The sequence below is a fragment of the Vibrio sp. JZG120 genome, from assembly GCF_053890955.1.
On sequence record NZ_JBSRRK010000019.1, the window covers coordinates 1 to 51733 of the forward strand.

48 protein-coding genes are annotated in these 51733 nt (G+C 45.3%); 36 read left to right on the forward strand and 12 right to left on the reverse strand.

Annotation, left to right across the window (positions count from 1 at the left end; genetic code table 11):
- The 4 genes from ACWPOD_RS21985 to ACWPOD_RS22000 form a co-directional block, all read left to right on the forward strand.
- On the forward strand, positions 1–180 hold a 180-nt coding region (locus ACWPOD_RS21985), incomplete at its 5' end, for an EF-Tu C-terminal domain-related protein (RefSeq protein WP_456232240.1).
- 331 nt (positions 181–511) lie between these two features.
- A complete protein-coding gene (locus ACWPOD_RS21990; protein ID WP_031780493.1) occupies positions 512–700 on the forward strand; it encodes a (2Fe-2S)-binding protein in 189 nt (62 codons plus the stop codon).
- 101 nt (positions 701–801) lie between these two features.
- Complete coding sequence (bfr, locus tag ACWPOD_RS21995; protein ID WP_005395745.1) at positions 802–1278, forward strand: bacterioferritin; 477 nt, start codon at positions 802–804, stop codon at positions 1276–1278.
- Positions 1279–1480: 202 nt separating this feature from the next.
- Positions 1481–2758, forward strand: coding sequence for a malic enzyme-like NAD(P)-binding protein (locus ACWPOD_RS22000; protein WP_006742766.1), 1278 nt, complete (start codon positions 1481–1483; stop codon positions 2756–2758).
- Between the two features lie 112 nt (positions 2759–2870).
- Here the strand turns inward: ACWPOD_RS22000 and metJ are convergent, their stop codons facing one another.
- On the reverse strand, positions 2871–3191 hold the full coding sequence (metJ, locus tag ACWPOD_RS22005; RefSeq protein WP_005381353.1) for a met regulon transcriptional regulator MetJ: 321 nt from the start codon (positions 3189–3191) through the stop codon (positions 2871–2873).
- Positions 3192–3416: 225 nt separating this feature from the next.
- On the opposite strand from metJ, the gene ACWPOD_RS22010 reads away from it, so the two are divergent.
- The 3 genes from ACWPOD_RS22010 (at position 3417) to metF (ending at position 8165) form a co-directional block, all read left to right on the forward strand.
- A complete protein-coding gene (locus tag ACWPOD_RS22010; RefSeq protein ID WP_053807714.1) occupies positions 3417–4580 on the forward strand; it encodes an O-succinylhomoserine (thiol)-lyase in 1164 nt (387 codons plus the stop codon).
- 12 nt (positions 4581–4592) lie between these two features.
- The gene (locus ACWPOD_RS22015) at positions 4593–7001 is read left to right on the forward strand and encodes a bifunctional aspartate kinase/homoserine dehydrogenase II (protein WP_167426186.1); all 2409 of its coding nucleotides are present in this window, start codon (positions 4593–4595) and stop codon (positions 6999–7001) included.
- 261 nt (positions 7002–7262) lie between these two features.
- A complete protein-coding gene (gene metF, locus ACWPOD_RS22020) occupies positions 7263–8165 on the forward strand; it encodes a methylenetetrahydrofolate reductase (RefSeq protein WP_046874624.1) in 903 nt (300 codons plus the stop codon).
- A gap of 74 nt (positions 8166–8239) precedes the next feature.
- On the opposite strand, the gene ACWPOD_RS22025 is transcribed toward metF, so the two are convergent.
- The 3 genes from ACWPOD_RS22025 to argE all read right to left on the reverse strand — a co-directional run bounded on the left by ACWPOD_RS22025 (position 8240) and on the right by argE (position 13247).
- The gene (locus ACWPOD_RS22025; RefSeq protein WP_005395734.1) at positions 8240–8779 is read right to left on the reverse strand and encodes a PadR family transcriptional regulator; all 540 of its coding nucleotides are present in this window, start codon (positions 8777–8779) and stop codon (positions 8240–8242) included.
- A 425-nt stretch (positions 8780–9204) separates the two neighbouring features.
- Complete coding sequence (gene ppc / locus ACWPOD_RS22030) at positions 9205–11838, reverse strand: phosphoenolpyruvate carboxylase (RefSeq protein ID WP_074191330.1); 2634 nt, start codon at positions 11836–11838, stop codon at positions 9205–9207.
- Between the two features lie 272 nt (positions 11839–12110).
- The gene (gene argE / locus ACWPOD_RS22035; RefSeq protein WP_203343750.1) at positions 12111–13247 is read right to left on the reverse strand and encodes an acetylornithine deacetylase; all 1137 of its coding nucleotides are present in this window, start codon (positions 13245–13247) and stop codon (positions 12111–12113) included.
- Between the two features lie 144 nt (positions 13248–13391).
- Here argE and argC point away from each other — a divergent pair, with 144 nt between their 5' ends.
- From argC to argH, 4 genes are all read left to right on the forward strand, one after another.
- On the forward strand, positions 13392–14396 hold the full coding sequence (argC, locus tag ACWPOD_RS22040; RefSeq protein ID WP_006742772.1) for an N-acetyl-gamma-glutamyl-phosphate reductase: 1005 nt from the start codon (positions 13392–13394) through the stop codon (positions 14394–14396).
- A 21-nt stretch (positions 14397–14417) separates the two neighbouring features.
- The gene (gene argB / locus ACWPOD_RS22045) at positions 14418–15209 is read left to right on the forward strand and encodes an acetylglutamate kinase (protein ID WP_048626700.1); all 792 of its coding nucleotides are present in this window, start codon (positions 14418–14420) and stop codon (positions 15207–15209) included.
- 84 nt (positions 15210–15293) lie between these two features.
- A complete protein-coding gene (locus ACWPOD_RS22050) occupies positions 15294–16508 on the forward strand; it encodes an argininosuccinate synthase (protein WP_065645889.1) in 1215 nt (404 codons plus the stop codon).
- Between the two features lie 253 nt (positions 16509–16761).
- The gene (argH, locus tag ACWPOD_RS22055; protein ID WP_456232241.1) at positions 16762–18636 is read left to right on the forward strand and encodes an argininosuccinate lyase; all 1875 of its coding nucleotides are present in this window, start codon (positions 16762–16764) and stop codon (positions 18634–18636) included.
- Positions 18637–18842: 206 nt separating this feature from the next.
- Here argH and ACWPOD_RS22060 read toward each other — a convergent pair whose 3' ends face one another.
- The 3 genes from ACWPOD_RS22060 to ACWPOD_RS22070 all read right to left on the reverse strand — a co-directional run bounded on the left by ACWPOD_RS22060 (position 18843) and on the right by ACWPOD_RS22070 (position 21896).
- The gene (locus ACWPOD_RS22060) at positions 18843–19112 is read right to left on the reverse strand and encodes a DUF3624 domain-containing protein (protein WP_012841349.1); all 270 of its coding nucleotides are present in this window, start codon (positions 19110–19112) and stop codon (positions 18843–18845) included.
- A 390-nt stretch (positions 19113–19502) separates the two neighbouring features.
- Positions 19503–20975 (reverse strand): dihydrolipoyl dehydrogenase, encoded by a 1473-nt coding sequence (locus tag ACWPOD_RS22065; protein WP_167426187.1) that lies wholly within the window; start codon positions 20973–20975, stop codon positions 19503–19505.
- Between the two features lie 192 nt (positions 20976–21167).
- Entirely contained in the window at positions 21168–21896 is a 729-nt protein-coding gene (locus tag ACWPOD_RS22070) for a redoxin family protein (RefSeq protein ID WP_005395721.1), read from the reverse strand.
- Between the two features lie 170 nt (positions 21897–22066).
- On the opposite strand from ACWPOD_RS22070, the gene oxyR reads away from it, so the two are divergent.
- Positions 22067–22978 (forward strand): DNA-binding transcriptional regulator OxyR, encoded by a 912-nt coding sequence (gene oxyR / locus ACWPOD_RS22075; RefSeq protein ID WP_005395720.1) that lies wholly within the window; start codon positions 22067–22069, stop codon positions 22976–22978.
- Positions 22979–23029: 51 nt separating this feature from the next.
- Here the strand turns inward: oxyR and ACWPOD_RS22080 are convergent, their stop codons facing one another.
- Entirely contained in the window at positions 23030–25591 is a 2562-nt protein-coding gene (locus tag ACWPOD_RS22080) for a penicillin-binding protein 1A (RefSeq protein WP_104974736.1), read from the reverse strand.
- Positions 25592–25734: 143 nt separating this feature from the next.
- On the opposite strand from ACWPOD_RS22080, the gene pilM reads away from it, so the two are divergent.
- From pilM to rplI, 14 genes are all read left to right on the forward strand, one after another.
- Positions 25735–26751 carry a type IV pilus biogenesis protein PilM gene (gene pilM, locus ACWPOD_RS22085; protein ID WP_046874633.1) on the forward strand — a complete coding sequence of 339 codons (1017 nt, stop codon included), beginning with the start codon at positions 25735–25737 and terminating at the stop codon, positions 26749–26751.
- Positions 26735–27310: a PilN domain-containing protein gene (locus tag ACWPOD_RS22090; protein ID WP_005395717.1), complete on the forward strand. Its 576-nt coding sequence runs from the start codon at positions 26735–26737 to the stop codon at positions 27308–27310. Before pilM ends, ACWPOD_RS22090 begins: the two co-directional genes overlap by 17 nt.
- Positions 27303–27896: a type IV pilus inner membrane component PilO gene (locus tag ACWPOD_RS22095; RefSeq protein WP_012841351.1), complete on the forward strand. Its 594-nt coding sequence runs from the start codon at positions 27303–27305 to the stop codon at positions 27894–27896. The genes ACWPOD_RS22090 and ACWPOD_RS22095 overlap by 8 nt, the downstream gene beginning before the upstream one ends.
- Positions 27886–28401 carry a pilus assembly protein PilP gene (locus tag ACWPOD_RS22100; RefSeq protein ID WP_456232242.1) on the forward strand — a complete coding sequence of 172 codons (516 nt, stop codon included), beginning with the start codon at positions 27886–27888 and terminating at the stop codon, positions 28399–28401. Before ACWPOD_RS22095 ends, ACWPOD_RS22100 begins: the two co-directional genes overlap by 11 nt.
- A gap of 25 nt (positions 28402–28426) precedes the next feature.
- Positions 28427–30175, forward strand: coding sequence for a type IV pilus secretin PilQ (locus tag ACWPOD_RS22105; RefSeq protein ID WP_006742777.1), 1749 nt, complete (start codon positions 28427–28429; stop codon positions 30173–30175).
- Positions 30176–30362: 187 nt separating this feature from the next.
- Positions 30363–30881: a shikimate kinase AroK gene (aroK, locus tag ACWPOD_RS22110; protein ID WP_005381319.1), complete on the forward strand. Its 519-nt coding sequence runs from the start codon at positions 30363–30365 to the stop codon at positions 30879–30881.
- Between the two features lie 32 nt (positions 30882–30913).
- Positions 30914–32014 carry a 3-dehydroquinate synthase gene (gene aroB / locus ACWPOD_RS22115; RefSeq protein ID WP_104971007.1) on the forward strand — a complete coding sequence of 367 codons (1101 nt, stop codon included), beginning with the start codon at positions 30914–30916 and terminating at the stop codon, positions 32012–32014.
- 52 nt (positions 32015–32066) lie between these two features.
- Complete coding sequence (locus ACWPOD_RS22120; protein ID WP_256950151.1) at positions 32067–33581, forward strand: SPOR domain-containing protein; 1515 nt, start codon at positions 32067–32069, stop codon at positions 33579–33581.
- Between the two features lie 69 nt (positions 33582–33650).
- Positions 33651–34490 (forward strand): Dam family site-specific DNA-(adenine-N6)-methyltransferase, encoded by an 840-nt coding sequence (locus tag ACWPOD_RS22125; protein ID WP_047009939.1) that lies wholly within the window; start codon positions 33651–33653, stop codon positions 34488–34490.
- Between the two features lie 92 nt (positions 34491–34582).
- Positions 34583–35254, forward strand: coding sequence for a ribulose-phosphate 3-epimerase (gene rpe, locus ACWPOD_RS22130; RefSeq protein ID WP_005395709.1), 672 nt, complete (start codon positions 34583–34585; stop codon positions 35252–35254).
- 242 nt (positions 35255–35496) lie between these two features.
- Complete coding sequence (gene rpsF / locus ACWPOD_RS22135) at positions 35497–35886, forward strand: 30S ribosomal protein S6 (RefSeq protein WP_005381299.1); 390 nt, start codon at positions 35497–35499, stop codon at positions 35884–35886.
- Between the two features lie 8 nt (positions 35887–35894).
- Positions 35895–36197, forward strand: coding sequence for a primosomal replication protein N (gene priB, locus ACWPOD_RS22140; protein ID WP_456232243.1), 303 nt, complete (start codon positions 35895–35897; stop codon positions 36195–36197).
- Positions 36198–36213: 16 nt separating this feature from the next.
- Positions 36214–36441, forward strand: coding sequence for a 30S ribosomal protein S18 (rpsR, locus tag ACWPOD_RS22145; protein ID WP_000090472.1), 228 nt, complete (start codon positions 36214–36216; stop codon positions 36439–36441).
- A 33-nt stretch (positions 36442–36474) separates the two neighbouring features.
- Complete coding sequence (gene rplI, locus ACWPOD_RS22150) at positions 36475–36927, forward strand: 50S ribosomal protein L9 (RefSeq protein WP_005381278.1); 453 nt, start codon at positions 36475–36477, stop codon at positions 36925–36927.
- 79 nt (positions 36928–37006) lie between these two features.
- Here the strand turns inward: rplI and ACWPOD_RS22155 are convergent, their stop codons facing one another.
- Positions 37007–37771 (reverse strand): DUF481 domain-containing protein, encoded by a 765-nt coding sequence (locus tag ACWPOD_RS22155; RefSeq protein ID WP_006743223.1) that lies wholly within the window; start codon positions 37769–37771, stop codon positions 37007–37009.
- 221 nt (positions 37772–37992) lie between these two features.
- Between ACWPOD_RS22155 and ACWPOD_RS22160 the strand changes: the two genes are divergently transcribed.
- Complete coding sequence (locus ACWPOD_RS22160; RefSeq protein WP_167426190.1) at positions 37993–39393, forward strand: replicative DNA helicase; 1401 nt, start codon at positions 37993–37995, stop codon at positions 39391–39393.
- 13 nt (positions 39394–39406) lie between these two features.
- Positions 39407–40483, forward strand: coding sequence for an alanine racemase (gene alr / locus ACWPOD_RS22165; protein WP_198912757.1), 1077 nt, complete (start codon positions 39407–39409; stop codon positions 40481–40483).
- Between the two features lie 38 nt (positions 40484–40521).
- On the opposite strand, the gene ACWPOD_RS22170 is transcribed toward alr, so the two are convergent.
- Positions 40522–40941, reverse strand: a complete 420-nt coding sequence (locus ACWPOD_RS22170) for a secondary thiamine-phosphate synthase enzyme YjbQ (RefSeq protein WP_046874640.1) — start codon at positions 40939–40941, stop codon at positions 40522–40524.
- Between the two features lie 306 nt (positions 40942–41247).
- On the opposite strand from ACWPOD_RS22170, the gene pgi reads away from it, so the two are divergent.
- Positions 41248–42900, forward strand: coding sequence for a glucose-6-phosphate isomerase (pgi, locus tag ACWPOD_RS22175; RefSeq protein ID WP_456232244.1), 1653 nt, complete (start codon positions 41248–41250; stop codon positions 42898–42900).
- A gap of 105 nt (positions 42901–43005) precedes the next feature.
- On the opposite strand, the gene ACWPOD_RS22180 is transcribed toward pgi, so the two are convergent.
- Positions 43006–43467 carry a chemotaxis protein CheX gene (locus tag ACWPOD_RS22180; RefSeq protein WP_005381269.1) on the reverse strand — a complete coding sequence of 154 codons (462 nt, stop codon included), beginning with the start codon at positions 43465–43467 and terminating at the stop codon, positions 43006–43008.
- Between the two features lie 9 nt (positions 43468–43476).
- Positions 43477–43941 carry a zinc uptake transcriptional repressor Zur gene (zur, locus tag ACWPOD_RS22185; protein ID WP_005381268.1) on the reverse strand — a complete coding sequence of 155 codons (465 nt, stop codon included), beginning with the start codon at positions 43939–43941 and terminating at the stop codon, positions 43477–43479.
- A gap of 321 nt (positions 43942–44262) precedes the next feature.
- On the opposite strand from zur, the gene dusA reads away from it, so the two are divergent.
- The 7 genes from dusA to ACWPOD_RS22220 all read left to right on the forward strand — a co-directional run bounded on the left by dusA (position 44263) and on the right by ACWPOD_RS22220 (position 51264).
- Complete coding sequence (dusA, locus tag ACWPOD_RS22190) at positions 44263–45243, forward strand: tRNA dihydrouridine(20/20a) synthase DusA (RefSeq protein WP_150918228.1); 981 nt, start codon at positions 44263–44265, stop codon at positions 45241–45243.
- Positions 45244–45406: 163 nt separating this feature from the next.
- Positions 45407–45622, forward strand: a complete 216-nt coding sequence (gene pspG / locus ACWPOD_RS22195; RefSeq protein WP_005398086.1) for an envelope stress response protein PspG — start codon at positions 45407–45409, stop codon at positions 45620–45622.
- A 98-nt stretch (positions 45623–45720) separates the two neighbouring features.
- Positions 45721–46380 carry a TIGR04219 family outer membrane beta-barrel protein gene (locus ACWPOD_RS22200; RefSeq protein WP_005398096.1) on the forward strand — a complete coding sequence of 220 codons (660 nt, stop codon included), beginning with the start codon at positions 45721–45723 and terminating at the stop codon, positions 46378–46380.
- A gap of 156 nt (positions 46381–46536) precedes the next feature.
- Entirely contained in the window at positions 46537–46767 is a 231-nt protein-coding gene (locus ACWPOD_RS22205; protein ID WP_005455817.1) for a hypothetical protein, read from the forward strand.
- A 117-nt stretch (positions 46768–46884) separates the two neighbouring features.
- Entirely contained in the window at positions 46885–48756 is a 1872-nt protein-coding gene (locus tag ACWPOD_RS22210) for an assimilatory sulfite reductase (NADPH) flavoprotein subunit (RefSeq protein ID WP_174856085.1), read from the forward strand.
- Positions 48756–50492: an assimilatory sulfite reductase (NADPH) hemoprotein subunit gene (cysI, locus tag ACWPOD_RS22215; RefSeq protein ID WP_074191317.1), complete on the forward strand. Its 1737-nt coding sequence runs from the start codon at positions 48756–48758 to the stop codon at positions 50490–50492. Before ACWPOD_RS22210 ends, cysI begins: the two co-directional genes overlap by 1 nt.
- On the forward strand, positions 50485–51264 hold the full coding sequence (locus ACWPOD_RS22220) for a phosphoadenylyl-sulfate reductase (RefSeq protein WP_006743230.1): 780 nt from the start codon (positions 50485–50487) through the stop codon (positions 51262–51264). Before cysI ends, ACWPOD_RS22220 begins: the two co-directional genes overlap by 8 nt.
- Positions 51265–51733: the final 469 nt, after the last annotated feature.

The window sequence follows — 51733 nt, forward strand, 5'->3', positions numbered from 1 at the left end:
ACTGACGTAACTGGTGACATCCAGCTACCAGAAGGCGTAGAAATGGTAATGCCAGGTGACAACGTACAGATGACTGTTGAGCTAATCGCACCAATCGCAATGGACGAAGGTCTACGTTTCGCGATCCGTGAAGGTGGCCGTACAGTAGGTGCTGGTGTTGTTGCTAAGATCTTCGACTAATTCATAACGAATTAAACGAAATCTTGCACTCTTCTTCTTTATGAAGAAAGCGCATCGAGAAAGGGAAGCTTAGGCTTCCCTTTTTTATATCTAAATTATATTTGGTTATAAGTGTTCGTAGGAAATACGTTAATTTTTTAATTTAAAAACAGAATATTACCGGCTCTATTTTTCAACACCTTTGGTCGTAACACCTAACTCTCTGATCTTGGCCTACTGTCACCAAATCTATATAACAAAATATTCTGAACAGACCCATCAATGCGACTGGTAACAAGAACTATTCTTGTTTATATTGGTTGCCACAGGTTAATTTAATAGGTTTTTGAGTATGTACGTTTGTCTTTGCCATGGGGTCTCCGACAAGAAAATTAGGAAGTTGGCGATAGATGAAGGCGTAACGGATATTAAAGGAATCAAAAAATGCACAGCATTGGGTAGCCAATGTGGTAAGTGCATCAGGCAGGCCAAGGATATTTTAGCGGAAACCAGTTACACGGTATTCAAACAAGCTAGCTAATTACTGTGAGCATGCAGTAATTAAGTAATTATTTGCCTAGCGTTTTGACACCTTCTCATTTGCTTCTACATTTAAATGAAGCTAAAGAGGAGGTTTTTGTCATGAAAGGCGATCCAATCATCATCCAACATCTCAATAAAGTGCTCGGAAATGAGCTCATCGCTATTAATCAGTATTTTCTTCATGCTCGAATGTATAAGGACTGGGGGTTAAAGCACCTAGCAGATAAGGAATATCACGAATCTATCGATGAGATGAAACATGCCGATCATCTGATTGAGCGTATTTTGTTTCTGGAGGGCTTACCGAATCTACAAGATTTAGGCAAGTTGATGATAGGTGAAGACACTAAAGAAATGCTCGAGTGTGACTTAAAGCTTGAAATGGCCGCTATTCCAGATTTAAAAGATGCGATTGCCTATGCTGAAGACATTCGAGACTATGTGTCTCGCGATCTGTTTCAAGATATTCTTGAAGATGAAGAAGAGCATGTTGATTGGCTAGAGACGCAACTTGGCTTGATTGAAATGTCTGGCATTGAGAACTACCTCCAAGCGCAATACGTAGACGAAGAGTAATAACGTCCAGGATTTTGCGTACTTCAATTGTAAGAAGAAAAGAGCACCTGACTCGAAAATCAGGTGCTTATCCCCGCTATCTGGTCTAATCTCTTTTATTATCGGCTTTTTAAGGATATTGCTCGCAATCTTGCCTATGAAGTTTGATTTCTATCCGATAGAATTTATGCCCCCTTACCTAAAAATAAAAAGAGAAACGTCCATGTCTGAAGACAATCGCCAAGCAGCCACTCCAGAAGAAGAACATCGCCAAAAAGCATTGGATTACCATGCTTATCCAACTCCAGGGAAGATTGCTGTCGAATTAACAAAGCCTGCGGAAACGGCGGGTGATCTTGCCCTTGCTTACAGCCCAGGTGTTGCAGAACCAGTGCGTGAAATCGCACAAAACCCTGATAACGTGTACAAGTACACAGCGAAAGGCAACATGGTTGCTGTTATTTCTAACGGTACCGCTATTTTAGGTCTAGGTAACCTAGGTCCACTTGCATCTAAGCCAGTAATGGAAGGTAAAGCGTTACTGTTTAAACGTTTTGCAGGTCTTGACTCGATTGATATTGAAGTTAAGCATCGCACGATCGATGAATTTGTTGATACTGTTGCAAGCATTGCAGACACCTTTGGTGGTATCAACCTTGAAGATATTAAAGCACCAGATTGCTTTGAGATTGAAAAGCGTTTAATTGAGCGTTGTGATGTACCAGTATTCCACGATGATCAGCACGGTACTGCGATTGTAACGGCGGCAGGCATGCTGAACGCGATCGAACTTCAAGGTAAGAAGCTTGAAGACTCAACGATCGTTTGTCTTGGCGCTGGCGCTGCAGCCGTTGCGTGTATGGAGCTGCTGATTAAATGTGGTGCAATGCGCGAAAAAATTTACATGCTGGATCGTAAAGGTGTGATCCACACTCGTCGTGATGATCTTAATGAATACAAGCAGCTATTCGCAAACAACACGGACAAACGCACATTAGAAGACGTGATTGAAGGCGCGGATCTGTTCCTAGGTGTATCTGGTCCAAACCTATTGCCAGCGGAAGCGTTGAAGCTGATGGCAGATAAGCCAATCGTATTTGCATGTTCGAATCCAGATCCTGAAATTAAGCCGGAACTTGCCCACGCTGTTCGTGATGATTTGATCATGGGGACTGGCCGTAGTGATTACCCGAACCAAGTAAACAACGTATTGTGTTTCCCATTCATCTTCCGTGGTGCTCTTGATGTGCGCGCAAGTGAAATCAATGATGAAATGAAACTTGCAGCCGTTGAGGCGATTCGTGAGCTAGCAAAAGAGCCTGTACCTGAAACTGTATTGAAGGCCGCAGGCGTCGATAAGCTTGAGTTTGGTGCAGACTACATCATTCCAAAACCAATGGACTCACGTTTACTGCCACGTGTTGCAAAAGCTGTGGCTCAGGCGGCAGTTGATTCAGGTGTTGCTCGTATCGAGATGCCTGAAAACTACATGGCAGAGTAATATATCTATTAGATGTGATGTACAGAAAATGGGACGCAATCGCGTCCCATTTTTTATATCATTCTTTTGGCTCGAGATAAGAATTGCTATCTGAAGCCTCCAGTCTCGCTTTTTACTCTTCGTCAAACGACTCAAATTCGATGCCCATTTCCGTCATCAGTGCTTTTACTTCTGTTGGAATATCATCTGGACGGTCTTTACGAAGGTCTTCATCTGTTGGAAGTGGCTGACCTGTGTACGCGTGCAAAAATGCTTCGCATAGTAATTCACTATTGGTTGCATGGCGTAAGTTATTGATCTGACGGCGAGTACGCTCATCAGTTAGCACTTTTAAAACTTTTAGCGGGATAGAGACGGTAATTTTTTTTACTTGTTCGCTTTTTTTGCCGTGCTCTGCATATGGGCTAATGTATTCGCCATTCCAGTCAGCCATTGCACACCTTCATTTATGTAATCGGTTAAAAATAATTTAGGTGCTGATTTTAGCTGCATTTACCGCCATAAGCAAAGACATATAGACGTCTAGAAGTGTTGACGTCTCATTTTTTGACGAGTAAAGTGAACAGAACAGCAAAGGAAGCGTGTTGATCACTTTATTTTACTCATTAGATATAGCGCATTCCTATTTAGAAGTCATTACCCGTGAAAGGATACACCCATGAGCTCTCGCAAACCTGCGACCATTGCAGTACGCACTGGTATTGAATCAGACAGCCAATATCACGCTGTCGTTCCACCTATTTATCTTTCCACTAACTATGGTTTTCCTGCTTTTGGTGAAGTACCTAAGTATGATTACACGCGATCTGGAAATCCAAACCGCGGACTGTTGGAAAGTGCGTTATCTGAACTCGAGTCTGGAAAAGGAGCGGTTGTCACGAATTGCGGTACGTCGGCATTAAATTTATGGGTGTCCGCTTTTCTTGGCCCTGATGATCTCATTATTGCTCCTCACGATTGTTATGGCGGCACCTATCGTCTTTTTAATACCCGAGCCAACAAAGGTGATTTTAAGGTTCAGTTTGTCGATCAATCAGACGAGCAAGCTTTGGATGCAGCATTAGCACAAAAACCAAAACTCATCTTGTTAGAAACCCCATCAAACCCTCTGGTTCGCGTGGTGGATATTTCTGAGACTTGTGAAAAAGCGAAGCGAGTTGGGGCATTGGTCGCGGTGGACAATACCTTTTTGACACCCGTGTACCAAAAGCCTTTGGACTTGGGCGCAGATTTCGTCATTCACTCCACAACGAAGTATATCAACGGTCATTCAGACGTGATTGGTGGCGTGATCATCACCAAAACAGAAGCGCATGCAGAAGAGCTTGCATGGTGGGGCAATTGTATTGGCGCAACGGGCACACCTTTCGATAGTTACATGACACTGCGAGGTATTCGTACACTTGGTGCTCGCATGCGAGTGCATGAAGAGAGTTCACAGCAGGTACTGGCTTATCTCCAGAAGCAAGCGTTAGTTAAAACCATTTATCATCCAAGCCTGCCGGAGCACCCGGGTCATGACATTGCTAAAAAGCAGCAAACTGGTTTTGGCTCTATGCTGAGCTTTGAGTTTGCCGGTTCGTTTGAGCAGTTAAAAGTGTTCGTTAAAGAGCTCCAACTGTTTTCATTGGCTGAGTCATTAGGTGGAGTTGAAAGCTTGATTTGTCATCCGGCATCCATGACGCATCGCGCTATGGGAGAGGAAGCACTTGCAGAAGCGGGGGTGTCGCATCAACTATTGCGTTTGTCTGTCGGCTTGGAAGATGCACAAGATCTCATCACAGATTTAGAGCAAGCATTCGCTAAAGCTGCCCAACAATAGGAGACGATAATAATGACTTTACAACGTCAGCTGCATAAGTTTGGTGGCAGTAGCTTAGCAAACCCAGAATGCTATTTACGCGTTGTGGATATTCTTAAGGAGTATTCGACGGAAAATGATCTTGTGGTCGTCTCGGCGGCAGGAAAAACCACTAACCGCTTGATTGAGTTCCAGGAAGGGCTAGACAAAGATGGCCGAATCGCGCATGAAGCACTTCAAAGCCTAAGGCAGTTCCAAACGGAGCTAATAGAAAACTTGTTGGAAAATGAAGTACAAGAAGAACTATTAGCGTTACTGCATGATGAGTTCAGTACCTTATCTGAGCTGACAGCACCACTCACTGGCGCGCAAAAAGCCGCGGTACTAGGACACGGAGAAGTTTGGTCTGCTCGCCTATTGGCCGCGTTATTATCTCAACGTTCTATCCCCGCTGTTGCACAAGATGCACGAGCGTTTTTACGTGCGGAAGCCGGGACTCAACCTGAAGTTGATCGCGCTCGTTCATATCCTTTGATAAAAGAAGTTCTCGCGCAACACAATCATAAACGTGTGGTAATTACTGGCTTTATGGCTCAGAACGAGGCGGGCGAAACCATTTTACTTGGTCGTAATGGCTCTGACTATTCTGCAACTGTCATTGGTGCTCTGGCTGAAGTGAGCACAGTCACCATTTGGAGTGACGTTGCCGGTGTCTATAGTGCCGATCCGCGTTTGGTGGCAGACGCGTGTCTGTTACCGTTACTTCGATTGGATGAAGCCAGCGAACTCGCCCGTTTAGCCGCCCCAGTCCTACACAGTCGTACACTTCAGCCTGTGGCGCAAAGTACTATGGATCTCAACCTCAAGTGTAGCTATCTGCCGGAATCGGGCTCTACTCGTATTGAGCGTGTCTTAGCGTCTGGCCGTGGCGCTAAAATTATTACCTCGCTGGATGATGTTTTATTGGTGCAGCTGTCTTTCATGCATGGGCACGACTTCGAAAAAACACAGAATGATGTATTACAAGCGTTGCAGCGAGCGCAATTGGAGCCATTGGCATTTGAGGCACAGCCCGATCAACACACGTTGCGCTTGGCGTATACCGCAGAAATTGCCGGTGGCGCACTGAAACACTTACAAGAGCTTGCGGTTGAAGCGGAGATTAAGCTCAAAGAAGGCTACTCTCTCTTAGCGGCGGTAGGCGCTGGCGTTACGAAAAACGCCAACCATTGTTTTGGTTTTTATCAGAAATTAAAACACTCTCCGGTTGAATTTATTTCTGAAACTGAGTCGGGGCTGAGTTTAGTCGCCGTTTTGCGTCGTACTGATACCGAAGTGTTGGTTCAAACGATTCATAGCCAGTTGTTCCAAGCGCAAAAGCGCGTGGCGGTGGCTTTATGTGGCAAGGGCAACATTGGTTCTAGCTGGTTAAATTTATTTGCAACTCAAAAAGGTGAACTCGAAAAACGTCATGGAATGAGCTTTGACCTTGTAGCGGTCGTGGATAGTCAAACCTACTGGTTCGATGAGCAAGGTATTGATGCAGCAAGTGTTGCTGAACGATTTGATGATGAAGGCCTAGCAAACGATGGGTCTTGGTTGACTCACTTAGGAGCGCTAAAAAATTACGATGAAGCCGTAGTGCTTGATGTGACAGCGAGCAAAGACTTAGCTCAGCGCTATGTAGAAATTGCGCAGCAGGGCATTCATTTGATTTCCGCTAACAAAGTGGCGGGTTCGGCTGATAGCCAGTATTACCATCAGGTTCAAGATGCATTCGCTAAAATTGGTCGTTATTGGCTGTACAACGCGACGGTTGGTGCGGGGTTACCAATAAACCATACCGTGCGAGATCTACGTGAAAGTGGGGATGAGATCGTTGCTCTATCGGGTATTTTCTCTGGGACGTTATCATGGTTATTCCAACAATTTGACGGCTCAGTACCATTTAATGATTTAGTCGACCTCGCTTGGCAGCAAGGTTTAACAGAACCTGATCCTCGTTCTGATTTAGATGGTTCAGATGTGATGCGTAAGCTGGTTATCTTAGCTCGAGAGTCTGGTCTCGATATTGAGCCGGGCAGCGTTAAGGTTGAATCTCTAGTACCAGAAGAATTAAGAGAACTTAGTATCGATGACTTCTTCGATAACGGAGGGCTGTTGAGTGAAATACTGCAAGAGCGCCTGACAAAAGCACAGAGAAACGATCAAGTGCTTCGCTACGTTGCGCGTTTAGAAAAAAATGGTAAAGCGACGGTGGGAGTAGAAGCGTTATCTCGTGAACATGCGCTCGCCAACCTTCTGCCGTGCGACAACATTTTTGCCATTGAAAGTAAGTGGTACAAAGATAACCCACTCGTTATTCGAGGGCCTGGCGCAGGAAGAGAAGTGACAGCCGGCGCGATTCAATCCGACCTCAACCGATTAGCCGGTTTATTCTAAAGTTGCGAGATACCTAAAACCCTGGAACCCGACCAGGGTTTTTTATTTTTCCTTCAGTGCCATACTGAAGTATCGGCTTGTGATAAGTGGTGAAATAACGTTCAAGTAATAACTTGAACTATCCTCATTATTAACTTGAGAAAAATTCATAATTACAAGGTTGACATTAAATCGTATTCAATACATTCTGTAGACATATAGACGTCTAAACGTCGATTTAAGGAATTTGTTTTCGTGGCGGAGTGCCACAGGGAGAGTAAGATGGGATACACGCACGCAGGCCATATTGACGCCTTGAACCAGAATATTGCTGAGTTGTCAGACAACATCAATGTATCATTTGAGTTTTTTCCACCAAGCAGCGCGAAGATGGAAGAGACACTCTGGAATTCAGTGCACCGTCTTAAAACGCTCCAACCTAAATTTGTTTCTGTGACTTACGGCGCGAACTCTGGCGAGCGTGACAGAACGCACTCCATCATTAAAGAAATCAAAGCAACAACCGGATTGGTTGCTGCTCCTCACCTCACTTGTATTGATGCGACTCGCGAAGAGTTGATTAATATTGCCGATGATTACTGGAATAATGGCATTGAAAATATCGTTGCTCTGCGTGGTGATATTCCTCCTGGTGGCGGTGCGCCTGACATGTATGCCTCGGATTTGGTTGAGTTGCTGAAATCACGTCACGATTTTGATATCTCAGTTGCCGCATTTCCTGAGGTTCACCCTGAAGCTAAAAGTGCGCAGTCTGACTTATTGAACCTAAAACGTAAGGTTGATGCTGGCGCAAACCGTGCAATTACTCAGTTCTTTTTTGACGTCGAGTCTTACCTTCGTTTCCGCGATCGCTGTGTGGCGGCAGGAATTGATGTGGAAATTGTCCCTGGTATTTTGCCAGTGTCGAACTTTAAGCAAGCCTCTCGCTTTGCTGCGCAGAACAATGTGAAAGTACCAGGCTGGATGAGTAAACAGTTCGAAGGCTTGGATGATGATCCGGTGACTCGTCAGCTTGTAGGAGCAAGCCAAGCTATTGATATGGTGCGCGTACTTAGTCGTGAAGGCGTTAAGGATTTCCACTTCTACACCCTAAACCGTGCAGAGATGACTTACGCTTTATGTCATACGCTAGGCGTTCGTCCTCGCGCTGCAGTAGGTGCATAAATCGACCGGGTTTCAAAAAGACAAAAGGCTTGCCGAGTGGCAAGCCTTTTTCGTTGTCTCAAAGTAAAAGGAAATTAACCAATCACTTCAAGTTCTGTTAGGACTTCTTCAGCCCAAGTGATCCACGTTTCACGTAACAGTAGGTTACGACGAAGCGTTAAACGCTCTAGGCGAGCTTGTTTGTCTAAAGTGGACGGCGTTGCGTAGTAAGCCGCTTCAATTTCTTTGTAGTGAGAAACCAGTTTGCGAGACTCTTCAACCAGTTCGGCGAGTTGATCACGGAAAGGTGTTGATGGTTGAACGGCACATGCCATCAATTTCGCTGAAAATTCATCACGAACAGTCGGGTGTGCAGTTGGTTGATCAAACCATTCTCCTAAAGCGCTGCGACCAGCATCAGTGATGGAGTAAACCTTACGGTCTGGTTTGCCTTCTTGGGGTTCTAATACGCAAGTAACCAGCTCTTTCTCGGCCATTTTATTGAGTTCACGGTACACTTGTTGGTGGCTTGCTTTCCAGAAGTAACCGATGCTAGCAGAGAATTCTTTAGTGATATCGTAACCGGTTGCGTCGCGAGTGCTAAGAACAGTTAAGATTACGTGTGGTAATGACATGTCTTCAATCCAAATGGTCAATAAACTTGTAAACAAGCTACTTATACTTTCAGCTGTGCTCTTTCTGGCACTTGAGTTTTTTAATGTATAAGTAGCACCAACAATGTTGGTCCTGTCACCTTAAAGCCGTTTATCACCTAGAGAGATGGGGAGTCCCATCATGGCTGGAGCAGGTATGATTGGATTTATGAGCTCTCAGCAGGCAAGTAGTATATAAATAATAAGCATGAAGTGGAATAGTAGGACAAAATTACCCTAAAAAACTAACATAATAATCAATAGTGTTAACTTGTGGTTTTTTATTCTTTTTGTGTGGTAATTTTTGGGTTTTTTATAGTTTATTAAACTGCCTTTTGGTTACGCAATTATCCAGCGCCAAAAAAAAGCTGAGCACTTGCTCAGCTTTTTTATTACAAATGAAGCGATTAGCCTGTGTTGCGCATGCCAGCTGCAATACCAGCAATTGTCACCATTAGCGCTTCTTCTAGGTTTGCAGATGCTTCTTCGGTTTGGCGTGTACGGTATAGCAACTCGGCTTGTAGCATGTTCAATGGCTCAACGTAGATGTTGCGCAAGCGAATCGATTCGAGTCCCCAAGGGTCATGCTGCATCAAGTTTTCGTTGTTCTCTACATTCAGTACTGCTTTGATATCTTCTTGAAGCTGAGCGCGAAGCTTTTCACCGAGTGGACGGAGTGATTCATCCACCAATCGCTCATCGTAATAGCGAGAAATATCGATATTACACTTCGAATACACCATTTCTAACATGCCAAGGCGAGTCGAGAAGAACGGCCATTCACGACACATCTCTTCGAGCAGCGCTTGGTGGCCTTTATCGATCGAGTATTGAATCGCTTCACCCGCACCTAACCATGCTGGAAGTACCAAACGATTTTGGCTCCACGAGAAGATCCACGGGATTGCACGTAAGCTTTCCACTCCGCCCTTCGGATTACGTTTTGCAGGACGAGAGCCAAGTGGCAACTTACCGAGCTCGAGCTCTGGTGTCGCTTGACGGAAGTAAGGCACAAAATCAGGCTCGCCGCGAACTACGTTGCGATAAGACTCGCAGCTAACTTCTGATAGCACTTCCATTAAGTCGCGCCATTCTTGTTTTGGCTCTGGTGGTGGCAATAGGTTAGCTTCTAGAATCGCGCTCGCGTAAAGGTTAAAACTGTTTACGGCGACATCTGGAAGGCCCAGTTTAAAGCGGATCATCTCGCCTTGTTCTGTTACGCGCAAACCACCTTTCAAGCTTTTTGGTGGTTGAGACAGAAGTGCTGCGTGTGCTGGCGCGCCGCCGCGGCCTACTGTACCGCCACGACCGTGGAATAGAGTCAGTTCAACACCTTCTTCTTCCGCCACTTTTACTAACGATTCCATCGCATGGTACTGAGCCCAGCCTGCAGACATGACACCCGCATCTTTCGCTGAGTCAGAGTAACCAATCATGACCATTTGGTGGTTTTGGATAAAGCCACGGTATAGGTCGATACCCATCAGCTGTTTGATGACCGATTCTGCATTGTTCAAGTCGTCTAGCGTCTCGAATAACGGGCAAACATCCATACGATATGGGCAGCCAGCTTCTTGCAGAAGTAGGTGGACTGCTAACACATCCGATGCAGTGCGTGCCATAGAAATTACGTAGGCACCGAATGCTTCACGCGGTTGTGCTGCAATAATCTTACAGGTGTCCAAAACCTCTTTGACAGGTTCTGATGGTTCCCAATCACGAGGCAGAAGAGGACGCTTAGATGCGAGTTCGTTGGTTAGGAAAGCAATCTTATCTTGCTCGCTCCATTGTTCGTAATCACCAATGCCTAAGTAGCGGGTTAATTCAGACAATACGTCTGAATGACGCGTGCTCTCTTGGCGGATATCAAGGCGAACAAGATGAATACCAAATGCTTTTACGCGGCGCAATGTATCTAGTAGAGAGCCATTTGCGATCACACCCATGCCACATTCATTTAGCGACTGGTAACAGGCATACAGAGGTTCCCAAAGTTGCTCGACTTTTTGCAACGGAGCTTTAACGGCCAGTTTTTGACCATGGATCTTAGCATCGAGAATATCTTTGGTTTCGTTCAATAGTGAGCGAAGTTGTTTCAGGATTGCACGATATGGTTCGTGCTGATCTTCGCCAGCAAGTTCACGAACTTGATCGTTTGAAACCGTCATAGACAGTTCACTGATCAACTCGTTGATGTCATTGAGATAAAGATCTGCGGCTTTCCAACGAGACAGAAGCAATACTTCACGCGTCACGCTATGAGTGACGAACGGGTTACCGTCGCGGTCACCCCCCATCCAAGAAGAGAAGTGCACAGGGCGCGCATCAATTGGTAAACCTTCACCCAAGTAAGATTTCAAGCGATCGTGCATCTCACGTAAGAAGTCTGGCACCGCTTCCCATAGTGAGTTTTCAACGACTGCAAAACCCCATTTTGCTTCATCCAGCGGAGTAGGGCGCTGTTGTCGAATTACGTCTGAATGCCAGCTTTGTGCGATCAGTTGCTCTAAACGACGCTCGGTTTTCTTGCGCTCTTTAGAAGAAAGATCACTCAGTTCCAACTTTGATAAGCACTCGTTGATCTTGACCAACTTGTTGATCATCGTGCGACGCGTGATTTCCGTTGGGTGAGCCGTCAATACCAATTCAATATTCAGATCACGAACCGCTTGCGCAGTGTCCAGTTTGCTCACATCGTTTTGTACCAGTTTAGAAAACAGCGAGTTAATCGCGTCTGGTTCACAAATGTGCTCTTCACAATGGCGTGAAATCGTGTGGTATTGCTCAGCAATATTGGTGAGATTTAGAAATTGGTTAAACGCACGGGTAACGGGCGTTAGCTGCTCATCGGGTAGGTGTTTGATTTCTTCTATCAAGCTTTCCCTGTCTGCTTGATTACCTGCTTGAGCCGATTTGGATAATTTACGAATGGTTTCCACTTTCTCGAAGATTTCTTCGCCATGGGCATCGCGAATGGTGTTACCCAATAAGTGGCCTAACATGCGCACATTACTTTTGAGTGCGGCGTATTTCTCGTTCATTGTCGTCCTGCCTCGTAAAAAAACTACATCCATTGTCCTTGTTAAGACTCCAATCTAGCGAAAAGCACCAGTTATAGTCAAATAAAGCAGACTAAGTTTGCAATTATTCCGCTGTCTCCTGATTTAGAGCAAATTTACGGCAGCGGTAGAATAAGAAGTGAAAATTAATTACAAAATAACAAGTTAAAGAAGTGTTAAGGCTAGCGCTAAATTGTGAAGATAAAAAGATGCAGCTCAATCGAGCTGCACTGACTTTTGAGTTTATTCGCGTATTAACAGCAATACTTGACCATTGCCTTTGAAAGCACATCAATTGTGGGATCGATAAAATCAAATGAGAGAAACTCATCCGGTTGGTGCGCTTGGTCAATTGAACCCGGGCCAAGAACTAAGGTTGGACAGAGCTGTTGTAAGAAGGGCGCCTCAGTACAGTAGTTCACGGTTTCTGAACTGGTTTGGCAGATCTCTTCAACACCACCGATAAATGGGTGGTCATGTTGGCATTCGTAACCCGGAATTGGTTCATGTAACGGAATTATCTCCAAGCGTCCAGGCCACTTTGCTTCGACTTCTTTTAATGCTCCGCGCAGCATATTTTCTAGGCCATCCAGGCTGATCCCTGGTAGTGGGCGAACATCATAGTGCAGCTCACAGCAACCACAAATACGGTTAGCGCTGTCACCGCCGTGAATGTGTCCAAGGTTTAGGGTAGGGCTTGGAATGGCAAAACCCGGGTGGTGGTATTCTTTCACCAATTTATCGCGCAGTTGCATCATGGCAAACATCACTTCATGCATGATCTCAATCGCGTTAACGCCTAAGGCAGGATCGGATGAATGGCCTGACTTACCCGTGACCCGAATTGCATTCGCCACATGACCTTTGTGGCCGCGAATAGGAACGAGGCTGGTGGGCTCACCAATAATGCAGTAATCCGGCTTAAAGGGGGCGTTTGCTGTGAAATGTCGCGCGCCCAACATGGTTGTCTCTTCATCACAAGTGGCTAATACGTAGAGTGGTTTGCTCTGCTTGCTCCAATCGACTTTCTTCACTGCTTCATAAATAAAGGCGAAAAAGCCTTTCATGTCTGCTGTGCCTAAACCGTAGAAGCGGTTGTCTTTTTCCGTCAGTTTATGCGGATCAAAATTCCATCGCCCTTGATCGAATGGCACGGTATCACTATGGCCCGCAAGTAAAAGGCCACCTTCACCCTCTCCCATACGTGCGATCATATTGTGCTTGCCTGGCTCGACTTCGATCACTTCAACGCTAAAACCCAGATCTTTAAACCAAGATGCGAGTTTTTCGATGACTTTTGCATTGCCCTGATCCCAGCTCGGATCCGTGGAGCTGATAGAAGAGGTGCTGATGAGTCCTTCATAGACCTCTAGAAAAGTTGGTAATTGCATGGATTCTTCAAATCTCCTGTTGACAGACAGACCACAAAAATGTAAAACACATATTAAATCATATTTAATGAATAAAAAATCAAAATAAAGCAAAAATTAAATATGAATAGTCATTTAAGCCTTTAAGTATATGGATGTCACACAATGCTAAAAACCACGATTATTGGAGCCAGCGGTTACACCGGCGCAGAGTTAGCGTTAATGGTTAATAAACACCCACAACTCACGCTATCAGGTTTATACGTTTCCGCCAACAGTGTTGATGCAGGAAAGAATATTGCGCAGCTGCACGGTAAGTTAGCAGGCATCATTGATATGCCGGTCTCGCCACTAACGGATCCACTGCAAATCGCTCAAGAATCGGATGTGGTGTTTTTAGCAACGGCTCATGAGGTGAGCCACGATCTAGCCCCAACTTTCTTGGAGGCAGGCTGTCAGGTATTCGATTTATCGGGGGCATTCCGCGTCCAAAGTGAAGGTTTTTACAACACTTTTTATGGCTTCGAGCATCAACATAATAACTGGCTAGATAAAGCTGCATACGGCTTAGCAGAGTGGAACCAGGAATCAATTAAAACTGCTCCCTTAGTTGCTGTAGCAGGTTGCTACCCGACTGCTTCGCAGTTAGCCATCAAACCTCTACTCGAAAATGCATTAGTGGATACCAATCAATGGCCTGTCATTAACGCGACCAGCGGTGTGTCCGGAGCTGGGCGTAAAGCTTCTATGGTGAACAGTTTCTGTGAAGTGAGCTTGCAACCTTATGGTGTATTTACTCATCGTCACCAACCAGAAATTGCTCAGCACTTAGGTTGCGATGTGATTTTTACTCCGCACCTAGGCAACTTTAAACGCGGCATTCTTGCCACGATCACCATGAAGCTAGCATCAGGCGTTACAGAGCAACAAGTCGCTCAAGCATTTGAACAAGCTTATCTAGGAAAGCCAGCCGTGCGTTTAAAAGGCGATGGTATTCCACGTATTCAGGATGTCGAAAATACCCCTTTCTGCGATATCGGCTGGAAGGTACAAGGCGAACATATCATTGTGATTTCAGCCATCGACAACCTACTCAAAGGTGCATCAAGTCAAGCGATGCAATGTCTCAATATTCATTATGGTTACCCAGAACTGACAGCGTTGCTGTAGTCGTTGAAAGAGGGAAATGCGATGACGCAAACCAATCAAGCTCCTTTAGTCATTAAGCTAGGCGGTGCTGCTCTATCTTGCACTCAAACCTTAAGCCAACTGTTTGGTGCCATTGCGGCTTACCAAAAATCGGCACAGCGACAAATCGCCATCGTTCATGGCGGTGGCTACCTAGTTGATGAGTTGATGGCAAAGCTTCAGCTTGAAACCGTAAAGAAAAACGGTTTACGCGTAACGCCTTACGATCAAATTCCGGTGATTGCAGGCGCGCTTGCAGGCACAGCGAATAAGCTACTTCAAGGTCAAGCCATCGCAGATGGACTCAATGCAGTAGGTCTTAGCCTTGCGGATGGTGGTTTGTGTCTTGTTGAAGAACTTGACCCTGAGTTGGGCGCGGTAGGTAAAGCATCACCGGGTGATTCAACGCTATTACAAGCGGTATTAAACACAGGCGCACTGCCGATCATCAGTTCAATTGGCTTAACCACAGATGGCCAGATGATGAATGTGAATGCTGACCAAGCCGCAGTCGCGGTTGCGGGCGCATTAGATGCGGAGTTGGTCCTGCTATCAGACGTGAGTGGTGTATTAGATGGTAAAGGCCATTTGATCAAAACCCTGTCGGAACAACAAGCGAACATGTTGATCGATGGACATGTGATCACAGACGGCATGATCGTCAAAGTTAAAGCTGCTTTGGAGGCGGCCAATGATCTTGGTCGCCCTATCGAAGTCGCGACCTGGCGTTACCCAGAAAAATTAGTACAGCTATTCGCTGGTGAAAGTATTGGAACGCAATTTTTGCCTCAATAAGCATCAGCAAAAGAATTCAATATTAGGAAGTAGTAGTTGGCACTGACCGCCGAGCGCAGCGCCAGTTAAGTTTGGAGAAGAAAGATGAGCAAAGTGAACGTAAATAAAGTGGTAGTCGCATACTCAGGCGGTCTAGATACCTCAGTAATTATCCCGTGGCTAAAAGAGAACTACGATTGTGAAGTCGTTGCTTTCGTTGCCGATGTTGGTCAAGGCGCAGAAGAGCTAGAAGGTATTGAAGAGAAAGCAAAAGCCTCAGGTGCTTCTGAGTGTTACATCGCTGATCTGAAAGAAGAGATGGTGGCGGATTACATTTACCCAACGCTAAAAACCGGCGCGTACTACGAAGGTAAGTACCTGCTGGGTACATCAATGGCGCGTCCAATTATTGCTAAAGCACAGGTTGAAGTCGCACGTAAAGTGGGCGCGGACGCATTGTGTCACGGCTGTACAGGTAAAGGTAATGACCAAGTTCGTTTCGAAGGCGCATTCGCAGCACTAGCACCAGATCTACAAGTGATTGCACCTTGGCGTGAATGGGACCTAGTGAGCCGTGAAGAATGTTTAGATTACCTAGCTGAGCGTAACATTCCTTGTTCAGCGTCTCTTACTAAGATCTACTCACGTGATGCAAATGCATGGCACATTTCCACTGAAGGTGGCGTCCTAGAAGATACGTGGAACGCACCAAACGAAGATTGCTGGGTATGGACTGTAGACCCAGAGCAAGCACCAAACGAAGCGGAATACGTCACGCTGAAAGTAGAAAAAGGTGAGGTGGTCGAAGTTGATGGCGAAGCGATGACACCATACAACGCACTGGTTTACCTAAACGAAAAAGGTGCGAAGCACGGTGTTGGTCGTATCGATATCGTTGAAAACCGTCTAGTAGGAATGAAATCTCGTGGCTGCTACGAAACACCGGGAGGCACCATCATGATGGAAGCTCTGCGTGCCGTTGAACAGCTCGTGCTAGACAAATCATCATTCGAATTCCGTGAGGAGCTAGGTCTAAAAGCGTCTCACCTTGTATACGATGGCCGTTGGTTTACGCCGCTATGTAAGTCGATCCTTGCCGCTTCTGAAGAGTTAGCGCAAGACGTGAATGGCGAAGTGGTTGTTAAGCTCTACAAAGGCCAAGCCACGGTAACGCAAAAACGTTCTGACAACAGCTTGTACTCAGAAGAGTTCGCGACTTTTGGTGAAGATGAGGTTTACGACCAAAGTCATGCGGGTGGTTTCATCCGTCTTTACTCGCTATCAAGCCGTATCCGTGCGTTGAACAGCCAGAAGAAATAATCTCTCCACATCTCGGATTGAGTAAAGACCTGCTATTGGATAGCAGGTCTTTTTTGTTGGCTTACGTCTATGAGTACAAAGATGCAAATGCATTCTGCTTGAATATATATGTAAAAATATTGAATTTATACTTTATTTTTTGTCGAAATTGCCGTAACGTTGACCCATAAGAAAAAGTGAGCAAATGACCATCAAATTGGTTACTACTCATTCGAGAACGTTAGAGTAAGCAATAGTCATCAGGAGAAACGCAATGGCATTATGGGGCGGAAGATTTACCCAAGCGGCAGACACTAGATTTAAAGAGTTTAACGATTCGTTGCGTTTTGACTACCGATTGGCTGAGCAAGACATCGTAGGTTCAATCGCATGGTCTAAAGCTCTGCTTTCTGTAGATGTTCTATCGGCAGAAGAACAGCAAAAGCTGGAACTTGCTTTAAACGAGCTGAAGTTAGAAGTGATGGAAGATCCTCATCAAATTCTTCGCTCAGATGCAGAAGATATCCACTCGTGGGTTGAACAGCAGCTGATTAGTAAAGTGGGAGATTTAGGTAAAAAACTCCACACTGGGCGTTCTCGTAATGACCAAGTAGCGACAGACCTAAAACTTTGGTGTCGTCAGCAAGGCCAGCAACTGTTGATTGCTTTAGATCGTCTGCAAGCACAAATGGTTCATGTTGCTAAGCAGCACCAAGGCACTGTATTGCCTGGCTATACTCATCTTCAGCGCGCTCAACCTGTCACCTTTGCTCACTGGTGTTTGGCTTATGTTGAAATGTTCGAGCGTGACTACTCTCGTCTGAATGATGCCTTACAGCGCCTCGACACTTGTCCACTTGGCTCGGGTGCTTTAGCTGGCACGGCTTATCCGATTGATCGTGAACAATTAGCTCATAACCTTGGTTTCCACCGCGCTACGCGTAATTCACTCGATTCGGTTTCGGATCGTGATCATGTGATGGAACTGATGTCGGTGGCCTCGATTTCTATGTTACACCTTTCTCGTCTTGCAGAAGATATGATCTTCTACAACTCAGGGGAGTCTAACTTTATTGAGTTAGCGGATACGGTGACGTCTGGTTCGTCATTGATGCCACAGAAGAAAAATCCGGATGCACTTGAGTTGATCCGTGGTAAGACAGGGCGTGTCTATGGCGCATTATCGAGCATGATGATGACAGTGAAAGCCTTACCATTGGCGTACAACAAAGACATGCAAGAAGATAAAGAAGGGTTGTTTGATGCGTTAGACACATGGAATGATTGCATGGAAATGGCAGCGCTGTGTTTTGATGGCATTAAAGTGAATGGTGAGCGTACGCTTGAAGCTGCGAAGCAAGGGTATGCGAATGCGACTGAGTTAGCTGATTACTTAGTGGCGAAAGGCATCCCATTCCGTGAGGCGCACCATATTGTGGGCGTAGCGGTGGTAGGGGCAATTGACAAAGGCTGTGCGCTGGAAGAATTGTCTCTGCAAGAGCTAAAAGCCTTCTCTGAGGTGATTGAAGATGATGTGTATGACATTCTGACGATAGAGTCTTGTTTGGAAAAACGTTGTGCGCTGGGTGGCGTTTCGCCTCACCAAGTCGCTTATGCGGTAGAGCAAGCGGATAAACGTCTGAGCCAGCGTGACAGCTCGGCAGTGAAAGTGCGTCCTGCACGTTTGACGGACATTGAAACACTAGAGGGCATGGTGGCTTATTGGGCGAACCTCGGTGAGAATCTACCCCGCTCTCGTAATGAGCTCGTGAGAGATATTGGCTCCTTCGCGGTGGCTGAGCATCATAGTGAAGTGACAGGTTGCGCTTCTCTATATGTGTATGACTCAGGGTTGGCTGAAATCCGCTCTCTTGGTATCGAAGCAGGCTGGCAAGGTCAAGGGCAGGGTAGTGCAATCGTAAATCACTTGGTTGAGAAAGCACGTCAAATGGCGATCAAGAAGGTCTTTGTCCTCACTCGAACGCCAGAGTTCTTTATGAAGCAGAGCTTCTTACCAACATCGAAGTCGCTGTTGCCAGAAAAAGTCTTGAAAGATTGCGATCAGTGTCCACGTCAGCACGCGTGTGATGAAGTGGCGCTAGAGATCAATTTAATGGAGCAAGTGATCCAAAAATCGCATGTGGCATGAGCTGAAATTTCGGAGTGATTTTATTAGCATTCAATGACATAGTTATTTTCTGATTCACTTACATCAGTATTTGCTAAAAAAATCGAAAAAATTTGGAACCTTTGAGAGGAAGCTCGGTCTATTAAAGTACCACTGCTTTTTCTTAGAAGAATCTAAGAGAGCCCCAGAACTGATATTGGTTTTGGGGCTTTTTTCTATCTGCCACTTTACTCTTTTTTATCCGTCTCTTTTCGTCCTCGCCGACGTTGCCACGGCAAGATGACAAAACGCATCCATAAGTGCAAAAACAATAAAATATTGAAAGCGAAACCAGCAAAGATCAAAGCGATCGACTCGATGCTTTGTGGATCATCTTTGAACGCAAACCACCACACAATCCAGCACAGTACCGAAAGCACCGTTAACTGATCCAAGCATCGTTGGCAACGCCCAAGCTTTTTCCAAAACCAATGTTCCTCGCAACGGCGACAAGTCATAGTGTTTTCCAAGGCATCAGTGTTGCTTCAGATTATATACCCAACACAAAGAGAGAAAGCGTTTTTTGTCGCAGCTTAGAGCGCAGGAACACAACCAAAAATGGAAAGTTAGCTTTGTAGAGCTTATGTGGCACGTGATTGATGTATGGTGCGCTGTCAGTCTTTAATAGGAAAAATAATCATGTCGACAGAATTGAAATTTGCGCTGAGTATCGCTGGTGGCTTTTTTACGATCGGTGTAGTCGCGATCATCATGGTAAGTCGTTACGCAATGATGGCAGTGTAGTACTTATGTAATCGCCTCAAAGTAGTCAACAGAAAGCCTCGTTAATCACGAGGCTTTCTGTTTTGTTTGGTATGTAAAGACTGGCTCGATTGAGCATGAAAGCGTTAGCAACCAGGCCCACAGTCAAGGCAATGTTTCACCATTTCTGGCCCTAAGTGTAGTTTTGCATTCAAATCACGTAGAGCGGTGCGGACACCCTCTTCGATCACTGGATGATAGAAGGGCATATCTAGCATCTCAGAAACCGTCATTCTATTTTGGTGTGCCCAAGCCAAAAGATGCGCGAGGTGTTCTGCGTTCGGCCCCATCATCTCTGCACCTAAAAAGCGTCCAGTTCCTTGCTCGCCATAGACATGTAACATCCCTTTGTTTCGTAGCATGACACGCGAACGTCCTTGATTCTCAAACGAGACTTCACCAGTAACAAAACAACCACAGCTTCCTAAGCGAGTTTCCAGTTGTTTGAAAGTTTCACCGACCATAGCTATTTGCGGCTCGGAGAATACAGCTGAAATTGGCGAACGACGCAGACCTGCACGAATATTCGGGAAACGACCAGCATTATCACCAGCAATGCGACCTTGGTCAGCGGCCTCGTGCAGCAATGGAACTTGGTTACTTGCATCACCCGCAATAAAAATACTCTCAACGGAGGTTTGCAATGTGTAGTGATCTGCGGTTGGTACACCGCGTTCATCGAGGGCAATATTGGTGTTCTCGATCGCCAGCTTATCTACGTTTGGACGTCGTCCAGTGGCTGCTAAAACGTAATCAACAATAAAGGTTTCTAATTCACCGTCGTGGTTAATGAATTGGATCTCAACTTTGTCAGCGCCTGCTGCATTCGATGATGGTATGCGCTTCATGCTTTCTACTTTTACATCGGCATCAAGATAGAACTCTTCTTTAAAAGTTTTATCTGCGTAAGACATCACCTCTGGATCTGTCAGTGGACCAACTTGACCACCAAGACCAAAGAGCTTCACTTTCACCCCTAGGCGGTGCAATGCTTGACCGAGTTCAAGTCCGATCACTCCGGGGCCAAATACCGCAACGGACTCAGGCAAATCATCCCAATCAAAGACATCATCATTAATTACGAGACGGTCACCCAACTCATTCCAAGCTGCTGGATAGGCAGGACGAGAGCCCGTCGCGATCACAATCCGTTTTGCGGTGACCTGAGTATGGTCATCTATGATAAGTGTATGATCATCGGCAAACTTCGCGTAACCTGATAACTTGTCTTCTGCGGGAATATCATCGACGCTTTCAAGCACAAAGCCAACAAAACGATCACGTTCGCGTTTTACACGATCCATGACTTCTTGTCCGTTAATGCGTATTTCACCTTGCGGATGGATCCCAAATCCAGGCGCTTTTTCGATTTGGTGGGCACTTTCTGCGGCCGCAATCAACAGCTTAGAGGGCATGCAACCGACGCGAGCACAGGTTGTTCCGTAAGGGCCGTCTTCAATCATTACTACGCTATTAGTATGAGCTTTTGCTGCTCGATAAGCGCCAAGACCAGCAGTACCACCACCAATAATCGCTACGTCGACATTAACTTGTTTCATCGTGAACTCTCGCTTTTTGTTTTTAAGCCAAGCTAGCTACATTGAGCTTGGAGAGTGAATTGGGTCGTTGAATCTGTATAAGGAGTCACCTTATCGGTAGACGACTACTTATCTAGACTAGTAGAAGAAGTGAGTTAGGGTTGGCCTCCGAGCCAAAGGCACCGGAGACCGAGGGTGTAGGCTATGGACAGCTTAGCCTAGATACGCTTCTAGCTCTTCGCTACCGCCGATGTGCTTGCCACCGATAAAGACTTGTGGAACAGTCGTGCGACCAGATATAGCTCGTAGACTAACTGTCGTTGCGTCTTTACCCAGAATCACTTCTTCATATTGAAGACCGTGGTCAATCAGGTTTTGTTTCGCTTTCATACAGAAAGGGCAGCCTGGTTTAGTGAACACTGTGATGGATTCTTGCGTTTTGTAGTCAGGCGCTATGTAGTTCAGCATCGTATCTGCGTCTGACACCTTGAATGGGTCGCCTGGTTCGTTTGGCTCAATGAACATTTTTTCCACTACGCCATCTTTTACTAGCATGCTGTAACGCCATGAGCGTTTACCAAAGCCGATGTCGTTTTTATCCACTAACATGCCCATGCCATCGGTGAACTCACCATTACCGTCAGGAATGAAGGTGATGTTTTCTGCTTCTTGGTCTTGTTTCCATGCATTCATCACGAACGTATCATTGACTGAGACACAAATAATCTCATCCACTCCGTGCTCTTTAAATACAGGGAACAATTCGTTGTAACGAGGTAGATGGCTTGATGAACAGGTTGGAGTAAATGCACCCGGTAAGCTAAATACGATAACGGTCTTACCTTTAAATAGCTCATCAGTCGTTACATTCATCCAAGAGTCACCTTGACGAACTGGAAAAGTAACTTGAGGGACTTGTTGACCTTCTTTAGATACAAACATAATGATTTCCTTTAACTATTTTAAATTATGCGTATAGAGCTTAGCGTTTTTCTTTGCTCTGTTTCGTTCTGTTGAGCCCATTATTGTAAAAATCCTTTGATAGCTCTAATCGTTTGGTGTTATGGTTTTGATAGGTATTAGCTATTGTTAAAAGAAGCGAATTGTGAGTTATGAATATTCGAGATTTTGAGTACTTAGTTGCACTTGCGGAACATAAGCACTTTCGCAAAGCGGCAGAAGCATGTTTTGTTAGCCAACCAACATTGAGTGGACAAATTCGTAAGCTAGAGGATGAACTCGGTACCACGCTTTTAGAGCGAAGCAGCCGTCGTGTTTTGTTTACCGATTCAGGGTTGCAGTTGGTGGAGCAAGCTAAGCGTATCTTAAGTGAAGTGAAAACTTTTAAAGATATGGCGAGTGGTCAGAGCGGAGCAATGACTGGGCCTATGCATATCGGTTTCATCCCGACGGTAGGTCCGTATCTACTACCCAAAATTCTGCCGCAGATAAAAGAAGCATTTCCTGAACTGGAGCTGTTCCTGCACGAAGCTCAAACACATCAGTTGGTGCGTCAATTAGAAGAAGGTAAATTGGACTGCTTGGTCTTGGCTTCGGTTGATGAAACGGCACCTTTTAAAGAAATCGAAGTGTATAACGAGCCGTTAAGCGTTGCGGTGCCATGTGATCATGAGTGGGCCTCTCTCGACCATGTTGATATGTTGGAGTTGAATGGTAAAACCGTTTTAGCGCTAGGAGACGGTCACTGTCTGCGTGATCAAGCGTTAGGTTTCTGTTTTGCTGCCGGAGCGAAAGACGACGAACGCTTTAAGGCAACCAGTTTGGAGACACTGCGGAATATGGTCGCTGCTGGTGCAGGGATTACGTTATTGCCTCAGCTTTCTATCCCTAATGAGAAGCAAAAAGATGGCGTGTGCTATGTACCAGCCGTTAACCCTACGCCTTCGCGCAATATAGTGCTTGTATATCGCCCAGGCTCACCACTGCGTGCAAGGTTTGAAGCTTTGGCGGCGAAGATTAAAGAAGTATTGGCTTCCTATCCTTCATTGAACGCCGCGGCGTAAAAGCCGACATAAAAAAGGGAGAGCGAATGCTCTCCCTTTTGCTTTAGTGATTTAGAACAGCTCTTCTGCGCCAGAGCCGGAAGAATAAATACTGTCTTCCAAACGGTCTCCAGCGTATTCGGTAGGCTCAGTGCCTTTTTCAAAGTATTCGAACATTGATGTGCTGTCTACTTTGTGCGTTAGCATGCCAGTGTTGCGATCAATACGAACACGAATGATGTTATCTGGAATATTTTTACCTTGCTCAGGTGTTTCTTCTAGTGCAACGCGCATAAAGTCAATCCAAGCGGGTTCTGCGGTTTTCGCACCCGATTCTGCACCAGAAATTTGGCCTTTGCCTAGGTTGCTATTAACCGTTGTGCGACCAAGGGCGCGTGAGTGATCATCAAAACCAACCCAAGCAATGGCAACAACACCAGGACCATAGCCGTTGTACCAAGCATCTTTGGAGTCATTCGTTGTACCCGTTTTACCACCGATATCACGACGCCCTAGTTTTTGTGCACGCCAGCCAGTACCGTTCCACCCCGTACCTTCACGCCAGTTACCACCACCCCAAATGTTGCTGTACATCATCTCACGCATCAAGAATGCGTTTTGCTCAGAGATAACTTGTGGAGCATATTGAGGTTCATCATTTTCCAGTGCGTTGTCTGTTGCCAAACCATCAATCGCGACGTCTTGTTCGCCAAACTCATCGGCATAGCGATTGTCTGGCTGAGCGCTCATTTGTGGGCAATCCTTATGACAAACGCTCTTTGGATTCGCTTTAAACAGCACTTCACCGAATGCATCTTCCACGCGTTCTACGTAGAACGGTTCGACGTAATAACCTCCGTTCGCAAATACAGAGTAGCCTTGTGCCACTTTCATTGGTGTTAAGCTACCAGCACCGAGCGCGATGGTCTCTGAACGTGGTACTTGGTTAATATCAAAACCAAAACGAGTAAGGTACTGACGAGTTTCATCAAGGCCTACTTCACGCAGCGTACGCACTGCCATCACGTTCTTTGACTGAGCTAAGCCGAGGCGAAGGCGAGTTGGACCGCCATAGGTTGGTGGTGAGTTTTTAGGTCGCCAAGCCGAACCAGAACCTGCGTCCCATTTGTTAATCGGCGCATCGTTGATCAGAGTGGCCAAGGTAAGTCCCTTGTCAATTGCGGCTGAGTAGATAAATGGTTTGATACTTGAGCCAACCTGACGCACTGACATAGTGGCACGGTTAAACTTACTATGAACAAAGTTAAAGCCACCTACTAACGACAATATCGCACCATTTTCCGGGTTCATCGCGACAAACGCGGTGTTCGCTGTTGGCACTTGGCTCAGTTTCCAGCTTTGTGTCGTGTTGTCATCTTCATTGGTTTCGCTCACTTCGCGAACCCAAACTTGTTGACCCGTCGCTAGCACATCATGCGCTGATTTTGGTGTTGAACCTTGGCGGTTTTCGGTGATGTATTTACGTGCCCAATGCATTCCAGTCCAAGGAATGGTCTGCTCTTCATGGTTTTTAACCCAAACTTGCGCAGTTTTATCATCGACTTTTGTCACGACGGCAGGGTAAAGGTCACCATAAGTTGGCTGCTTCTTAAGGTGCTTTTCTATTTGCTCGCTGTTCCAAGCGGTTTCACCTTCTTTCCAAAGCACTTTCTCCGCACCGCGGTAGCCGTGACGTTCATCGTATGACAGCAGATTATTTACCACGGATGTATTCGCGGCATCTTGCAGTTTAGAGTCCACCGTCATGTAGATATTCAAGCCAGAGGTATAGGCTTCTTCTTCACCGTACTCTTTCACGGCCCATGCACGAGCTAGTTCCGCCACATAAGGAGCGGAAAGTTCAATTTCAGCACTGTGGTAACGCGCCACGATAGGTTCGTTGCGTGCTTCGTCATACTGTTCTTGCGTGATGTATTTTTCATCAAGCATTCGCATTAACACGACGTTACGGCGTTTTGTCGCACGCTCAAGAGAGTAAATTGGGTTCATCGTTGATGGCGCTTTTGGCATCCCTGCGAGTGTCGCAAGTTCGCTTAACGTCAATTCATCAAGGCTCTTACCAAAGTAAACTTGAGCGGCCGCACCAAAACCATATGAGCGGTAACCAAGGAAGATTTTATTGACATAAAGTTCCATGATTTCTTGCTTACTCAGAAGCTGCTCAATGTGGATAGCAATGAAAATCTCTTTAATCTTACGCATGATCTTCTTCTCATTAGATAAGAAGAAGTTACGCGCTAGCTGTTGCGTAATGGTACTTGCGCCCTGCTTGGCTGAACCTGAGATCGCAACTACAACGGCTGCACGAGTGATGCCGATAGGATCGATACCTGGGTGTTCGTAAAAACGGCTATCTTCGGTGGCGATTAGCGCATGAATTAAGTCTTGAGGAATTTCATCATAAGTAACAGGAATACGACGCTTTTCACCGAACTGTGCGATCAGCTTCCCGTCTTGACTAAACACCTGCATAGGTGTTTGTAATTCAACGTCTTTTAGAGTTGCAACATCTGGCAATTCAGGCTTCACGTACTGATAGAAGCCAAATATTGTGGTGACTCCAAGAATTATGCAAATCAATGTTAAAAATAATAAACGCTTTATGAACTTCACCGGAGAATCCCTGATTGGTTGAGGCTGTGTAACGGCAAACCCTTGTACTCTTAGGTCAAAAATTTAGCACATAGAGATATTAACTCTTATTTGGGTGCTAATAACAACCTTTGCACGAAGAAATTTCGGAGCGAGAGTAAGAGATGGATAAGCTAATCGTTACCGGCATCGATATAGGCCATAACAGCCTCAAAGCCGTAGTACTTAAACCCACAGGCAACAATTACGCTCTGTTGGGTTACAAAGAAATATTACTAAAGGAAGGTATTGTCGCTGAAAATAACACTATAAATCATCAAGAAATTGTAAAGACCCTAAAGCTGATTAAAAAAGAACTGCCTTTTGGTGCTAAAAAGGTCGCAATTTCAGTGCCTGATAATTCGGTGATCAGTAAAAAATTGCAAATAGAACAAAACCTTGAAGATAGCGAAGTTGAGTTTGCTGTGATTCAGGCATTTTCTCATCAATCGCCATTCCCTGTCGAAGAGCTGAGTTTAGACTTCGTCCGTCTTCGTGCCGAAGATGGGTTGCGTGGGACTGATAACTATCAAGTGTTTGCGACAAGAAAAGATGTGGTCGATAGTCGCGTGGATGCATTACAAAAATCCGGACTAAAACCCGTTTTAGTGGACGTGCATTCACAAAGTCTTGGTCATATCTGGAAGCTCACCGCCGATCGCTTTCCTGACAAAAATAAGTACTGCTTACTCGATATTGGCACCTCATCGAGCTCCTTTACCATGTTTACCGAACAAGGTGAGCTGTTTCACAAAGAGTTTGCTTGCGGCACACGCGGAGCAAACAGCCCTGTTCAAAATGATTTGATGTCCGATGATGCTCAGGAGAAAACAGAGCTGTTTAATCGCCAAATCGTGGAACGGGTGAAACGTCAGATGCAGCTCTACACCTCAATTAATGGCTCGCAAAATATCAAAGGTATCTGGTTATCAGGGGAAGGAGCTTCGACACCAATGCTCGCGGAAGAGTTATCTCAGCAACTGTCACTAGAGTGTGAATTGCTAAACCCGCTAGGGCTATTTGAGATGAAGGTGTCCAAACGTAAACGTCGTGCCGCGGATTGGCAGCATTTCTCTACAGCCGCAGGACTCGCGATTCGTGGCATTCATTGGCTAGGAGGTGCGCGTGCTTTATCGCATTAATTTACTTCCTTGGCGAGAGAACCAAAGAGAAGAGCACCGACGTCGTTTCATTAGCTTGGTCGCGTTAGGCATGTTGGTCGCCATTGGTATTCAATGGGGTATTGGAAAGTTTTTTGAGTACCAACAAGATCAGCAGCAGGAGCGGCTTGATTACCTTACTCACTACATTGCTGAGCTCGACCAGCGTATTGAAGCAATGAAAATCGCCGAGCAAGAGCACAGCAAAATCCTCGAACGTTTAAAAGTGGTTGAAGGGTTACAAAACGGTAGAAACAAAACGACCGAGTTTATGAACTTGATGCCAGCCGTCATTCCTGAAGGTGTATATGTCGACAAGATCAAAATGAATGATCTGGAAATTGAGATCTCGGGGATCTCTGATAGCACTCCAAAACTTGCCACGATGCTGGACAACATGGAGCGTTCGGCCAAGTTGAATGATGTAGAAATGCACTCCATCGTTCACGGAAAAGCGCGTTTTGGAAAAGAGTTCCAAACGTTCAAAGTGTCTTTCATGTTCAAAGTGCCGGAGAAGAAAGCGGAGGCCCAGCATGGTTGATTGGCAGGATCTCGAAATAGATGAAATGGCAGAGTGGCCATTGTTGCCTCAGCTTGTGGTTATCGCGCTGCTGATTTTCCTAATTCAAGGTTTTGGCTATTGGTTTTACCTTAAGCCAAAAGAAGAGCAATTGAATAACTTGGTCCAGCAGGAGCAGACGCTCAAGGTAGCACTGAAGATCAAAGCGAACAAAGTAGCTGCATTGCCTCAGCTTCAATCTCAATTGGATGAACTCACCACGCGTTACGAGTTATTACTACAACAACTGCCCGCGCAAAAAGAGTTGGCTACGATGCTCGCTTCGGTGAATGAACTCGGTATCGACAATAAGTTGACCTTTACCCGTATCGACTGGGGTGAGAAGCAATCAGAGCATTTCCTCTATCGTCTTCCTTTAAACATTGAGTTAACGGGAGATTTTCATGACATCGGACATTTTTCTCAGGCGATAGCAACGCTACCTCGAATCATCACGTTTAAAGATGTGACTTGGCAGCGTGTCAGCCAAGAAAGTGAAACTCTGCACTTTAGGGTACGAGCCAATACCTATCAGTTTAAGCCAGAGGAGACGAACAATGACAAGTAAGCATTTGTTACTGGTACTGATGGGGTCTCTGCTACTTGGATGTCAGGCGAATGATGAGTCATTAACGGATTTTATTCGAGGGGTGGAGAGTCAGGCGCGTCGAGATGTCGAGAAACTTAAGCCTGCAGATAAGTATGTTGCCGTCACGTACGCACCTGAAGTACAGCGAGCGCCCTTTGAGTTACCAAAAGAAGCCACGATCGCCACTCAGCCCGTTGCAAGAAAAGATTGCTGGCAACCACCTTCAAGAAGGCGCACTGGCAAATTAGAAAAATTCCCATTAAGCCAATTACGTTTGAAAGGAGTTATGGGCATGGGTAATACGGTTTCTGGTCTCATTCAGGCACCCAACGGCACCGTTTATAAAGTGAAGCCGGGGCAATACCTCGGACGCAACAATGGCAAAGTGACCCACGTCAGCCATTCCTATTTGTTAATTAATGAAACGTTGCCCGACGGCTTAGGGTGTTGGCAGAAGCGTAAAGTTAAGTTGGCTTTGAGATAGCCCCATTTATTTTTGATATTGAGTAATGAAAATGAGACAAGGATTAACACGTACACCAAGGATACTAACTGGGCTCTTCTCCTTATGGTTGTTTGTATTTTTAGCCCCTTTAGTGGCAGCAGAAGAAGTATCGTCTAATGCCTTAAAGAGTATCGATTTTCGCACTAATAAAGATAAAGACGCCGTTATTGTCGTTGAACTGGCGTCACCTGCCGCGATTGTTGATGTCAAACGCGTACAGGAAGGGTTAAGTATCGATTTGCTTAATACTTCGGTAAAAGACGAGCAACTGTATCTCCTAGACGTAAAAGATTTCTCGACTGTGGTTGAAAGCGTAGAGGTGTTTCGCGATACCTCAACTACGCGCTTGGTTGCGCACATTAATGAAGAATATACGCATGATTACCGTTTAACGGGGCGATTCTTGGAAATCAAAGTGGCTAAGATCAAACCCAATGAGAAAGCCCCGGATAAAAGCATTCTAGAAAAAGAAGGCAAGCTCATTTCAATTAACTTCCAAGATATTCCTGTACGTAACGTGTTACAGCTGATTGCTGACTACAACCAGTTCAACTTGGTTGTCTCAGACTCCGTAGAAGGTAACCTCACACTTCGTCTTGATGGTGTTCCGTGGCAGCAAGTGTTGGATATTATTTTGCAAGTTAAGGGGTTAGATAAGCGTGTTGATGGCAACGTGATTCTGGTTGCTCCAACAGATGAGCTTGATCTGCGCGAAAAACAGCAACTCGAAAAGCAGCAGCTAGAACAAACGATGGGAGAGCTTTCGTCTGAAATCATCAAGGTAAACTTCGCTAAAGCATCAGATATTGCAGAGATGATCAACGGAGAAGGGAACATCAGTATGTTGTCTGAGCGAGGCAGTATGACCATTGATGAGCGGACTAACTCGTTATTGATTCGTGAGCTACCTGAAAACATTGAAGTGATTCGAGAAATTATTGAATCTTTGGATATCCCGGTGAAGCAGGTTCAAATTGAAGCGCGTATTGTGACCATCAATGAAGGCAACATGGACGAGTTGGGAATTCGCTGGGGCTTTACCTCTATTAATGGCAATAACACGGTTGGAGGCTCTATCGAAAACAACCTTGCCACGATCGGTTTATATAACGGTGGTGGTGAAGGAGAAGACGGTGGTGACGGTGATGGAGTAGGTATCGATGACTTCCTAAACGTAAACTTAGCTGCAACCAGTCCAAACGCGACCAGCATTGCTTTTCAGGTTGCAAAATTAGGCTCAGACACCTTGTTAGACCTCGAGCTTTCTGCGCTGCAACAAGAGTCCAAAGCTGAGATTATCTCAAGCCCACGTTTGATCACTACCAATAAGAAGCCTGCCTATATTGAGCAGGGTACCGAGATACCTTATCTAGAGTCCTCATCAAGTGGTGCTACGACGGTAACGTTCAAAAAAGCAGTATTGAGTTTGAAGGTGACGCCACAAATTACACCGGATAACCGTCTTGTGTTGGACTTAAGCGTTACGCAAGATAGACCTGGACAAGTCGTGAAAACAGGCACTGGTGAAGCCGTTGCGATTGATACTCAGCGTATCGGGACGCAAGTGTTAGTAAATAACGGTGAAACCGTCGTTCTTGGTGGTATTTTCCAGCACAGCATTACTAACTCGGTGGACAAGGTGCCTTTGTTAGGCGATCTGCCACTATTAGGTGCGCTTTTCCGTCGAAGTTATGAAAATGTTGGCAAAAGTGAGCTGTTAATTTTCGTCACCCCTAAGGTGGTGATTCAGTAGTTCTACCTCGTGAAAAACTGATTAAATCAAAAATAAAGTTGCAATAGTGGCACCATGCTTGGATAATTTCGGGTCTTATCACGAATTATCTGTGAGGAACTGGTGCCACAAGCCTTGTAGAACAGCGATTTAGCTGTGTTTTCTTGTGGCGATCTTATTGAATCAATGTTGTAAATTACTGCTAAACATGGCTGAGAAACGTAATATTTTCCTTGTTGGCCCAATGGGCGCCGGCAAAAGTACAATTGGTAGACATCTAGCACAGCAACTGCATATGGAGTTTGTTGACTCCGATACAGTGATCGAAGAACGCACTGGTGCAGACATCTCTTGGGTTTTTGATGTAGAAGGTGAAGAAGGCTTCCGCAAGCGTGAAGAAGCGGTACTTGAAGACCTAACACAAGAGCAAGGCATCGTGCTTGCGACTGGCGGTGGCTCTGTTAAGAGCAAAGAAAACCGTAATCGTCTTTCGGCACGTGGTGTTGTTGTTTACTTAGAAACGACGATTGAAAAGCAACTTGCGCGCACAAACCGTGACAAGAAGCGTCCTCTACTTCAAACGGACAACCCTCGCGAAGTATTGGAGCAATTAGCTGAAGAACGTAATCCTCTGTATGAAGAAGTAGCGGATTACACTGTTCGCACTGACGATCAGAGTGCAAAAGTGGTAGCCAACCAGATCGTAAAAATGCTAGAAGAGAGATAAGTTTTTATCTTTTTTTTAATTGGAGCAAACCGATGGAACGGATTACGGTCAACCTAGCTGAGCGTAGCTACCCAATCTCTATTGGCGCCGGGTTATTTGAGGACCCGGCGTACCTCTCTCAAGTTCTCTCAAACAAAAATGCAAAACAAAAAGTTGTTGTGATCAGTAATGTCACAGTGGCGCCTTTGTATGCTGACAAAATTTTAAAGCAACTCGAGCAGCTCGGTTGTAGTGCATCCTTGTTAGAATTGCCTGACGGCGAACAGTACAAAAACTTGGATGTGTTTAACCAAGTGATGAACTTCCTCCTCGAGGGGAATTACGCTCGTGATGTTGTGATCATCGCGTTAGGTGGTGGCGTTATTGGCGACCTTGTGGGTTTTGCTTCTGCCTGTTACCAGCGTGGGGTCGACTTTATTCAAATACCAACGACATTGCTATCTCAAGTGGACTCTTCGGTGGGGGGAAAAACCGCGGTTAACCATCCGTTGGGTAAGAACATGATAGGTGCGTTTTACCAACCTAAAGCCGTGATCATTGATACCAACTGTTTATCGACGTTGCCTGAGCGTGAATTCGCAGCAGGTATCGCAGAAGTCATTAAGTACGGCATCATTTACGATGCAGACTTTTTTGTATGGTTGGAAGAAAACCTTGAACGCTTGTACGCGTTGGATAAAGAAGCGCTAACTTATGCCATTGCACGTTGCTGTGAAATAAAAGCGGAAGTGGTGGCTCAGGATGAGAAAGAATCGGGCATCCGCGCTCTGCTCAACTTAGGTCACACCTTTGGTCATGCGATTGAAGCTGAGCTTGGCTACGGCAATTGGCTGCATGGTGAAGCGGTTTCTGCTGGCACGGTTATGGCGGCCAAAACTTCGCATCTGCGCGGTCTTATCTCAGCAGAGCAATTTGAGCGTATTGTTGCGATTTTACGTCGTGCCAAACTGCCTGTTCATACTCCAGAAAGTATGAGCCTCGATGACTTCCTCAAACATATGATGCGAGATAAAAAAGTCCTCTCTGGTCAATTAAGATTAGTTCTACCTACAGGCATTGGTAGTGCCGAGGTCATTGCTGATACGACACAAGACGTACTCAAACAGGCGATAGACTTCGGTCGCGATATTTAACCTTGTAATGGCGCCTTTGGGCGTCATTCTTGTAGTGTATTAAGGTTATTAGATGAGTGTTGCTCACGTTCTGGAATTAGATTCTCAAATCGAGTTGCTTGATAGGTTAGGATTGCTGACTAATTTTGGTTCCAACTTCATTGCGATCAATGGTCATGATGGTTATGGAAAATCTTGGTTAGCGCAGCGATACCTTGAAGTGGGTGCCAGTAACAAGAATCAATGTTTGTTACTTTGTCATTCTAATCAAGATGATGTGCAGCGCCGCATCCTTATTTTGAGTCAACTGGTTTCGGACGCATTGTTTAATCAGCAAGAGCCTTTACTTGATAGCCTCGAAAGACTATTAGGTGATGAGCCTTGTGATATCGCGATTGTGGTTGATGATGCGCATTTATTAAGTGAGACGCTCGTTTCTGAGCTTTGGATGCTGGTTTTAGAGGCGCATCATAAGCCGAATTGGACCATCAATGTCTTATTATTTACGCAGTCTGGGCGCTTAGAAGGATTGCTGTCACGTCTCAGTTACGGACAAGAGATAAAGCCTGTTGAGCTTGATATTGATATGTTGTCCGAAGTGGAAGCCCGTCGTTTCTTTGAATCACTTGTTGCGCGCTATGTTGATGATGAGGCGGAGAAGCGGGTTCGAGATGCATTTAAAAAAGTTGACCCAGTACCGGGTGACATCATGGCGTTAGGAGAGATGAAAGTGGAAAAAAGGATCATTATCCGCTCGATTGTCGGTTCACCGCTGAATATTGCGTTAGTGGTATTAGCATTACTGTTGCTTGCTGCTGGTGGCTATTGGTGGATGTATAATCAACCAAGCCCTGATGATAAAGCGCAGCAAATTGCTGGTAGTTTAGAGCAAACGGCTATTCCAACTTTTGAAGAGTCAGGAATCAGTGCTGCGCAGTCTTCACTACAATCTGTGACTGATGACACTAGCACTGGCCTTGATGGCTCTGGCGCGATTGATGATTCTGATTCATTACCGCCAGCAGTAACGGAAGAAGTGGCGAGCGTTGGCAGTGATGACAATCAACAGAGAGTGGTGATTGAGTCGAATGTGGTCGATGCATTGCTTGAAGGTAAAGCTGATTCAGCAGACACAAAAGCGATTGATGATATCGTAGGTAATGATAAAGCAGAAACTGCTGATGAAACTGACTCTCCTTTGATTAAAGTCGTAAAACCAAATCAAGGTATGACGCAAACTTCTGCTCAGTCAGGAGAAGACGGTGCGAAGCAGCCTGTGGTTAAGTTTTCATTTGCTCGCGAAGAATTAAAAGCACTATCACCAAGAGCCTATACACTGCAGCTTGCTGCTATGACGTCAATGGAGGATGTACAAGCCTTCCTCGATGAGCATCAGCTGAATAATCAAGTACGAATTTATCCTACCGTTCGCAATGACACCGAGTGGTATATTATCACATACCAAGATTATCCGACAATTCAAATGGCTCGCGATGCCGTTGCAAGCTTGCCTGATTCGGTTAAGTCGGTGAGTCCTTGGGCAAAATCACTCCGTCAGGTTCATCGCGAAATTGATCGCGTGAAATAAACCTGAGCTTCGCTGAAAAATATGTTACATTCCGCAGCCTTAATTTTTGGTCGATAGATAGAGCAGTAGATGAAAAAGCAACGAGCCTTTCTTAAATGGGCAGGAGGAAAATACGGACTGGTTGAAGACATCCAACGTCATTTACCGCCGGCTCGAAAGCTAGTTGAACCTTTTGTTGGCGCGGGCTCAGTTTTTCTGAATACCGACTATGACCATTACCTACTGGCAGATATCAATCCAGATCTGATCAATCTGTACAACCTACTGAAAGAACGCCCTGAAGAGTACATCTCTGAAGCGAAGCGTTGGTTTGTTGCCGAGAATAACCGTAAAGAAGCCTACTTACACATTCGCGCTGAGTTTAATAAAACCGATGACGTGATGTACCGCTCTTTAGCGTTTTTGTACATGAACCGCTTTGGTTTTAATGGTCTATGCCGTTACAACAAAAAAGGCGGTTTTAACGTTCCGTTCGGTTCATATAAAAAGCCTTACTTCCCAGAGGCGGAATTGGAGTTTTTTGCCGAAAAAGCCAAGAAAGCCACGTTCGTTTGTGAAGGTTATCCAGAAACTTTTCGTCGAGCACGTAAGGGGAGTGTGGTGTATTGCGACCCTCCTTATGCACCGCTTTCAAACACGGCAAATTTCACCTCATACGCAGGTAATGGTTTCACGTTGGATGATCAGGCTGCATTAGCCGACATTGCTGAAAGAACCGCGACTGAGCGTGGTATTCCGGTTCTGATTTCCAACCACGACACTACGCTGACGCGTCGGTTGTATCACGGTGCAGATCTCAATGTAGTAAAAGTGAAGCGCACCATTAGCCGCAATGGCAGTGGTCGTAATAAAGTCGATGAGCTGCTTGCGCTTTTTCATGCCCCTGAGATGGACAAACCAAGCTCTTAGTTCTCACACTATTAAATCTAAATAGTGGATCTCCCCACTGGCTTCGGTAGAATTGCGCGCAGATTGTTTGCTCATTACTACTGAGGTCAGGTATGAAAGATTTTCTTATTGCTCCATCCATTTTATCGGCAGATTTTGCTCGTCTCGGTGAAGATGTCGAGAAAGTACTCGCAGCGGGTGCGGATGTGGTGCATTTCGACGTTATGGATAACCACTATGTACCAAACCTGACTTTTGGTGCACCTGTATGTAAAGCACTACGCGATTACGGCATCACAGCGCCAATCGATGTTCACCTAATGGTGAAACCGGTTGACCGCATTATTCCTGATTTCGCAAAAGCGGGTGCGTCGATGATTACATTCCATGTGGAAGCTTCCGATCATGTAGACCGTACACTGCAGTTAATTAAAGAGCACGGCTGTCAGGCTGGTGTGGTACTAAACCCAGCAACGCCACTTGCGAGCCTTGAGTTCATCATGGACAAAGTCGACATGATTCTACTGATGTCGGTTAATCCTGGCTTTGGTGGTCAATCATTCATTCCTCACACACTAGATAAACTGCGTGCCGTTCGTAAGATGATCGATGAGTCTGGTCGCGATATCCGTTTAGAAATTGATGGCGGTGTGAAGGTTGACAACATTCGTGAAATCGCAGAAGCGGGCGCAGACATGTTTGTTGCAGGCTCGGCGATTTTCGGTCAGCCAGATTACAAACAAGTGATCGACCAAATGCGCACGGAACTGGCTGAAGTAAAATAAGTCCTGATATACGCGCGATAATGCCCTGATTTTAAAGGCTGTCACTTTATTGGCAGCCTTTGTTATTTCTAGCGTTGGATGAAATAAAATATCCCCTGCGTTGAGCAAATAATCACTTGCCTATTTTGCGCCCTTTCTGTACTATTCGTGCTCCTTAAACTCAGTCAATTATCTTTAGTTCCTTGCTTCCTCTGGACGACTGAGCCATTTGTGGAAGCTGAATAATCCGTAAGGAGCAACCAATGCGTCATTACGAAATCGTATTCATGGTGCACCCAGATCAAAGCGAGCAAGTTGCTGGCATGATCGAGCGTTACACTGGTTCAATCACTGAAGCTGGCGGTAAAATCCACCGTCTAGAAGACTGGGGCCGTCGTCAACTGGCTTACCCAATCAACAAGCTTCACAAAGCTCACTACGTTCTTATGAACGTTGAAGCTGACCAAGCTGTAATTGATGAGCTAGAAACTGCTTTCCGTTTCAACGATGCAGTTCTGCGTAACATGATCATGCGTACTAAAGCAGCGATCACTGAGCAATCTATCATGCTTAAGCAAAAAGAAGAGCGTGCTCCACGTCGTGAAGAGCGTTCTGAAGCTAAGCCTGAAGCTAAGTCAGAAGCTGCTGAGTAAGTTTTCTTATGGCCAATCGAATGGAGCTGAGCGGCACCATAGCCAAACCGCCCATTCGTAGTAAAAGCCCTGGTGGCATTGAACACTGTCGGTTTTGGCTGGAGCATCGCTCTACTATTATCGAAGTTGACTTACCTCGACAAGTTTATTGTCGTATGCCGGTAGTCGTCAGCGGGCTTGGGTCACAAGCACTAACTCAGAATTTAGTTCAAGGCAGTAACATTAAGGTAAGTGGTTTTGTCACTTATCAAACCGGCCGAAATGGCGTGGGAAAATTAGTGTTACACGCCGACAACATTACTCAAATTTAAGATCAGGAGATAGCCCATGGCTCGTTTCTTCCGTCGTCGTAAATTCTGCCGTTTCACTGCAGAAGGCGTACAAGAGATTGATTACAAAGACGTAGCAACTCTTAAAAACTACATCACTGAAGCTGGTAAAATCGTACCTAGCCGTATCACTGGTACAAGCGCTAAGTACCAGCGTCAACTAGCACGTGCTATCAAGCGTTCACGCTACCTAGCTCTACTACCGTACACTGACAAGCATCAGTAATCGGTTCATTTTATTAAGAAAGAGGATTAAGCAATGCAAGTTATTCTACTTGATAAAATTGGTAACCTAGGTGGTCTTGGCGATACTGCAAACGTTAAATCTGGCTACGCTCGTAACTTCCTTATCCCACAAGGTAAAGCAGTTATGGCAACTAAAGCTAACGTTGAAATGTTTGAAGCTCGTCGTGCTGAACTAGAAGCTAAAGTTGCTGAGCAACTAGCTGCTGCAGAAGCTCGCGCAGAGAAAGTTAACGCTCTAGAAGCTGTAGTTATCGCTTCTAAAGCTGGTGACGAAGGCAAACTATTCGGTTCTATCGGTACTCGTGACATCGCTGACGCTATCACAGCTGCAGGCGTTGAAGTTGCTAAGAGCGAAGTTCGCCTTCCTGAAGGTGCTCTACGTACAACTGGTGAGTTCGAGATCAGCGTTCAACTTCACTCTGAAGTTTTCGCAACTGTGAACCTACAAGTTGTTGCTGCTGAGTAATTCAGTATCAAGACGAAATACTAAAAAGCACCTCTTCGGAGGTGCTTTTTTTATTTCTAAAACTGGGAGAAAAAACAGGTTAAAAAGCGAAGAGTAAATTAACGGAAAATACGCTATCCGCTTTGCTTAAGCCTTCAGGCACTTTATCGTGATACTGACGAGAGTGTGCCAGTTTCAGTGCAATATCTTCAGTAATATCATTGGTCACGCTGAGCTCACTATCGGCCCGTGTATTACTTTTACCTGTTACCAACGTAATATCAGCCGCGAAACTCAGGTTATCTAGTGCGTGCCAAGTCGTATTGATATTCCCTCGAAAAATGCCTTCTCGAACGATATCGGGAAAGACAATGTCGTCATCATCTATCTCATCTAAATTTGGTTCTTGATAACGAAAACCAGGACCGACTTCTACCTCTAAAATGAAGTTTTCAGTGTAGGAAAACTGGTAACCCAAACCACCTGATAAGGTGTAGTCTTTAAAATAGGCACTGTAACGAGAATCCACCCCTTTAAAGCTGCCATACAAATACGTTTTAGGACCTAACTTGTAGTCACTCTGTAGGGCGTAGGTGGATGAGCGTTTGTCTTCTTCACCGTCTTTGTACAAGTTGTAGTACTTCCATTCACCATTAGAACGGTGTCGACCTGACGTATATTCAGCACTCAAACGAGCATTCAGGGAACGAGAGTCCGTGTTACCTGTGTGAGCTTGATAGCCGAACTCCACCTCGGTTTTTAATGGGTCGGGCACATCAATATTTTGCTCTGGCTGTACTGATTCGTCAGCATACGATGCACTAGCGCATAGTAGGCTAAAGCTAAGTAACCAGTATCGGGACACATCAACCTCGAACGTAATTAAAAAGGAGGGGCATGATACTGATACAGATATTTTGTTGGGTCAATGGTAGGTTAATTTTTATTAGAGCTGGGCGGAAGAACCAGGCTATTACTTGTGCGGTTCGCATGTGGATTTCTTAACAAGTAATTGTCGCTTCGGGGAAGCATCTCAGTTAGGTTAAGGTTATAATCGTGGGTCAATAGTAGTTATCGAGCAAAGTCATGGCGGAAAACAGAAATCGCAAACCTTCAGACAGTCAGGTCGACGCAATCAAAGTGCCACCTCACTCACTAGAAGCCGAGCAATCAGTAATTGGTGGTCTTTTACTGGACAATGAACGTTGGGACACCGTTGCCGAACGTGTTGTAAGCAGTGATTTCTATAGTCGTCCGCATCGCCTAATTTTTGAAGGTGTAAAAACCATTCTTGAAGCGGGCAAGCCTCTCGATCTTATTACTTTATCGGAATACCTGGAGCGTCACGAGCAATTAGAAGATGTGGGCGGTTTTGCTTACCTTGCAGATTTGGCGAAAAACACGCCAAGCGCCGCTAACATTAATGCGTACGCTGATATTGTTGCCGAACGTGCGATCGTCCGTGGTTTGATCGGTGTCGCGAATGAGATTGCGGATGCGGGTTACGATCCTCAAGGTCGAAGTTCGGAAGATCTGATTGATATGGCGGAGAGTAAAGTTTTCGCCATCGCTGAGTCACGAACCAGTGAAAACGAAGGGCCACAAAATGTTGATAACATCCTCGAAAAGACGTTAGAACGTATCGAGTTGTTATATAAAACACCGCAAGATGGTGTAACGGGTGTCGACACAGGTTTCACTGACCTCAATAAGAAAACCGCAGGTTTGCAAGGTTCTGATTTGGTGATTGTCGCGGCGCGTCCATCGATGGGTAAAACGACCTTTGCGATGAACTTGTGTGAAAATGCGGCCATGCAACAAGATAAACCTGTGCTTATTTTCTCGCTAGAGATGCCGGCCGAGCAGTTGATGATGCGTATGTTGGCCTCTTTGTCTCGCGTTGACCAAACCAAGATCCGTACGGGTCAGTTGGATGACGAAGACTGGGCGCGTATTTCTTCTACTATGGGTATCTTGATGCAGAAGAAAAACATGTACATTGATGACAGCTCCGGTCTAACTCCGACCGAAGTGCGTTCACGCGCTCGCCGTATCGCACGTGAACATGGCGGTCTGTCGATGATCATGGTCGACTACCTTCAGCTTATGCGCGTGCCTGCACTCTCTGATAACCGTACGCTGGAAATTGCGGAGATATCGCGCTCTCTGAAAGCGCTGGCAAAAGAGCTGAATGTGCCCGTCGTGGCGCTGTCTCAGCTTAACCGTTCCCTAGAGCAACGTTCAGATAAACGCCCAGTAAACTCGGACTTGCGTGAGTCGGGCTCTATCGAGCAGGATGCCGACTTGATCATGTTCATCTACCGTGACGAGGTGTATCACCCAGATAGCCCGTACAAAGGCACGGCAGAAATCATCATTGGTAAGCAACGTAACGGCCCTATCGGCTCTGTACGTCTCACCTTCCAAGGTCAACACTCGCGCTTTGACAACTACGCGGGTCCTGCATTCGATATTGATGATGAGTAACCCCATGAGCTATATGAAAGCGGCCAAGGCGTGCATTGATTTGTCTGCGTTGCAGCACAACTTACAGCGCGTGAAAGCGCAAGCGCCCCAAAGTAAAGTGATGGCTGTAGTGAAGGCCAATGGTTATGGTCACGGATTACGTCACGTTGCAAAACATGCCAACCATGCGGATGCCTTTGGTGTTGCGCGCATTGAAGAAGCGTTGCAACTGCGCGCTTGTGGCGTGGTAAAGCCGATTCTATTGCTAGAAGGTTTTTACTCTCCAGGTGACTTACCTGTTCTTGTGACGAACAACATCCAAACCGTGGTGCATTGTGAAGAGCAGCTTATCGCTTTGGAGCAAGCCGACCTTGAAACTCCGGTTGTCGTGTGGCTTAAGATTGACAGTGGGATGCACCGTCTTGGCGTTCGCCCTGAGCAATATGATGAGTTTGTCACGCGGTTGAAAGAGTGTCCAAACGTAGCCAAGCCGTTACGTTACATGAGTCACTTTGGTTGTGCAGATGAGCTGGATAGCCATATTACTCCCCAACAGATTGAGTTGTTTAAGTCGTTGACCTCTGGTTGTCAGGGGGAGCGTTCACTTGCGGCCTCTGCGGGGTTGTTGGCATGGCCTCAAAGCCATTTGGATTGGGTTCGTCCGGGCATCATCATGTATGGTGTATCGCCATTTGATGACAAGACCGCACAAGATCTGGGGTATCAACCCGTGATGACACTTAAATCCCATCTTATTGCGGTACGTAAAGTTAAGAAGGGCGAAAGTGTTGGCTACGGCGGTATGTGGACCAGTAAGCGAGATACAAAAGTCGGTGTCATCGCAGTAGGGTATGGCGACGGTTACCCAAGAAGTGCTCCGAACGGCACTCCGGTTTGGGTAAATGGTCGTAAAGTACCTATCGCAGGTCGAGTTTCTATGGATATGCTGACGGTCGATTTGGGACCAGATGCAACGGATAAAGTCAGCGACGAAGCGATTCTTTGGGGGAAAGAGCTCCCAGTAGAAGAAGTGGCGGGTCACATTGGTACCATTGCGTATGAACTCGTGACTAAGCTAACGCCTCGCGTCGAGATGGAGTACTCAAAATAAACAGCGAAAGGCTAACCTAAGGTTAGCCTTTGTTTTATCTACTCACCGTTAATCGTAGCAATAACGCGGCGGCCGCCGCCAAAGTCTCGGTGCTCACCCAAGTAAATGCCCTGCCATGTTCCTAAAGCTAATCGACCATTTTGGATTGGTATCGTCACACTACTGCCAAGTAGGGATGCTTTAATGTGTGCTGGCATGTCGTCATCACCTTCATAGGTATGCTGATAATAAGGAGCACGCTCTGGCACAAACTTATTGAAGTGCGCTTCCATATCCATACGCACGGTTGGATCAGCATTCTCGTTTAAGGTCAAACTGGCGGAGGTATGTTGAATAAATAGGTGTAATAAACCTACTGAAAGCTCGTTTATTTGTGGTAATTGTTGTTCAATTTCATCAGTTATTAGGTGAAAACCGCGGCTTCTCGCTTTTAATTGCAGTGTTTTTTGTGCCCACATACGTGTTCCTTTGGAAATTTATAAATTGGCGTCTATCCTATTCCAATTAGAGCCTGTCATTAGTAAGTGATATGATTCTTGTCATCGTAAATGAATTGTTCATTTTCAGGGCAGGGAACGTGACCTAACTCAATGTGAGTGTAAATACTCTCAGTCATAATTGGCACCTGAAAAAAAATTACAAAGACTTGTTTTGTGGCAATTCGCCCAAACATCTAATTAATATTCTATTTGCTAAATCGGGGATTCCACAGTTTTCGCTAGACTGTAAGGAATGGAACCTACTGTAACATCGGGATAAAGACCATGTTGAAAAATATCAATCCAACGCAAACACAAGCTTGGAAAGCGCTAACTGCGCATTTCGAATCTGCACAAGATATGGATCTTAAAGAGTTATTTGCTCAAGACGCAGCGCGTTTCGACAAATACTCTGCACGTTTCGGCTCAGACATCCTAGTCGATTACTCAAAGAACCTCATCAATGAGGAAACTCTGAAGCACCTGTTCGCTCTTGCGAACGAGACTGAGCTGAAATCTGCAGTTGAAGCGATGTTCAGTGGCGAAGCGATCAACCAAACAGAAGGTCGCGCTGTTCTTCACACTGCACTACGTAACCGCGCGAATACACCAGTAATGGTAGACGGCGAAGACGTAATGCCAGCAGTGAACGCGGTTCTAGAAAAAATGAAATCATTCACTGAACGCGTTATCGGCGGTGAGTGGAAAGGTTACACAGGTAAAGCAATTACAGATATCGTGAACATCGGTATCGGTGGTTCTGACCTTGGTCCTTACATGGTGACGGAAGCTCTAGCACCATACAAAAATCATCTAAACCTTCACTTCGTATCTAACGTTGATGGTACTCACATCGTTGAAACGTTGAAGAAAGTTAACCCAGAAACGACGCTATTCTTGATCGCGTCTAAGACGTTCACAACGCAAGAAACCATGACTAACGCGCACACTGCTCGTGATTGGTTCCTAGAGTCTGCGGGTGATCAAGCGCACGTGGCTAAGCATTTTGCTGCGCTTTCAACGAACGCGACAGCCGTGTCTGAGTTCGGTATTGATACCGCGAACATGTTCGAATTCTGGGACTGGGTTGGTGGCCGTTACTCACTATGGTCTGCAATCGGTCTATCAATCGCATTAGCGGTAGGTTACGACAACTTCGTTGAGCTGCTTGAAGGTGCTCACGAGATGGACAAGCACTTCGTATCAACGGACCTAGAAAGCAACATCCCTGTGATCCTTGCTCTGATCGGTATTTGGTACAACAACTTCCACGGTGCGGAATCAGAAGCTATCTTACCTTACGATCAGTACATGCACCGTTTCGCGGCGTACTTCCAACAAGGTAACATGGAATCAAACGGTAAATACGTTGACCGTGAAGGCAATGCTGTGACTTACCAAACGGGCCCTATTATTTGGGGTGAACCAGGTACCAACGGTCAGCACGCGTTCTACCAACTGATTCACCAAGGCACTAAGCTGATCCCATGTGACTTCATTGCACCTGCAATCAGCCACAACCCAGCTAGCGATCATCACCAAAAACTGATGTCCAACTTCTTTGCGCAAACTGAAGCACTAGCGTTTGGTAAGAGTGAAGAAACCGTGAAAGAAGAGTTGGTGAAAGCAGGTAAGAACGCTGAAGAAGTGGCCGCGATCGCGCCATTCAAAGTGTTTGAAGGTAACCGTCCAACAAACTCTATCCTAGTGAAGCAAATCACGCCTCGTACGCTAGGTAACTTGATCGCAATGTACGAACACAAAATTTTCGTACAAGGTGTTATCTGGAATATCTTCAGCTTTGACCAATGGGGCGTGGAACTAGGTAAACAACTGGCTAACCAAATCCTACCTGAGCTTGCAGACGAGTCTCAAATCAGCTCGCATGACAGCTCAACAAATGGTCTAATCAACGCATTTAAAGCGTTCAAAGCTTAATGTTTGGTTTGAATAGATAAAGAAAAGGTCAGCAAATGCTGACCTTTTTTATTGCCTGAGGCAAAAACAAAATAGGTTGGCCAGTGCCAACCTATTTTTTCTCTTTTATTCGAAGCAAATTTCGATAAAGGCATTTCCCCATTGGGAAGAGAAAGGCATGATGATGATTGAGCCCTCACACTTGTGGCGAATCGTATGGCCTCGGCCAGAAACCACTACCGGTGTTGCCATATCAAAATCAAAACCACTTTCCGCCAGAATGCGTTTCGCACCACCAGTAACCATGTTGGTGATCTCACCCACCATATCGGTGACCTCTTCATTGAGTCCATTTGGACGCTCACCAAGCATGTTCTGCATGATTTCTAGAGCTAGCGCTTCATCAAAGGTAATCGACATTGAACCACGAGTTTGTGGACCTACCATGCCAATCAGACCAGAAACGTCACCTCGTGCGATCTCATCTTTTTTGATTCGCGGTTTTTGTGGCTTCAGCTCAAGAGAAGCCATGGTTTTTAGCACGTTCATTAAAGAAGCTAAAAACGGGTTTACAAATTCAGCGCGCATAACGTTCTTCTATACTTTTTCTTTCGTCTCGGAGGAACAGGCCTGGCATTCACCATGAGTTTCAATAACTTGGTTGGTCAGTTTGAATCCATGCTTCTCGGCGTTTTCGGCTAACAAGGATATCAGCGTCTCATCTTCGAGTTCAACGACATCACCACATTTATCGCAAATTAGTAATTGGAAAAAGTGCTGCTGAGTATTGAAAGAACAACAAGTAATAAAGCTATTTGTCGATTCCACTCGGTGGATGAAGCCTTGCTCTAGGAGAAAATCTAATGCTCGATAAACAGTGGGAGGCTTAGCCTGAGGCTCACTCTCTTTTAGTTGCTCCAATAGCTCATACGCACTTGAGGCGCGGCGATTAGAACAAATGAGTTCAAATACGCGTCGGCGTTGCGGAGTCAATCGTACTCCACGCTCTGCGCAGATACTTTCAATTTGTTCAATGATTGTTGGGTTCAAACCTTTCACCATAACTATCGGACGTGCTCTATGATAAATCATTTCTATACGAAGTTCGTTTAGAAATGCTTCATTTTACCCACTATCAGAACGAAAATCATGAATTAAAGCAAGTCAGTGGTGGTGTGAAGTCGGAATAGTCATCACAGAATGAATCAACGAGTGACGAATTCGTATTACTGCTGCATATTCTTAAGCATTTGGCTAGCCAGCCAACCAAATCATTCTCGCTGAAACTAGCACCTAGAGGTGCTTGGGTATACAATACCCGACTTATTTTTTGAGCGTACTGCTGCGCTCGACCTTGGCAACATAAAAACGGGTGTTTATATCATGACTCATTCTTGCAGGCTCTCCGTAGCACCAATGCTCGACTGGACCGATCGTCATTGTCGCTACTTCCATCGCTTAATGACCAAAGAAACCCTGCTGTACACTGAAATGGTGACGACAGGTGCGATCATTCATGGAAAAGGAGATTTCCTGGCTTACAACGAAGAAGAGCATCCGTTGGCCCTTCAGTTGGGTGGTTCAAATCCAGGAGACTTGGCAAAGTGCGCTAAACTGGCTCAAGAGCGTGGCTACGATGAGGTTAACCTCAATGTGGGTTGCCCGTCTGACCGTGTACAAAACGGTCGCTTTGGTGCTTGCCTAATGGCAGAACCACAGTTGGTTGCGGATTGTGTCGCTGCAATGAAGGACGTGGTTGATATTCCTGTGACAGTCAAGACTCGTATTGGTATTGATGATCAAGATTCTTACGAGTTCCTAACGGATTTTGTTTCTATTGTCTCAGAAAAGGGGGGCTGTGAGCAGTTCACTATCCACGCGCGTAAAGCTTGGTTAAGTGGTCTTAGTCCGAAAGAAAACCGTGAGATCCCACCATTGGATTACCCACGAGCTTACCAATTGAAGCAAGATTTTTCTCACTTAACCATTGCTATTAACGGTGGTGTAAAGTCACTAGAAGAAGCCAAAGCACATCTTCAGCATCTTGATGGTGTGATGATTGGTCGTGAGGCTTACCAAAGCCCATATCTACTGGCATCGGTAGATCAAGAGTTATTTGGCTCTAATGCTCCAGTGAAGAAACGCAGCGAAATTGTTGAAGAAATGTACCCATACATTGAAGCGCAATTAGCGAAAGGTGCGTACCTTGGTCATATTACCCGTCATATGTTAGGTTTATTCCAAAGCATGCCAGGTGCTCGTCAATGGCGTCGTCATATCAGTGAAAATGCGCACAAGCCGGGTTCTGGTTTAGAAGTGCTGCAAGACGCGTTAGCGAAGATTCCAAAAGAATTGAATGTGTAAAATTAACCAGTGGTTGGCTAAAATTACCAACTAAAGAACAAGTAAGCCAGAGTGCAGAAATGTATCTGGCTTTATTTTTGAATAAAAATCATTGTGTTATCGTCATCTTGGTAAGTTGGTATGGAAACTGCTCTGTTTATTAAAAACAAATGGAGAAGTGATTATGTTGGAGCTAATCTTTATTTTAGTCTTTGCGGCGACCCTATTGGTTACCGGTATCACAATGATGACCGTATTCGCAGCAACCGGTATCGCGTTAGTTGTGATGTTTTTACTGGGAATGGTCGGAGCGGTACTCAAACTATTGCCATGGTTAATCGTGATTGCATTGGGTGTTTGGTTCTTCAAGAATTACGTTGCCCAGCCCCGCTATAAATAACGAGTGACATGATTTAGTTGATAGAGAGACGTGAGAGTATGGTATATTTCCTCTCACGTCTTCAACGTGAACATCAGCTATCTCGGAGTACACACTACATGACAAATAAAGCGACCATCGCTTTAACAGCATTATCGTTGGCAGTATCTTTTCCTGTTTTTGCAGAATATTCTGTATCGACGAAAGTCGGCGCAGAGATCTGGGCTGCTGACACTAAAGTAAATGAAGTAAGACGAGATAGCAGCACAACAGGCGCATTTTACGCGGCGATTGAGCATGATGTGAAATACGTTCCTAATGCGCGTCTTCGTTACTCGAGCATTGATGCTGATTATATGGGGTTCAATAAGCTTGATTTCACCATGTACTACCAAATTCTGGAGCATGATTTATTGCATTTTGATGCGGGTGTTACATTCAGTAATTTAAGTGACACTAAATACATTGATGCTGGCTCAAACAAGCGTATAGAAGAGTTTGATGAGCTGATTTGGGCTTGGTACGGTTACGCAGAGATTCAAGTTCCGGACACAAATTTTGATGTGATTGGTGAGATAAACTTTGGTGACAACAAAGGTATCAAAAGTACTGATTTCATGGCAGGTGTTCAATACCATGTACCGCTCGAAAAAGCTCAACTGGCTTTTCGTGGTGGTTACCGCGTGATTGATTTGGAGTCCGAGAAATTCATGTCGGATCTAGGGAAAGAGTTTATTTTTGCTAACGGCTTTTTTGTGAGTGCAGAATACGCATTCTAAATGCAGCCAGATTAGATACTCGATTTTTTAAAACGTCGCTTTATAAGCGGCGTTTTTTTATATCACTTCATTATATTCAATCGAATTTTCTGCCTATTTTGCTGACTTAGACCATGCTTACCTAGGAGCAATGTGAAAGTTAAAGCAGGGATAGCGATGACAATAAACGAACTAAGACATCTATTCCGTGAAAACCAGCTTGTCGAAGCGATTATTGAACCTGCAATCCAAGAGGGTGGCTGGGTTGTGGAGTTCAGACATGCGCGCGGTGGTTTTGTTTTTCTGACGGACAGTCATGGTGAAGAATGTCTTTATGAAGATTTGGATGCAGCGTCAAAATCGGCAATGGCAGTAGGCTTTCAACAAGTCCGCATTGAAGATCGATGAGCAAAAAGTAAGCCGTTCTTACTTCCAAAAAGTTATAAAACATTCACTTCTATTCTTTCTTGTTATTAAGGAGAGTGGGTACTCTATCATCACGCAATGAATAGGGATGTCGTGATAATGTCTTTTCAAAAGAATGAGTATTCTCACAAGAATGTGTCTGAAGATAATAATGGGCAAGGAGGAAATCCTCCAATCGCAAGCCCTCTGAATGACCAACAAATTAGCTCACTCCAACAAACTGTCTCTGAGTTGTCTTCACAGCAACTTGCTTGGGTCAGTGGGTATTTTTGGGGATTAGCTCAAAATCAACCAAATACAGCGGTAACGCCAATTGCACAAGCGACGGCAGCCGTATCAGCGAAGCCTGCAGGTAAGTTGAGTATTATTTTTGCTTCCCAAACTGGCAACGCTAAAGGCGTTGCTGAAGCTCTAGAACAGGAAGCAAAAGCAGAAGGAATTGCTGTCGAACTTTTTGATGCAAGTGATTACAAAGGTAAAAACTTAGCCAAAGAAACGCATGTCATTATTGTGGCATCGACGAACGGCGAAGGCGAAGCACCAGATAACGCTATAGAGCTACACGAGTTTTTGCAATCTAAGAAAGCTCCTAAGCTGTCAAACCTTCAATATGGCGTTATTGCTCTGGGTGACTCGAGCTACGAATTCTTCTGCCAAACCGGTAAAGACTTCGACGCTTACCTATCAAAGTTAGGTGCGACCCCATTTATCGATCGTCTTGATTGCGATGTGGATTATGAAGCACCAGCAGCTGAATGGCGTAAGAATGCGTTAGGTAAGGTAAAAGATACGCTTTCTTCTGGCACTGAAGCGGATGTGGTTCAACTTCCTGTGGGTCAGGCGGCGACTGCGCACTCTTCTTACAATAAACAAAACCCATACACAGCGACGTTACTGACCAGTCAAAAAATCACGGGTCGTGATTCTGGAAAGGATGTTCGTCATATAGAAATTGACTTGGAAGGTTCGGGGTTAACGTATCAGCCTGGTGATGCGCTAGGTGTGTGGTTTGAAAATAGTTCAGAACTTGCTAATGCCATTCTTGGTAAGGTCGGTTTGTCTGGGGTTGAAACCGTTGATGTTGATGGCGAAAGCTTGTCAATCCATAGTGCTCTCGTGAGTAAATATGAAATCACAACATCTAACCCTCAGCTCATTACAAAGTTTGCCGAGTTATCCGGTAGCAAGAAGCTACAAAAGCTGGTTGACGATAAAGATAAACTTCGCGAGTACTCTGCAAATACTCAAATTGTTGATCTATTGGCAGAGAAGAAAACCAAGTTAACCGCAGATGAGTTGATTAGTTTGCTTCGTCGTCTTACTCCTCGCCTTTACTCTATTGCATCAAGCCAAGAAGAGGTCGATGAAGAAGTACACCTAACGGTTGCTTTGGTTGAGTACGAACAAAACGACGAAAAACGATATGGTGGTGCGTCGAGCTTCTTAGCACAGCGTCTCGAAGAGGGAGATGAAGTTAAAGTATTTGTTGAGCATAACAACAACTTTAAACTGCCGGAAGATGATAGCACTCCAATTATCATGGTTGGTCCAGGCACAGGGATCGCACCATTCCGTAGCTTTATTCAGGAACGTGAAAACCGCGATGCTGAAGGCAAAAACTGGTTGTTCTTTGGTGATCGTACTTTCACTCAAGACTTCTTATACCAAGTTGAATGGCAAAAGTACCTCAAGTCAGGAGTACTAAGCCGATTGGATGTTGCTTTTAGTCGTGACCAAGTAGAAAAAGTTTACGTACAACATCGCATCTTAGAAAACGCAGCTCAAGTGTGGCAGTGGATCCAAGAAGGCGCTTATATCTATGTCTGCGGTGATGCAACGCGTATGGCAAAAGATGTGCACGACGCACTGGTTATCGTTGCTGAACAAGAAGGCAAGATGCCGCGTGACGATGCAGAACAATTTATTAATGACCTACGTAAAGCGAAACGTTATCAGAGGGATGTGTACTAATGACTTTTTCTACTGAAAATAACAAGCAGATTGTATTAGGCGAAGAGCTAGGGCCGCTATCTGATAACGAGCGCCTGAAGCGAGAAAGCAACCTATTACGTGGCACCATTGAGCAAGATTTACAGGACCGTATTACTGGTGGCTTTACTGCCGACAACTTCCAGTTAATTCGTTTCCACGGTATGTATCAACAAGACGATCGTGATATCCGTAATGAACGCACAAAGCAAAAACTGGAACCATTACATAATGTGATGCTTCGTGCTCGTATGCCTGGAGGCATCATCACGCCAACGCAATGGTTAGCGATCGACAAGTTCGCAACGGAGCACTCTTTATATGGAAGTATTCGTCTGACGACTCGCCAAACGTTCCAGTTTCATGGGGTATTAAAACCGAATATTAAGTTGATGCATCAAACGCTCAACAGTATTGGCATTGATTCGATTGCAACCGCGGGTGATGTAAACCGTAACGTGTTGTGTACCACTAACCCAGTGGAGTCAGAGTTACACCAAGAAGCTTACGAATGGGCGAAGAAGATCAGTGAGCATCTATTACCAAAGACGCGCGCTTATGCAGAGATTTGGCTGGACGGTGAGAAAGTAGAAAGCACTGAAGAAGACGAACCGATTCTAGGCAAGAACTACTTACCACGTAAGTTTAAAACCACAGTGGTTATCCCACCGCAAAATGACGTAGACGTGCACGCCAATGATCTTAACTTCGTAGCAATTGCGGATAACGGCAAGTTGGTAGGCTTTAACGTTTTAGTTGGCGGCGGCCTAGCGATGACACATGGTGATACGTCAACTTATCCGCGCCGCGCTGACGACTTAGGTTTCATCCCATTAGAGAAAACGCTTGATGTTGCAGCGGCGGTGGTTACCACTCAGCGTGATTGGGGGAATCGCTCAAACCGTAAGAATGCCAAAACCAAATACACACTTGACCGTGTAGGTACTGATGTCTTTAAAGCCGAAGTCGAAAAGCGAGCAGGCATTCAGTTTGAAGCAAGCCGCCCGTACGAGTTTACTGAGCGTGGTGACCGTATTGGTTGGGTAGAAGGAATTGATGGTAAATATCATTTAGCGCTTTTCATCGAAAACGGTCGCTTATTAGACTTTCCAGGTAAACCACTTAAGACGGGTGTTGCTGAAATTGCCAAAATCCATAAAGGCGATTTCCGTATGACTGCCAACCAGAACTTAATTGTTGCGGGGGTACCTAAAAGCGAAAAAGCGAAGATCGAAAAGATCGCTCGTGAACATGGCTTGATGGATGACAATATCAGTGAGCAGCGCAAAAATTCAATGGCGTGTGTTGCCTTTCCAACGTGTCCGTTAGCAATGGCAGAGGCAGAGCGTTTTCTTCCTCAGTTTGTTACTGATGTGGAGGGGATTTTGGAAAAGCACAACCTACCAGAAAATGACAACATCATTTTGCGTGTAACTGGATGTCCAAACGGTTGTGGTCGCGCCATGTTGGCTGAAATTGGTTTAGTTGGTAAAGCGCCAGGTCGTTACAACCTACATTTAGGTGGTAACCGTGCTGGTACTCGAGTACCAAAAATGTACAAAGAGAACATCACGGATAAGCAAATCTTAGAAGAGATTGATCTGCTGGTGGCTCGATGGTCGAAAGAGCGTGAAGAAGGCGAAGCCTTCGGCGATTTCACAATTCGTGCTGGTATTATCCAAGAAGTGCTCGTATCAAAGAGGGACTTTCATGCTTGATTCTGTAGCATCCAGGCTTGAGCTTACAGAGTTATTGACATTAACAAAGACGGAGCAAATCCTCCGTCTTGCTCAAATTAATGTCGAGCTCGAAAAGCTTTCGGCACAAGATAGAGTAAAGTGGGCTTTAGAAAATCTAGAGGGCGAGTTTGCGGTTTCTTCTAGTTTTGGTATTCAAGCCGCGGTTATGCTTCATTTAGTGACTCAAGTCAAAGCGGATATCCCCGTCATTCTAACCGATACAGGATACCTGTTTGCTGAAACCTATCAATTCATTGATGAGCTGACAGATGCTCTCAACCTAAACTTAAAAGTTTATCGAGCGAAAGAAAGTGCGAATTGGCAAGAGGCTCGATATGGAAAGTTATGGGAGCAGGGTGTAGAGGGAATTGAAAAATACAACAAGCTCAATAAAGTGGAGCCAATGCGTCGAGCGCTAAAAGAGCTTAATGTTGGAACGTGGTTCTCTGGACTACGTCGAGAGCAAAGTAAATCACGAGCAGGTTTACCGATACTATCAATTCAGAACGGTGTGTTTAAGTTTTTGCCAGTAATTGACTGGACTAACAAAGACGTTCATTACTACTTAGAACAACACGGCCTTAAATACCACCCATTGTGGGATGAAGGTTACCTTTCAGTTGGTGATACTCATACCACTCGTAAATGGGAGCCGGGAATGTCAGAGGAAGAAACTCGATTCTTTGGTTTAAAACGAGAGTGTGGTTTACATGAAGATGATGGTTCAGAACAAGATGGGTCCGGCATATAACCATAATGACCTTTAAATCGAGTTTAGAGTAAATAAAGAAAGCTGCAATAAAGCAGCTTTCTTTATTTATAGCACCTGAAAAACACGCTTTATAGAATAACTCTGTGGATAAGTTGTGCGAGTTCTTGGGGTAAAGTTGAATAAATAAAGCTTTGATCGAAAACTCATCGCTTAACCATTATTTTTGCAATTTTTGAAAAATAACGCTTGCCAATGTGAGCGCGATCTCTATAATGCCTCCTCGTCGACAGGGCAAGGGCTCACAAGGGTTTAAGCAAAGTCGGCAAGGCTGAAAAGAAAAACGAAATAATTTGAAAAAGTGTTTGACACAATAAATTATCTCGCTAGAATGGCCGCCTCTTCCGAAGTGATGTCAATCACAAAGAAGAGTTGCTCTTTAACAATATAGACCTATCAATCTGTGTGGGCACTCGTTGATGATAATCCAATTAGAAACTTCGGTTTCAAA

What these genes read in the sequence shown, in the direction of transcription:
- ACWPOD_RS21990 (WP_031780493.1), top strand. Translation starts at nt 512, where the DNA reads ATGTACGTTTGTCTTTGCCATGGGGTCTCCGACAAGAAAATTAGGAAG.
- bfr (WP_005395745.1), top strand. Translation starts at nt 802, where the DNA reads ATGAAAGGCGATCCAATCATCATCCAACATCTCAATAAAGTGCTCGGA.
- ACWPOD_RS22000 (WP_006742766.1), top strand. Translation starts at nt 1,481, where the DNA reads ATGTCTGAAGACAATCGCCAAGCAGCCACTCCAGAAGAAGAACATCGC.
- metJ (WP_005381353.1), bottom strand. Translation starts at nt 3,191, where the DNA reads ATGGCTGACTGGAATGGCGAATACATTAGCCCATATGCAGAGCACGGC.
- ACWPOD_RS22010 (WP_053807714.1), top strand. Translation starts at nt 3,417, where the DNA reads ATGAGCTCTCGCAAACCTGCGACCATTGCAGTACGCACTGGTATTGAA.
- ACWPOD_RS22015 (WP_167426186.1), top strand. Translation starts at nt 4,593, where the DNA reads ATGACTTTACAACGTCAGCTGCATAAGTTTGGTGGCAGTAGCTTAGCA.
- metF (WP_046874624.1), top strand. Translation starts at nt 7,263, where the DNA reads ATGGGATACACGCACGCAGGCCATATTGACGCCTTGAACCAGAATATT.
- ACWPOD_RS22025 (WP_005395734.1), bottom strand. Translation starts at nt 8,779, where the DNA reads ATGTCATTACCACACGTAATCTTAACTGTTCTTAGCACTCGCGACGCA.
- ppc (WP_074191330.1), bottom strand. Translation starts at nt 11,838, where the DNA reads ATGAACGAGAAATACGCCGCACTCAAAAGTAATGTGCGCATGTTAGGC.
- argE (WP_203343750.1), bottom strand. Translation starts at nt 13,247, where the DNA reads ATGCAATTACCAACTTTTCTAGAGGTCTATGAAGGACTCATCAGCACC.
- argC (WP_006742772.1), top strand. Translation starts at nt 13,392, where the DNA reads ATGCTAAAAACCACGATTATTGGAGCCAGCGGTTACACCGGCGCAGAG.
- argB (WP_048626700.1), top strand. Translation starts at nt 14,418, where the DNA reads ATGACGCAAACCAATCAAGCTCCTTTAGTCATTAAGCTAGGCGGTGCT.
- ACWPOD_RS22050 (WP_065645889.1), top strand. Translation starts at nt 15,294, where the DNA reads ATGAGCAAAGTGAACGTAAATAAAGTGGTAGTCGCATACTCAGGCGGT.
- argH (WP_456232241.1), top strand. Translation starts at nt 16,762, where the DNA reads ATGGCATTATGGGGCGGAAGATTTACCCAAGCGGCAGACACTAGATTT.
- ACWPOD_RS22060 (WP_012841349.1), bottom strand. Translation starts at nt 19,112, where the DNA reads ATGACTTGTCGCCGTTGCGAGGAACATTGGTTTTGGAAAAAGCTTGGG.
- ACWPOD_RS22065 (WP_167426187.1), bottom strand. Translation starts at nt 20,975, where the DNA reads ATGAAACAAGTTAATGTCGACGTAGCGATTATTGGTGGTGGTACTGCT.
- ACWPOD_RS22070 (WP_005395721.1), bottom strand. Translation starts at nt 21,896, where the DNA reads ATGTTTGTATCTAAAGAAGGTCAACAAGTCCCTCAAGTTACTTTTCCA.
- oxyR (WP_005395720.1), top strand. Translation starts at nt 22,067, where the DNA reads ATGAATATTCGAGATTTTGAGTACTTAGTTGCACTTGCGGAACATAAG.
- pilM (WP_046874633.1), top strand. Translation starts at nt 25,735, where the DNA reads ATGGATAAGCTAATCGTTACCGGCATCGATATAGGCCATAACAGCCTC.
- ACWPOD_RS22095 (WP_012841351.1), top strand. Translation starts at nt 27,303, where the DNA reads ATGGTTGATTGGCAGGATCTCGAAATAGATGAAATGGCAGAGTGGCCA.
- ACWPOD_RS22100 (WP_456232242.1), top strand. Translation starts at nt 27,886, where the DNA reads ATGACAAGTAAGCATTTGTTACTGGTACTGATGGGGTCTCTGCTACTT.
- ACWPOD_RS22105 (WP_006742777.1), top strand. Translation starts at nt 28,427, where the DNA reads ATGAAAATGAGACAAGGATTAACACGTACACCAAGGATACTAACTGGG.
- aroK (WP_005381319.1), top strand. Translation starts at nt 30,363, where the DNA reads ATGGCTGAGAAACGTAATATTTTCCTTGTTGGCCCAATGGGCGCCGGC.
- aroB (WP_104971007.1), top strand. Translation starts at nt 30,914, where the DNA reads ATGGAACGGATTACGGTCAACCTAGCTGAGCGTAGCTACCCAATCTCT.
- ACWPOD_RS22120 (WP_256950151.1), top strand. Translation starts at nt 32,067, where the DNA reads ATGAGTGTTGCTCACGTTCTGGAATTAGATTCTCAAATCGAGTTGCTT.
- ACWPOD_RS22125 (WP_047009939.1), top strand. Translation starts at nt 33,651, where the DNA reads ATGAAAAAGCAACGAGCCTTTCTTAAATGGGCAGGAGGAAAATACGGA.
- rpe (WP_005395709.1), top strand. Translation starts at nt 34,583, where the DNA reads ATGAAAGATTTTCTTATTGCTCCATCCATTTTATCGGCAGATTTTGCT.
- rpsF (WP_005381299.1), top strand. Translation starts at nt 35,497, where the DNA reads ATGCGTCATTACGAAATCGTATTCATGGTGCACCCAGATCAAAGCGAG.
- priB (WP_456232243.1), top strand. Translation starts at nt 35,895, where the DNA reads ATGGCCAATCGAATGGAGCTGAGCGGCACCATAGCCAAACCGCCCATT.
- rpsR (WP_000090472.1), top strand. Translation starts at nt 36,214, where the DNA reads ATGGCTCGTTTCTTCCGTCGTCGTAAATTCTGCCGTTTCACTGCAGAA.
- rplI (WP_005381278.1), top strand. Translation starts at nt 36,475, where the DNA reads ATGCAAGTTATTCTACTTGATAAAATTGGTAACCTAGGTGGTCTTGGC.
- ACWPOD_RS22160 (WP_167426190.1), top strand. Translation starts at nt 37,993, where the DNA reads ATGGCGGAAAACAGAAATCGCAAACCTTCAGACAGTCAGGTCGACGCA.
- alr (WP_198912757.1), top strand. Translation starts at nt 39,407, where the DNA reads ATGAAAGCGGCCAAGGCGTGCATTGATTTGTCTGCGTTGCAGCACAAC.
- ACWPOD_RS22170 (WP_046874640.1), bottom strand. Translation starts at nt 40,941, where the DNA reads ATGTGGGCACAAAAAACACTGCAATTAAAAGCGAGAAGCCGCGGTTTT.
- pgi (WP_456232244.1), top strand. Translation starts at nt 41,248, where the DNA reads ATGTTGAAAAATATCAATCCAACGCAAACACAAGCTTGGAAAGCGCTA.
- ACWPOD_RS22180 (WP_005381269.1), bottom strand. Translation starts at nt 43,467, where the DNA reads ATGCGCGCTGAATTTGTAAACCCGTTTTTAGCTTCTTTAATGAACGTG.
- zur (WP_005381268.1), bottom strand. Translation starts at nt 43,941, where the DNA reads ATGGTGAAAGGTTTGAACCCAACAATCATTGAACAAATTGAAAGTATC.
- dusA (WP_150918228.1), top strand. Translation starts at nt 44,263, where the DNA reads ATGACTCATTCTTGCAGGCTCTCCGTAGCACCAATGCTCGACTGGACC.
- pspG (WP_005398086.1), top strand. Translation starts at nt 45,407, where the DNA reads ATGTTGGAGCTAATCTTTATTTTAGTCTTTGCGGCGACCCTATTGGTT.
- ACWPOD_RS22200 (WP_005398096.1), top strand. Translation starts at nt 45,721, where the DNA reads ATGACAAATAAAGCGACCATCGCTTTAACAGCATTATCGTTGGCAGTA.
- ACWPOD_RS22205 (WP_005455817.1), top strand. Translation starts at nt 46,537, where the DNA reads ATGACAATAAACGAACTAAGACATCTATTCCGTGAAAACCAGCTTGTC.
- ACWPOD_RS22210 (WP_174856085.1), top strand. Translation starts at nt 46,885, where the DNA reads ATGTCTTTTCAAAAGAATGAGTATTCTCACAAGAATGTGTCTGAAGAT.
- cysI (WP_074191317.1), top strand. Translation starts at nt 48,756, where the DNA reads ATGACTTTTTCTACTGAAAATAACAAGCAGATTGTATTAGGCGAAGAG.
- ACWPOD_RS22220 (WP_006743230.1), top strand. Translation starts at nt 50,485, where the DNA reads ATGCTTGATTCTGTAGCATCCAGGCTTGAGCTTACAGAGTTATTGACA.